Source organism: Pseudomonas sp. 05N431, from assembly GCF_056397005.1.
Window position 1 is genome coordinate 54,330 of record NZ_JBFTMN010000013.1, and the last position, 54,809, is coordinate 109,138.

Consider the following 54,809-nt stretch of genomic DNA (forward strand, 5'->3'; position numbering starts at 1 on the left):
CTCAACGGTTGTCAGATCGCTGAGTTGGGTCAGATCCGCCGGAATCACATCGACGGCGACGCCGTGTTCGCTGCGCAATCGGGCTGCAAGTGCGTCCAGGCGTGCCTGGTCGCGGGCGACTATTACCAGGTCGTGACCGCGTTGAGCGAAGCGTTCGGCGTAGACGGCGCCAATGCCGGTGGAAGCGCCAGTGATGAGAACAGTAGGGCGAGTGCTCATGGGGTCATCTCTCTTTCAGTGTGTGTGAAAACAGAAAACGCGGTCATTGATTGCTCAGCTTGCGGTGGCGCTCGATTCAGCCAACGTCGGGTAGTCGATGTAGCCTGCCGAGCCGCCGCCATAGAGGGTGGCGGGATTGAAAGCGGACAACGGCGCGCCGCGCTTGAGGCGTTCCACCAGATCCGGGTTGCCAATGAACGGGCGACCGAACGCGATCAGATCGGCCTGGTCTTCGGCGAGCCGCGAAGTCGCCAGGTCCAGGTCATAGCCGTTGTTGGCGATGTAGGTGTTTTTGAAGCGCTGGCGCAGGGCGCCGAAATCGAATGGCGCCACGTCACGCGGGCCACCGGTCGCGCCTTCGACCACGTGCAGATAAACGACGCCGAGGGCGTCGAGTTGATCAACGACGTAATCGAATTGCGCCTGCGGATCGCTGCTGGAAACGCCATTGGCCGGCGACACCGGCGACAAGCGCACACCGGTGCGATCCACGCCGATTTCATTGACGACGGCTGCCGTCACTTCGAGCAACAGACGCGCACGATTTTCAATCGAGCCGCCGTAAACATCGGTGCGCACGTTGGCGCTGTCCTTGAGGAATTGATCCAGCAAATAGCCGTTCGCGCCGTGAATCTCCACGCCATCGAACCCGGCGGCGACAGCGTTTGCCGCGGCCCGGCGGAAATCGGAGACGATCCCCGGTAGTTCGCTGATGTCCAGTGCGCGCGGCTCGGAGACGTCTTCAAAGCGGTTGTTGACGAATACTTTTGTGGCGGCTCGCAGCGCAGAAGGGGCCACGGGTTCGGCGCCGTTTTCTTGCAGATCAACGTGCGATACACGGCCGACATGCCACAGTTGCAGGAAGATTTTTCCGCCCTTGGCGTGGACGGCATCGGTCACTTTGCGCCAGCCATCTATCTGCGCCTGCGTGTAGATCCCGGGGGTGTCCTGATAGCCCTGACCCTGTTGGGAAATCTGCGTGGCTTCGCTGATCAGCAAGCCTGCGCTTGCGCGCTGGCTGTAATAGGTGGCCGCGAACTCGCTTGGCACAAAGCCTTCGCCTGCGCGGTTGCGTGTCAGTGGCGCGAGGACGACACGGTTCGACAGCGTGAGGGCGCCAAGCGTGTAAGGGGTAAACAGATTCTGGTCGGTCATTTGGTATTTCTTCCGTGCCCGTTGATGAAGATCGTTGTGCGTGCAATTAGGATGATGATCGAAATCTAAACTGTCAACGATTTTGATTATGACCAACATCTATGTATCATTGGGCGCATGATTTCCCAGTGGACATGAGGTATTGCACGTGAGAGTGACCAAGGCCCAGGCGCAGGCCAATCGGGAGCACATCGTTGAAACGGCCTCTGAGCTGTTCCGTGAGCGTGGCTTCGACGGCGTCGGTGTATCGGATCTCATGGCGGCTGCCGGTTTCACCCACGGAGGTTTCTACAAGCATTTCGGTTCGAAGGCCGACCTGATGGCCGAAGCCTCTGCCTGCAGTCTTTCCAAATCGCTGGTGGGCGCGGAAGCGCTCGATGTTCCGGGCTTCATCGACGTCTATGTGACGAGGGAGCATCGGGACGGACGTGGCAGCGGTTGCACCATGGCCGCGTTGTGTGGCGATGCGGCGCGTCAATCGGACGATGTGAAAGCGACGTTTGCCGAAGGGATCGAGCACATCCTGCAAACACTGGGGGACAAATATCCGACCAGGCCGGATGCCGCTCCGGGTGAGGACAGAAAGAAAATGATCGACCTGCTTTCTCGTGCTGTCGGTGCGATTATTTTGTCGCGTGCCTGCCCGGATGATTCCGCGCTGGCGGATGAGATCCTTGAGGTGTGCCGCGCTGAAATGTTTGCTTCGTTGCCGGTCAATGAAGCGGAAGCGGGGTAGAGGGGCGGCTCATTCAAAGCATGATTTTCGGTAGAACTTCGATTTTGATGCGCGGACCTGAAAGTCAACTTTTGGGTGTGGATTCAACCGTCTATGCTTTGGCGGGCCCCTTTGTGTGGGGCGGCACTGGACGAAGCAATCGGTTCATCGTGATCAGTTCAGCACTTGGAGTACCGATGACGGTGCGAGTGAGATAAGTCCGCCTGGGGGGAGGGGAGACTCACCCCGCATCAGCGTTCCACAACAAAGCCGTATATGTCTGGACATATTTTGCGGGTGCCAGACCGACCATCCGGGTGAAGTCCCTGATGAAGTGTGCCTGATCAAAATAACCCAGCTTGAGCGCGAGATCCGTCCCCGGCCTGGCTTCGCCGCTCTGCAGCAGGGTCAGTGCTTCATGTAGCCGGTATCGGGCAATCACCCACTTCGGACTTACGCCGACGTAATGGGCAAAGAGGCGTTGTAATTGCCGCTCGCTAACCCTGGACAACTCACTGAGTTGTGCAACTGTTGTCAGTTTGTTGTCTGACGCGATTTGGGCGATGAGGTCATTGAGCAGCTGTACACGCTCGTCGGGTTGCGGCAAGCAGGGACACAGCAACGCTTCTGATTGCTCGCACAGGCTCGTCATCCCCGGACATTCAGTATGCTCGGCCAACCTGTCGACTACCGTGCCAAAAACTTCAGCGGCCGGGATCGATCGGTTGGCCAGCCGGCTGACAGGTCCGCCCAGAAATGGCTGGAATGCAGCGGGACGAAACTTGATTCCAAACGCCCAGCTGTTGCCAGACAGCGTCTTGCTGAAGCGGGAGCGACGGGGTCCCCACACATGGACCTGACCCCTTTCCACAACGAGATGCACATTGGGGTGAGGCAGGGTTTCCTGTTGCTGTGCAGGCTGATCGCTGAGATTCCAGCTGACATGCCAATAATGTTCAACCCATGGCGCCAACTGGGTTGAGGGTGCCTCGCGAATGTGAGTGAACTGCGGGCTGGTCAAACGCTGATTAAGGACGCCTCGTGCGGGCTGCAGGATAACAGTAGAGGCTGGTCGTGTTTTTCCAATCATCTTCGGTCGCCATCTGCTCCAATACAAATCAGGGACAGGTCCGACTGTGTGGACCGGTCAAATAAGCCGCTGATCTCGGCATAGGCGGACTGTAAACAGTCGAGGGATTAGCGTCGACAACAACTGCGTCTGGTTTAGACCGTACGGCATTACCCGGACTTTTAATGGAGATAACAGCATGCAAGCCAAGGGAACATTCGACGTCCAACTCCCCGTCCATCCTGTTGCGACCGGTACCGAGGCCGCTCAACTGAGCAGAAAGGCCATACACAAGACGTTTCAGGGAGACTTGGTGGCGAATAGTCTGGGAGAGATGCTTGCCTCCCTCTCGACGGTCCCGGGATCTGCCGGCTATGTGGCGATGGAGCGGGTTGAGGGTAATCTGGCGGGAAGACCAGGCAGCTTTGTGTTGATGCATTTTGGAACGATGGACAGAGGCCAGCGAACACTGACCATTCAGGTCGTGCCCGACTCGGGTACCGGCGAGTTGGAGGGACTCAGCGGCACGATGGAAATAGATATCCGTGATGGGCAGCATTTCTATCTGTTCAACTATCAACTCATGCCAACGCGCTGAACAGTGATGAAGCTCAAACGCATCATCCTGATATCGGCCATCACCGTATTGACGTTACCAGCCGCCGTGCTGGCTTTTGTGAAGCCGCTCCGAGTCGTTGCCCCCTTAATGGCTGATCGAAGGTATGGCGTACTCACTGAGTGGTGACCCTCGTCATCCTCTGGGGGCCCCCTTTGAACAATGGCGGTCCCAATTCGAAGCATGGCATTCCGGCCTGGGTGCACGAGACATCTGGGATGCAGTGCGCAGTGTGAATTGAAAAACTGGGGGAGTCTGTGAGTGGACGTCTGCGTTTTCACACAGCCTGGACCCAAAGCAGTCATCGAGAAGAGACCGATAGGGATACGCTAAAGTTATGCGGGTCGTCGATCAATGGTGATCCACTGTTCGCGCTGTGTCCGTCTCTGGAGCGCCCAATGCCACCCATCACCACGCGCCTGGTGGCGCTGTTTGTTCTTTGCCTGACTCTTGAAGTGCCAGCCCAGGCCAACGGCTGCCCAGCTGGGGAGAAGCAAGTGTGTCTGGACGGCTGCATCTGCCTGCCGGATCTGGGACAGATGACTGATGGCATCTACCAGATCGCGGCACCTGCCCTGGCGCTTTGGCTGACCCAAGCCCGTGCTGAAGCAGCCAGCGCCGACATCCAGCCCATTCCGCCGCACATCCGGCAGCAGTTGCTACGCTGGTACGACCCCAGTGTCCTCGATGCCGCGCGCTACAAAATTAGCGACAACGGTCAACTCAGTGCCGCCACTGCCATGCTGCAAAACCCCGACGTCGGTGCCGTGACGCTGATCGACATCATCCTCTTCCGGGACGCTCAAACCGCAGAACAGGACGTCGCGCTCTGGGCTCACGAACTCAAGCATGTGCAGCAGTATCAGGAATGGGGGGTAGAAGGATTTGCCCAGCGCTATACACAAGACTTCAATGCTGTGGAGGCGCCGGCTTATGCCATACAGGCTGAGGTCAGACGGTCGGTGCGGGCAGGGACTCACTGACGATTGCCACGTTGAAGAGGGCCAAATCCCGTGTCTTATCCGCAAGCTGGAGCCTTACACGGATGGCCCGGATTTCTCTGGCCCGGAGCGGTGTTTTTTGCCCGACTGGCTTTCCCTTGTTCCAAAGCTGATGCAGCGGGAACTTCAGGGTACTCGCCAGGTCAGTTGGGAGCTGTTTTACGGCAGTGCCGTCCGAGATCAGTCGAGTCCGCCCCCTGATGCCAACCAAGAGTTTTCTGCCGGGTCTCATCCTGGTGTTCTGCGCCGTCGCGTCGCTTTGTTCGGTTGCTGCCGAGCGAAGAGCGCCCTCGCAAAGTAACAGCGCATCAACCACCCTGATCGAAACGGCCTCGCGGCAGTATGGAGATGGCCAGTTGGACCAAGCCGCTGCCACGCTGGAGCGTGCCCTGCATATCCAGCCGAACAACCCCGCGACCCTGCATTACCTCGGTGTATTGCGTCTTCAGCAGGGTCAGTACCAGCAGGCTGAAACGTTGGCGGTGCGCTCGAACATGCGGGTTGGTAGCAACGTCGCGTTACGCAACCGCAACTTCCAATTGATCCAGGCGGCGCAGCAGGCCCAGGCGTCGAATACCCCACCCAACGCCAAAGCGGACCAGGTCGCCGTACAGAAGGGGCTGGAGGAGGAGACCCAAAGGCGCCGCGAAGCAGAAATGGCCGTTGCTGAACAATCCACTCGGGATGCTGGGCGCGACGCTGGTAACTTCGCTTACGCAAAGGCAGATGGGGTAGCGGATTCACCGACGGCTGGCAGACCTCGGCCCGAAGGACAAATGCAAATGACTTCCGTCGAGCCAGAGCCCGAGTACGAGTACGACGAGGTCGAGATTCCCCGCGGCCATTTGCCGCCTCCGGGTAAATGCCGAATTTGGTTTCCTGATCGCCCGCCGGGGCATCAGCCCGCACCCGGCAGCTGCGAGAAGCTGCGATATCGGGTTCCGTTAGGCGCCTACTTGGTGCGCGGTTGAGTTTCTGCGTGTCCACCTCTGGCTGATTGCTGCCTGTCAGGAAGTGCGTCGCACCCCTCTTTTGTTTGAGGGGCCCGTCAGCTATTTATCCAGCGACTTGCTAGAACTTTTCCCTATTTACCGGTCTATGTGAATACGCACATAAAGCTCGGTAAGCGCGACCCGAAGGTTTCCCGCAGCCAAATGGCGCCACGTCCAATTGTCAATCAGAGGTTGTCTTCGCCCATGAAATTTTATGTCCCACGGATGGTGCTCCTCAGCCTGTTCGCGTTTGCGGCAGTGGGCTCGGCATCAGCAACACAGATGAAGACCTCAAACCCCGTTTTTGCAACTGAAGTCGCAGCCGTTCAGGCTCCGGTCCAGGCTGCCGGCAACCCTTGGCCGAGCTTGGCCAGCATGGCCGGCAAGCAGCCAGGGCCGTTGCTTGCCCATGACGACCGATACTGGCGTGACGGCCGTTGGCACGATCGTAGAGAAGACTGGCGCCGAGACGAATGGCGTAGAAACGAGTGGCGTAGAGAACAGGAGCGCCGGGAAGCCGAACGTCGTCGTGATTGGGAGCGCCATCATGAGCACCGCTACGATGACGATCACCGCTACTATCGTCGCTAATACGTAGCCACGGGATAAGTCCGCCGAAAGCACTGCCTGCTGATGTGTAAATCCAGGTGGTGCTTAAGCGACACAGATCAGCTCTCGGAAGAAGTGATTGAGTCGAGAGTGGATTCAGCCGCCAGCTTCAATCGGTCGGCTTTGCAAATGTATTTAGACTTGCTTTTCGGTGCCAATTTGGCGCTGGCCTTTTTGGCGTTAGCCTTTAATAACTGATTTATTTTTTTACGACGATTCATCTTTTCTACTCGGCTTGTACGTTTTCGAATGATATCAGCTTAAAAATCGGGTCAGAGCCTTGTGGTGCACACTTGAGCGCTTTTGTCCGTTATCTGCCCGATGCGCTCGGCTATCGGTCCAGCAGAGGTGCCAGCAGTGCACACATGCCGCGCCAGTGCGAACCCTCCCAGTAAATCCGTTGGCAGGCGTCGCAGCGCAGGAAGTGCGAATAGAGCGCGCCAACGCGTGGCGGCACCAGTGGCCGGGCCAGTTCCGGGCTGATCTCGTGCAGCGGCAGGTTGCAATGCAGGCACAGGCTGAAGGGGCGCGCGCTACGCGCCAGGTCGAGGCGCTCGTACACTTCGCGCAGTTGCAGCGACGGTTTCAGGGCATGCACGTAACAGCCGTGGCTGATGATTCGCCGCTTGAGCAGTTCGCGGTCGCGAGTTAGCACGATGCGCCCTTGCTGCGCCGCGATCTCGGCGATCTCGCTATCTTCGAAGCAATTGTCGTAGAGCGTGTCGAAGCCGCTCATGCGCAGCAGGTTGGCCAGCCCGCCAAGGTGCGCATCAGCGACGAAGCGCAGCACCCGTAAAGGTTGCGCACGTACCTTTAGCAGCGGGCTGATATCCAGCGCTTCGAACTTGGGATACACCGCCAGCCGGTCACCGTCGAAGATCACCCGCTCGAGGCCCACAGACTCGCCGTTGAGCAACACCAGCTCGACCTCGGTGTGCGGTATTCCGAGCGCCTCGATCATGTGTTTGACCGTCGCCCCGCGCGCGCACTCGCAGGTAAAGGACTGCCGCCGCCGTTCGGCCGGCAGGAAATCGTTGAGCTCCTCGTAGAAGCGGAAGGTTGCACGGGTCATGCTGAACAGTATGGCAGGGCTACGGGATGGACGAGTCCAGTCTGGAGATCTTCTCCGGCAGGTCCCACCCACCGTTCGTCCGCCAGGTCCGGTAACCCTTATTGACAGAAAAATGCATCAGGAGAATACTTGGCCAATATTCATATATATGACTAGATAACAAGGTGAATAAAGTCGATGAATTCCCTGTCCAGTGATGTCCGCCTACCGCTTTATCAACGCCTGCGTGATCAGTTGGCTGAACAGATTGCCAACAATCGCTGGCGTCCGGGGGAGGCTATTCCCACTGAAGCTGCACTTTCAGCGGAGTACAAACTGTCCACTGGCACCGTGCGCAAAGCGGTCGACGCGCTGGTCAGTGAGGGCGTTCTGGAGCGTCAGCAAGGTCGAGGCACCTTCGTGCGTCGACCTCAGTTTCAATCTTCGCTTTTCCGATTCTTCCGATTCCAGACCGCGGCGGGTGAACGTCAGGTCCCGGAGAGTCGCATCCTGTCTATTGAACCGGTGGCCGCACCCTCGGCGGTAGCCCAGGCGTTAGGGCTGCCAATCGACTCTCCGGTTATTCGCATTGTCCGCGTTCGTCTTCTGGATGTTCAGCCGGTACTGGCCGAAGAAATCTGGCTGCCGCGCAGCCGGTTTCAGCCGCTACTGGAGATCGACCTGAATCGAAAAGGGCCATTGCTTTACCCGATTTACGAAGAAGTCTGCGGTCAGGTCGTCGCCTCTGCCGAAGAAGCACTCACCGCCGAGTCTGTAAATGACGTGCATGCGCGGTTATTGAAAATACCGGTCAACAGTCCCGTGGTGGTGATCGAGCGTCTGGCGCGTGACTACGCCGGTACGCCTCTGGAGTGGCGGCGCTCCCGTGGGCATGCCGAGCATTTCCGTTACAGCGTGGACATTCGCTAGCGCATTGCCTGAATAGCGGATCGCTCACCGGCGAATCGATCGCTGGCGGATTCATCGTTTTGTTTGCCATGACTGGCCTCGTAGCGGCGCGGTTCGCTCTCGGCTGCCTCATGTTCCACCTATAAGGATAAGAAATCATGTTCAGCTGGTATCGCCAAGTCACTCCTCGAGAGCGCAAAACGTTTTGGGCCTGCTTCGGTGGATGGTCGCTGGACGCGCTGGAAGTACAAATGTTCGGCCTGGCCATTCCGGCGTTAATTGCCGCTTTCGCCCTGACCAAGGGCGATGCCGGGCTGATCAGCGGCGTCACGCTAGTCACTTCGGCCATCGGCGGTTGGGTAGGGGGGACGTTGTCCGACCGCTACGGCCGGGTGCGTACATTGCAGTGGATGATTTTGTGGTTTTCCTTCTTCACCTTTCTGTCCGCCTTCGTCACCGGGTTCCAGCAGTTGCTGGTCGTCAAGGCGATGCAAGGCTTCGGCATTGGCGGTGAGTGGGCTGCCGGCGCGGTACTGATGGCCGAAACCATCAATCCGAAATACCGCGGCAAAGTGATGGGCACCGTACAAAGTGCCTGGGCCGTAGGTTGGGGCGTGGCGGTCGGGGTTTTCGCGTTGATTTATTCGTTCGTACCGCAAGACATGGCCTGGCGCGTGATGTTCATCGTTGGCTTGTTGCCGGCGCTCCTGATCATCTGGGTACGGCGCAATGTTGAGGAGCCCGACAGCTTCCAGCGTCTGCAAAAAGAACACGCCATCGCGCAAAGTTTTTTCAAATCCCTGGCCGGTATTTTCCGTCCTGAACTGATCCGCGTGACACTGTTCGGCGGGCTGTTGGGCCTGGGCGCACACGGCGGGTATCACGCCGTGATGACGTGGCTGCCGACATTCCTCAAGACCGAACGCAACCTGTCGGTGCTGAACTCTGGCGGCTACCTTGCCGTGATCATCTTTGCCTTCTGGTGCGGCTGCGTCGTCAGCGGATTCTTGATCGACCGTATTGGCCGCCGCAAAAATATCGTGCTGTTCGCCCTGTGCTGCGTCGTAACCGTGCAGTGCTACGTGTTCCTGCCCCTGACCAATACCCAAATGCTGTTCCTCGGTTTTCCGCTCGGCTTCTTCGCCGCGGGCATTCCGGCCAGTCTCGGCGCACTGTTCAACGAGCTGTACCCGGCGGACGTGCGCGGCGCTGGCGTGGGGTTTTGCTACAACTTCGGCCGAGTGCTCTCGGCGGTATTCCCGTTTCTGGTCGGCCATATGAGTGACTCCATGTCACTGGGCTCGGCCATTGGCATCGACGCCGGAATCGCCTACGGCGTGGCCGTTATCGCGGCTCTTTGCCTGCCGGAAACCCGTGGTCGCAGTCTCGACGCTGCGATCCCATCCGTCTCGGTGAACGGCCGCGAGAGCGCCCGAGCGTGATGATCATTACTTGCGATAGATGAAACCCATGCCTGATACCTGTTCAACATCGATCACTGGCATCGACTCCCATGCTCATGTCTTTAGCCGGGGGCTGAAGCTGGCCGCTACACGGCGCTACGCCCCTGACTACGATGCCACGCTTGCGCAGTATCTGAATCACCTGGGTGCCCATGGCTTGAGTCACGGCGTATTGGTGCAGCCGAGCTTTCTGGGCGTCGACAATAGCTACCTGCTGGCGGCACTGAGGCAAGTGCCGGAGCGGTTGCGAGGAGTGGTCGTGCTGGAGCCAGGCGTTAGTCGCGCGATGTTGAATGACATGGCTCATATAGGCGTGGTCGGTGTTCGCTTGAACCTGATGGACAAGGCGTTACCTGATTTTCGCAGTCGCGCCTGGAAAGAATTTTTCAGCCACATCGCTGACCTTGACTGGCATGTCGAATTGCATCGGGAGGTAAAGGATCTGCCGGCACTGATCCATCAATTGACGCCGTTCGGTTTGAAGCTGGTTATCGACCACTTCGGACGGCCGGATGCCAGTTCGGGCGTCGATCAGCCAGGGTTTTCCGAGTTGCTGGAGTTGGGATCGAGAGGGTCGATCTGGATGAAGGTATCGGGAATTTACCGGTTGGGAGGTACGCCGCAACAAAACCTCAATTTCGCCCGATCGGCATTACCGCTGTTGGAGCAAAGTTTCGGCCTCCACCAACTGGTATGGGGCAGCGACTGGCCACACACGCAGCATGAGAAAAGCATCGGTTTCGACACAGTAATCGATCAGCGGCAAGCCCTGGAGTGTTCGATGCAACTGAGCCATTCGTTGCTCGTGCAAGCACCTCGACGGTTATTCGGTTTTGCAGAGCGAGAAGGCTGAAGCTCACCCAAGAGCAGCCTATTACAACTACAAGAGAGCGGTTTCCATGAACAAGCCATCCAATACTGAAATTGAAAAATCGACCATGCGCAAGTTGGGGATTCGCCTGATCCCCTTTCTCGTACTCTGCTATTTCATCGCCTACGTTGACCGAGTCAATATCGGCTTCGCAGCACTGACCATGAACCAGGACATCGGCCTGACGGCCAGTGCCTTCGGATTCGGCGCCACGCTGTTTTTCGTCGCTTATGTACTTTGCGAAATGCCCAGCAACATGGCCATGGAGCGTTTCGGTGCCCGCCGGTGGATCGCGCGCATCATGATCTCCTGGGGCATCGTCGGTTTCTGTTCGGCATTTGCGGTCGGGCCAATATCTTATTCAATTTCCCGATTCCTCTTGGGTGCAGCCGAAGCCGGCTTCTTTCCCGGCGTCATTCTTTACCTCACGCAATGCATCCCCAAAGCCTACATGGCTCGAATCGTTGCGCTATTCATGGTGGCGATACCACTCTCCAACTTTCTCGGCTCACCTGTGTCGGCTTTGCTGTTGCAATTAGACGGTCTGGCAGGTTTCAAGGGATGGCAGTGGTTGCTGATGCTTGAAGCCATTCCCGCCATCACCCTGGGATTGCTCGCGCTGAAAGTGTTGCCAAATCGGCCAAGCGAAGCGAAATGGTTGACTCAGCAGGAGCAGGATTGGCTAGGCGAGCAACTGACTAACGATAAGGCCGCGCGCGCGAGTGGCATTCCTCCGCACGCTCACAGCATAAGCGGCACCCTCAAGGCCGTATTTACCAACAAATATGTCTGGGTGCTTTCGATTATCTACATGGGCAGTTCGGCAACCAGCAACACGCTTTCGTTGTGGATGCCGCAGATCCTGAAATCTTTCCACCTGAGCAACATGCAAACGGGTCTGCTGAACATGATTCCATTCGGCATGGCCGCAGCGTTCATGATTTTCTGGGGACTGCGTGCAGACAAGAGCGGGGAGCGGATCAAGAGCACTGCTATTCCGCTGGCCATCACTGCGGTGAGCTTCGCTGCCACGCTGTTCACGGACTCCCTGACCATTACGCTGGTATTGCTGACGCTGGTATTGATGGGTAACTATGCGATCAAGGGGCCGTTCTGGGCACTTTGCTCCGAATCCCTGCCTCCAGCGACTTTGGCCACCGGGATTGCAGCGATCAATACCTTTGCCCACCTGGGTACGGGCGCCATGAGTTCGGTGATCGGTGTACTGCGTGATCAGACCGGGAGCTTTCCAATTGCACTGATGCCGCTCTGCATAGTGACCGCTATCGGTTCGCTATTGGTGTTTCTGATTGGCAAACAGAACGGTCGTGCGAAGCAAATCGCTACGGTCGGCAACTGACCCAATGCTTCTGAGGAGGCTCGAAATGGGTGAGCCTCCTCGTTGTGTATGATCCAGTTTAAGGCCAGTACCATAACGGCCACCCCTTTTCCGGTACCAACGCTCGAACCGGCAGAATACCGATGAATCGTTCTTCAAGGAGATATCCATGGCATCAGGGCAATGTCTATGCGGGGCTGTACGCTTTTCCCTAGGGGTAGAACCACGGTTTTTTTATCGATGCCATTGCACCCTGTGCCGCAAGCAAACCGGGGTCGGCCATAATCTCGCCACAGTGGTCAAAGCTCGCGACTTTCGATGGGAAGAAGGGCAAGGTGCGATCACCAGTTGGCGCAAATCCAGCGGGTACAGAAATGACTTTTGCTCACGATGTGGCTCGACCGTGCCTAATGCTCTTCGCGAGACGCCTTACTTCTGGATTCCGCTTGGACTTCTCGATGACGAACTGAGCATGGAGTGTGTTGGAGATTTCTGCACCGATGACGCTATGCCATGGGATGAACAACGCTCGGAAAAAAGTCATTGCTCAACCCCGGATTCACTTGGGTTTCTTCTGCAGGAACTCCAGGTCGACAATGATTGATTCAGGAGCTTGGTCGGCATAGGGATGAATTGGTAGCCTGGCCCAACCTTGGTTCACCACCGTCCGCTATTGGTTGTCAGCAATGGCGGCTTCCGACCGATTTCTGTCTGTTACGGCTGACCGAAATCGACACAATACACCCCTCTGAGCCTGGGTCATGGCGTCCCGTTTCTTCCGTACAGAAGGTAGCCTGGTCGACGACTCCGATCAGAGGTGACAATACCTGGTCTAGCGCTAGGCTTTCCTACTTTGTGCAGGGCCCGGAGGGAATGAGGGCGACCAGATCCGTATCACCTATGTCGACACCCGCTTGTGAAAGCAAGGTAGTCACTTGTCCGCGGTGATGCGTCTGATGGTTGAAGAAATGCATGACCAAACCATAAAAGTTCTTGTCAGCGGGTATTCCCTTCATGCTTGTGTAATTGAGGATGTGATCCAGATCCGACTCTGCAATGGAGCGAGACCACTCGACAATTTTCTGATCGAGCCACACTCGATGTGCCGAAAGTTCTCGGATATTTGAGAACAGCAACTGGTCGAGGCTTTTGAGGGCAGGTAGCTGCTGAATCGGTTCCAGAGCCAAGTAGTTCGCTGGGTGCTTGGCGAATCGCTTTAGCCAGACAGTGTCGCCGGCCACCAGGTGGTTCAACGTCCCGAGAATTGAACCAAAGAATGCTTTCCTGTCCACTGAGAGCTCTTCATCTGACAGGCTTCTGGCTGCCTCATAAATCTTTGCGTTCATCCACTCGTTATAGGTCGCCATCAGGCGGATATGACTGGTTCGGCTCATCGTGCTCATCCTTTCAATGAATACTTGCCAAGCGATCCCTTCAGCAACGCAAGCGACCGGACTCAGCTTTCGTATGCAATCCCCTTCAAATAATCCTCCAGCCTGAGATCGGTTGAAGATTCAAGATAACCGGCACTGACAAGCCAACCATCTTCTATTCTTTTGAATCTATTTCGCACAGTTACGAACGTATCAAGAATTTCCTCAGCCGAAACCACCCCCGGCTCTTCCCATTTCAAAATCACTGTAAAGTGCAACGGCCTACCTGACACTAAATCAACCGACGAAAAGCGAGGTTCCACTGTCCAGCACTTGGTGGACAACCACATCGTCACATGGAGATATTCATCCGAGACCGACCACTCAAAGCATAAATCTTTAAACTCTCTCTGGAACCAAATATGCGTATGAAATATAGAGAATACTACGTTCATCATTCTCTCCACATTCAGCCAGCTCGTTCAGCAGCGCAAAGACTGTTCATCAAGTCTGCCTGCCCGACTCTGCCGCCCGACACAGTCTGATGGCCGGTAGCCATCAGTTGAGAGAACTTTATTTCAGCGCTGAAGGCCTGTCCTCAAGTCAATTCTGAACAATTATTTTCACCCTGACGTCAGTTGCTATAGCGCCAGGTTTTGTACGTAACCCCTTGAAATCTCACTGTGGTTCTTGGGAGCGGAGCTTCGGTAGCGATCACAATCAGCGAAGGAAAGGGATCCATTGATGGCATAGCGGTATGAACTCTCCAATGCAGCCCGGGATTTGATCGCTGATCTCTTTATGGAAAGTCGTCGAAACGGCCGGCCTCGCGCAGACGATCGTCTGATGCTCAAGCGACTTCACATCAGGTTGAACGAGCAAGGGTTAATCGATCTGGATGCGTGGATGATTGACTCTACAGCGGTACGCGCACCCCGGGCCTCCCGAAATCGACACAATACCCCCCCGCTGAGCCTGGGTCATGGCGTCCCGTTTCTTCCATACAGACGGTAGCCAGGTCGACGACTCAAGCGTTCGTAATAGTCTTTCACGGCAGGAAAGTCCGGATGAGCAAGCGGTGTTTGAAACCACCGATTAACTGACAGGCCGATCGGTATATCTGCGAGAGAAAACTCATCGCCGCTGACATAGCCCCCCGTTGAGTCGAGCTGTCGATTGAGGATCTCCATGTGCCTCGACCAGTTGCTGCATGCGGCCGCCAACGCGTGGCTGTCCTGATGTTCAGGCGAATGCCGCACCAGCGACATGAAGGCATAACTCCACGACTTGTTGAGATCTGACGCTTGCCAATCGATCCATTGATCCACCCGCGCTTTGGCTCTCGCTTCACTCGGGTAAAGGTGATCGCCGTTGTAGCGAGACGCCAGGTAGCGAATGATCGAGTTTGACTCCCAAAGAATGAAGTCATCGTCCTGAATGACCGGCACCATTGCATTGGGATTCAGCGCCAGGAATTCAGATGTGTGTGTCGACCGGAAGCCAGAACCCCAATCTTCCCGCTCGAAGGGGATGCCAATCTCGGCGCAGGTCCAGAGAACCTTTCGTACGTTGATCGACGATGCCTTACCCAATATGCGCAACATTCCATGTCCTTGTCGTTCAGTGTGGTTGGTCTGATCTACTTACGCTATCGCCCTGTAGAGCGGGTTGTCCAGAGTCTGCAGTTGGCTGATGTCTGCCTGTCACGAATCGCTACTTGAGCCGCATCGCGCCGACTGGATCAAATTCATGATCGCAGCTGCACGTTTTCCGCTGCGCAGAGAACCGGCGAATAGCCAGTTCGAGCGTCCAAGCGTCCGGCGAAGTCACTTACCCGATTCCAGTACGCGCTGAGGACGGTCGCGTTCCTGCTTCGGTTTGCTCTTGCTGAGAACGAACCACACCGCTAAGCAAATAAGCCCGCCGCCGTACAAATGTGCGACCGAAAGATGTTCACCCAGGAATATCACACCCCACAGCACGCCGAAGGGAGGGATAAGGAAAGTCACGGTCAGCGAACGCACCGGCCCGATATCGGTGATCAAGCGGAAATACAGAATGTACGCACACGCGGTACAGATGAAACCCACCGCAACCAGTGCGATCCAAACCGTCGAGTTACCCCAAGTCGCCGGTGGATTCACTGCGGCTGAGATTCCGAAGAACGGCGCGAGAAACAGCGTCGCGCCAATCTGGCTGCCAAAAGCTACGAGTTTCGCGTCCAGCCCCCCCTTGTCAGCGACCCATCGCTTGGTCAGAAATCCTGCTGCGCCGTAGCAACTGGTGGCGACTAAACACGCCAACGCGCCCGTGACCACTGTGATTGAAAGTGTGACGGGGCCGGTGGTAGTCAGCAACGTAATGCCCATCAAGCCGGTCAACACGCCAGCGGCCTTTTTCGGTGTCAACGAATCGCTGAAACACATCCAACCGATCATCACCCCCATCAGCGGCGTGGTCGCATTAAAAATTGCCGAATAACCGGCAGGTAACAACACTGCAGCCACGCTATACATCAAAAATGGGATGCCGGAATTGATAACGCCCAACACCATGGTCTTCTTCAGCTTGCCTTTGAAGTCGACCCTGGTTTTTAAAATGGCGAGAATGACGGCCAAGCCAATTGCGCCCAACAATACGCGAAAAAATGCAGTCGGCAATGCGCCCAAAACAGGAGCCGCGATGCGCATGAAGAGAAAGCTGGCGCCCCAGATCGCCGCCAGAACAAGTAGTCGAACATAGTCGGATAATTTCATGGGTTACCTTCGCTGCTGTTTGTTAACTTGAAAAATGACTCACGAATTGCACAGCTAATGCCGGGTAATCTAATAAGTGATCGGAATGGTTATGGGGGAACGGCCAGATATACGGAAGTCATAGTGGCACCCTCTAAGCGTGGTGCCTCACGGTAAAGGTATTCGCACTGTGCTCGCACCCCGATTCTTGCTGCCGAATATTGGTGTGCGTTCGGGCGGCATCACGACTTGCGCGATTAGACCGGCTGCCACCTATGCGGCAGCAACTGATCGATTTCACTCGCCCGCTGCGTCCGCAGCCGCATCAGCATTGAGCACCAGGCACTGGGCAAACGCTAAATGCGCGGATCGACTGTCGGGATGGCGAAAGTCATCCTCTACTCAAGGCAGATCTCAGGCGTTACGGGAAAGTCATTGAGAAATGCGGCAATCTGTCGGTTACCGCGCAAGTGCACCGTAGGAATGTCCGGTCCTATGGACAGGCGTACCTTCTCGATACCTGCGCGGTAACCGCGATCGAAATTCCACACGAAATTCAGGAAGGTCAGAAACGCTCGGTCGAGCTTCTCTTTACAGCCCGCTGGGAGGTCAGGGCGAGGGCGGTTCATGAGGCTGCGCAAGATCACTCGGGTGAAACAGGTGAGCCGTGAAGTATCGAGCCAGATGATCAGGTCGGTACGGGGCAGGCGAAGGTCGAAGGTTCGCCGCGCGTAGTTGCCTTCACAAACCCAAGTATTTGGTGCGATCGCTTCGCGAACCCGTGCGCGGAACTGTTCGGCGTCGGGTTCGACCCAGCCAGGTTCCCAGAACAGCGTGTCCAGGTGGACCACGGGCAGGTTCAGGCGCTTGCCGAGGGCGCGGGCGAGGGTAGATTTGCCGCTACCGGCATTGCCCAGAATTACAATCCGTTGCATGGGGACTTCCTGTCGCGAAAAAGCCGGCGATTGTGCAGGTTTTGAACGTCCAGTTAAAGGCTGAGGGGAGGGGGCGACCGCACCGCGGGAACGAGTGTTGTGTTGCTAATGCGCTTCCTCGAGATGAGAGCGAGATGCCGTCCAATCCTTGTCCGAATTGAATTTTCGCTATTGGCCCAGAGTGTGTAAAACCCTCCCGAGAGTTATTTTTAAAGACCAATGCTGTCCGCGCAGATGAGTCAGGCGGGGTGTCAAAGCAAACACGGAGCGATCTAATGGTTACGTCAACGGGCGAACTGGCTATACATCAGCTCTCAGCGCTTCCTCCGGAAATTCTGGTACTGGAAGCGGAGGCAGTTACAGAAGGTTTTAGATTTCTCACGCGCTTGGTTGCAGATTGGAAAAACGGGTCAAACCGATTCGATCAGCCAGGGGAATGCCTTTTTGGAGCATTCCGCAACGGGCAACTGATTGCCATCGGTGGTATTTCAAATGATCCTTATGTTGGGCCGGACATTGGGAGGCTACGAAGGGTATACGTCGCGCGTGCATCAAGGGGGCAGAATGTGGGCCAAGCCTTGGTGCAGCAGCTTTTGGAATATGCAGCTCGGCGATTCCAGGTCGTACGACTATCCACGGATACACCAGAGGGAGCCGCATTTTACCTTCGCTGCGGGTTTCAACAGATACAAGAAGATTTTGCTACTCATGTGAAGTCATTAGTAGATGCCACGCAACCAGGGCGAAATCATTTATGAAGCGCTTCATTGGCGATCCTTGCGATGAAATCTTCAGAAATCATGGCAAGGGTATTCGGGCCGGATAGATACTCAATCGTGGACTTATTGAACCAGCTGCCGGATCCCTAGAGACAAAATCAAACCGCCGCATAATCGATCAATAGCTTTTTTCCTCCTTCGATACGCTGAAGCGACCCTGGGTTGCGAAAGAGCGATTGCGACCACTCCATACCAAGTCGTCGAAACTACCACTACGACTGCCAGCATCGACAAAAACGTGCCTGGTGAAACGTGGGCGGGGGCTGCCGCTGAAAAAATAGCGGCATAGAAGGCCATGGATTTAGGGTTGCCAATGTTCGTAACGACCCCCTGAATGAATGACTGCCGAAAGCTTCCGACGACAAGATTGTTACAAGGGATAAGCGCGCTCTTCCCGGCCTTGATCAGCAGTCGGAATCCAAACCACATCAGATAGGCCGCCCCCAGAACTTTTACGATCAGCGCCGCCCAAGGGAACGCAGCAAATACAACGCCGATACCTGCGATTGCACAGGTGGCCCAGAATAAATTGACCAAGACGATGCCTGCTACCAAGGCCAAAGCTTCCGACCGCGTAGCAGCCACCGCTTTGTGGACTACTGCAACGAAATTTGGCCCTGGAATAAGGACGCCGGCCAGGTAAATCAAAAAGACTGTTAAAACGGCGGGACCATCGATCATGTGCATTCCTTGCGAGTGTTGTGGTCAGGGACGGTCATCATGCAGTTCAAGGCCGCCCCGGCAGGGTAGGCCCGCTGCCATAAGTCGCACGTTGCCGCACAGGCAACCGCCGGTCAATCGGTCCACGGCGTCGCGTCTGAAATCAAGTGGCTGGAATGTCGACCGACTAACCCGCAAGTGCCGCTTCAATTGCCGCGATGTCTATCTTGGTCATTGTCATCATGGCGTCGAAAGCGCGCTTGGCTGCCGCTGGATCGGGGTTGGTTATCGCGGCGCTCAGGACACGGGGCGTGATCTGCCACGACAGGCCCCACTTGTCCTTGCACCAGCCACATACGCTTTCCTGGCCGCCGTTTGTGACAATCGCGTTCCACAAGCGGTCAGTTTCGGCCTGGTCGTCGGTCGCTACCTGAAATGAAAAAGCCTCGTTGTGCTTGATCCCCGGCCCCCCGTTCAGCCCGAGGCAAGGGATGCCCATCACCGTGAACTCGACCGTTATTACATCGCCTTGCTTGCCCGCCGGATAGTCGCCAGGCGCGTGATGGACGGCGACGACCGCGCTGTCCGGGAATGTTCGGGCGTAGAACTCTGCAGCATCCTGCGCAGTGCCGTCGTACCAGAGGCAAATCGTGTTTTTGCTGACCATTTTGCTTCTCCAGAATCAGGTCTGATACGTTCATACCAGCCGCGTAGTCAGCCGGGCTGAACGTTGGCAAATCAACAGGCAAACCTCAAGTATTGTTTAAATTGCTGATTTTTCAAAAGTCGGCCAAAGGAGATCTTGATGGCCACTGCACATGTTTTCATCGCCACCAGTCTGGATGGTTTTATCGCCCGACCTGATGGTGACATCGACTGGCTGTTGCAGCGCGATGATCCGACTGAGGATCATGGCTACTCAGCCTTCATCGCCGATAAGGATGTGATCGTGATGGGACGGGGAAGCTATGTGAAGGCGTTGACCTTCGACACATGGTTCTACGACCGGCCCGTCGTGGTGTTGTCTGAACAGCTGGCCGATTCGGCGGTGCCCGAGGCACTGGCGGGCAAGTTGCGTTTCTCCAACCTCAAACCCAGGGACTTGATGGAAGAAATGGCGAGGCAAGGCGTGCGTCGGGTCTATGTCGATGGCGGGCAGTTGGTGCAATCATTCCTGCGCGAAGGGTTAATCGCCGATATGGTGATCACCACTGTTCCTGTGCTGATCGGGGCGGGAAGGCCTTTATTCGGGGTTCTTGAGCAGGACATTGATTTGAAACTGGTATCAAGCCGCTGCTTTACTTCGGGGTTGGTGCAGTCCACGTATCGGTTGAACCTATGATCGATCCAAAGCTAGGACAGAGAAACAAGTCTGTCCTCGTTTCATTGTCCTGCCCGTCACGACGGACTGGAATCGACCCTAAGTCGCCATCTGATATGTGGATTTATCAGAGACCTGGCATCGGTATACTTCAGCTAGTTTCCGCCATACACCTCACCCCTGTGCTGAAGGGCGACGAAAGCAGCTGCTGTCATCTGCTGTTCTGTCCAATTTCTAGTTAACCATATGGTCAGAGCCGCGCCGGAGAGGTGCCACCACAGCATGCGCTGTCCTGAGTCTTGATTGATCAAGTAATCAGACGCTACCCACCAAGCGACCCGCGTATTCCTATCGGTTTGGCCTTTGGAGATGAAAACATCGTACAGGTAGGAGTACGGACTCAATGGCACTGTCACGGATTCGCCTGAGCCTTTGGCAAGACTCCATACCCACTCTCGCTGCGCGGCTGATACAGTTTCAGCCGGAGGCACAGGGTACTTCGACAGTCTGTGCAGGCCGACCCAATAGGCGCACCAAGGTAGAATTAATACCAGTCCCAGGGTGCCGATTAGCAAGAAGCCGAAACGACGCACCATGTGGCAAACTCCCTTTCAGAAAGTAACAATCGTAGGCTGTATTTCAATTATATCCAGCGCTTACACCTCGCGTTTGTATATTTGTTCCAGGTCGATAAAGTAGGGCTGACTTTAAGAATCTGATGGAGCTGCCCTCGCTACTCGTTTATTTGAGAGATAACAGTCGCCATTCAATCAGGCTGATCATCAGTATAGGGATGATGAGGATTAGCCTGTGTCGGGTAAGGCCATAATATATGCCAGCGCCCAATGCGGTATAAAGTGCCACGTTTGTCAATGCGGACAGGGGGTACAATGCGTCACCCGTTGTCGCTAACATGAAAAAAGAACTGGGCCACAGTATTAAGGTTGTTTTTTGTAATGTGATACTTGCGCTTATATCAAAAAAATTAATGCTGTTCTCCATCTGCCAAATAGAATGGAGCACAACTGGAATCACTGCTCCGGTAATTGCAGACCAAATAAGAGCGCGTGAGAGATTCATTTCTCCTCCGTAGGTGGTTTTTTGGGGGGGGAAGGGACGGATTTATTTTTTGTAGACTAGAACTGTGCAGGCAGATTGTATCCATGGTGAATCATGCTCCACGGATGTTTAGAATTATAAATAATGAGGCTAACAATACAAGAAAGATTGTTGTTGTGGCATAGCAAAAGCTGAAGCCGATCTTTATGGGTAATATATCATCCGCTGCGACGTGGTAGCCGATATACCCATTTATCAATCCTGAGGTAAGGACTCCCATTACCAAAATGGAAGGCGTCTTGTAGTCTGGAGCAAACATTGGGATGAGGATTACATACGCTCCACTTGTTAAGGTGGTGAATGTGATAGCAACTTTTATGGCGGAACGGATATTGTCTTTCGTTGCGCTCATGTTTATTTCCCTCGAATAATGCTCCCTAAGCAAGGTTGTTAAGTGCGCTCTCGCATTTCGCATGTTGGTTTTTTTGAGTCTAGCACTGTGGTTGGTATAAGCAGCCTCGACATCAATGTTATTTTTCTTTTCATCGATGGCTGCTATCAACCCTTGATTCATTACAGGTAATTCACGATGAACGTCACTTCGGTATTCGCGGTGCCTGCTTCCAGTTTGCTGTCGGCCAGACGGGAGTAAGCGGCGGACAGCGGGATGCTGAACTCAGTGCCTGTGGTGTTGAAAGCGCTGAAGGGATACGTGGTATCCAGGGCGATGGGCTTTCCGGCCTCATTCATCAGTTGCAGGCCTATGCCTTTGGCCGTCGAGCCGGCGTTCAGTGCGACGATGCCCTTTTGCGCATCGATGACTGGGGTGGTGGACTTGAGTGAATAAGTCACTTTCTGGATGCCGTGCTGGCATTGGTTGAGGGCGATGTTGAATTTGATCGTCCGAGGGGTATCGCCGCTTTTGCTGAACTCCTCCAGGCGATAGTCGTCGCCCATTTGAACCGACACTGCCGGGGTCTGGCAGGAGGCCGTATTCAGGGTGATGGGGTTGAGCAAGTTGAACTTGGCAAGCACCACTTCACTTGTACCCAATTGGCCTAGGTAGCCCGAATTAATCATGCTTTGCGATGACAACTCACTCGACTTGAAGATTTCAAGTCGGTAGTTTCCCGGTGATGTCTTATAAATAACCGGTTCTAGACTCTCTTTCAACGCAGTTACAGGAACGTTGTCGGGTGGCTCAATTATACGGAATGAGAGCCCTGTTTTCCCCAAGGGGAAGGTCTCGCCGCTGGCGACGCTACCAAGAGCCGGGTTCAGGGTAAATCCATAAAGTTCCGCCGTCTTGCATTGAAAATATTGCTCTGAAGCACTTATGCTGTCCTGGTAAACAACAGTTCCGATCGGTGCATCTTGAGGAACTGTCAAGCCTTCAGTCAGGTTGGCTCCAAAGTCTATGGTGTGAGTTTTATAATGACCATTGAAGATACATTGCCACGCAACTGCTTTCGACGAAAATACAAATGCCATTGCAGCAGCGACGCTCAGCAGCGGGCGCAGTCTGCTCTGCCTTCTTGAAAGTTTCATATTGATGTCGATACAGGATGGCGGAGGGGCGGCCATCCTGGGGGTTGCTAAAGGCCGCGAACATAAGGCACTTCTTAAAACGTTGGTGACCTCTTGATAAACAATGCGCCGACTCGAGCTGTTTGGAGGGAGAGGCCGTCGGTTCAGTCCTAGGAAACGCCTACAAACATCAGGCGCTCAAGAGAATTTTCCGACAACTTTCCAAGGTTGCCGGGTGGGAAGGTGTATGGATAACCTCCGGGTGTCGCTACCAATTCAGCGACCGGGCGTCGCGGCCTGGACCAATCAAGGCTCCCACTTACTTCAAGGAGCTTCACCATGCACAAGATCACTCCTGATCTCGCAGAAACCCCAAGCACTTCCCCTTACGCTTCCACCGACTCCAAAAAACTCCACGACGCTGCCGAGCGGGCGCTGGATCATTACCTCAAGCCGCCGTTCGACAAGGGCAACCTGCCCGATAAACGTCCCTCCAACATCTTCGCAGTCATCCCTGATCTGGATAACGAAACCCTGCTGGCCCACGCCTCGGAAACCCTGGCGTCGCTGAATGTGCTGGCCAGCGATCTGGCGTTCGAGCTGGAAGGCACGCGCCGGCATGTGGCGTTGGCGATTCAGCAGATGATTTCATTGGGGGAGTTGTTGGTGAATCGGGCGCTCGATAACTACGATCAACCGGAGGTGCCGTAGTACCGCGTTGTAGCGAGGCGGCTTTCTCCTTCGACCGGTCTGCGTTGAGTCGCGACCGGTCGGTGGGTTCAGTGCCGGCGTTGCACTGCGGTGCTTATTTCACGGCGTAAAACTTGCGGACATACCGGGTGCTTTGCCAGGCGCAGGGTGCGCCTTGCGGTACGAACACGGTGTCGCCGGTGTTGACCGTCAGGCTCGTACCATCGGCTGCTTGCAGGGTGACGCTGCCTTCGATCAGGTGCATCAGCTCATTGAGTTTATGCGGCCGGCCATGGCGTTCGTAGGGGGTCGAATCCCAGACGCCGACGCGCAGGTCGGTGGCGCTGTCTTCGAAGGCATTGCGTGAGCGGCACTGCGGTGTGGGCCCGATCAGTATTTGCGGTTCCGGCGCGGCCGAGGGGGAGAGCATCGCCAACCGGTCCAGCGCTGTCAGCCCGGGTGTCGGTTCAGTGTTGGGGCTGATGACGGCACAGAATGCCCAGCACGTATCGGCTTGCGCCTCGATTCGCAGCGAGGTCCCACGACCGATCACCGCGCTTGCGCCGATCCCCAGTTCCAGCGTCTGGCCTTTGGATTTCAACACGACGTGGCCGGCGTGGACCACGATCACTTCGGTGTGCGGGAAGTCATCGATATCGAGTGATTCGCTTGCGTTCACGGTCCCGGCGCAGATGCCATCGGGCCCAGTGTAGGCGATCTGACGATGTTCCCTGAAGGGGTCGGCAGCGCTCAAGGACGTTGCCTTGAACGACGTGGCGACACGGCTGCCGTCGGCGCGAGCCAACAGCAGAACAGTAGGTTGAGACATGCGGGTGACGCTCCAAGCAAATGGGGGGGTGGAGGGTGTTGGAGAACGGCGGCTGCTTTGCGCGCGGCTGTCAGCCAATGGCTTGGGTGACGAGCGCGAACTGTCGGACGCCATTGACCGCTTGCGGTGGTGTGCCCCGTGCCATTTGCGCCACGGTATCGACCTGCTTGAGGCCGACCGAGTCCAGCCATTCGCTCAAGCCACTGTCCGCCGGAATGTCGATGCGCACGAAGGCATCCGGTATGTGGGCCAGCAACACGGCGATCAGGTGTTTGGCTTGCTCGATGTTCTCGGCGACCACCGGGCCAAGGCCGCGACCACGGCCATAGGGACGCAGCAGGGCGAAGGCGCGCACCAGGCCATCACGCTCGATGACCACCGAATGCTCGACCACATCGAACAGATCGTTGAGTACCGTTTGCCGGTCCAGCCCGGTGCCCGCGTTGGCCAGTTCCAGAACGCGGGCCTTATCGGCCTCACGCAGCGGACGACAGTGTTCACCGTTGGCCAGCGGCACAGGTGCAACGGTTTGCGCCGGGCCCTGGTGTTGCTGAATTCGTCCGAACTCGACAAAGCCCTGACTCGCGTAAAGCGGCGCACCGGCAAGGGTCGCGTTGAGTACCGGGGTGCGTGACTGGCAAGCATCAAGTGCCTGTTCCATTAGCTTGCGGCCGATGCCCTTGCCTTGATAGTCGTCGCTGACGATCACCAGGCCGATGGTGGCGAAGTCGCCTTGGGGGCAGGTGAACGCCGTGCCGATCAGACGCTCGCCATCGAGTGCCACAAAGCCGTCGCTGATGCGCAACACCATGGCCCAATCGTCCAGGCGATGGGGCCACTTCAATTGCACGGACAAGGCATGGGCCGAGGGCAGGTCGGCGGTCGTCATCGGGCGATAGACATAAGCAGAAGGGAGCGGGGCGGACATGGCGAGTCTCCGTTGGACAATGTGCGCAATCAACCGGCTGTGCGGCGCGATGGTGCCTGTATCCCATCTGCGTGAAGGCCTGACAAGAGGGGCTGGAACATTCGGCAGATTCCGCACGCCATGGGCCACAAGACCACACTTACTACTTAATTGCACGGCAAGGTCGGCAGCAAATGCTTGGGCTTTTTTTCTACGATGGAGGCCTGAGTTCACGACTCGCCGTTCTCTTTTTGGAGTGCTCCATGGATAGCTTCGATCCTCGCCTTATCGCTGTGCGCAGTGCTCATTTCATTGCCGGAAAATACCGCGATGCCCAACCGGGGCTCGAGGTGGTGCGACCGTCGGATGGCCAGGTCTATGCCCAGTTGCCGGTTGCCGATGCCGACCTGGTGGATGAGGCGGTCAACGATGCCTGGCAGGCTTTTAATCGCAGCGACTGGGCGACTCGTCCACCCCGGGAGCGGGCGCGGGTCATGCGTCGTTGGGCCGATCTGATCGAAGCTGACGCCGCCGTCCTGGCGCCGTTGGAAGCGGTGGGCTCGACCCGTCCCCATAAAGATGTGATCGCCTGGGATATTCCCTATGTCGCCGAGGGTATTCGTTTCTTTGCCGAGCTGGCGGACAAGCACGGCGGTCATGTGGCCGCGACCCAGACCGATCGACTGGGTATGCAGATCGCCGAACCTTACGGTGTGATTGCCGCCATCGCGCCGTGGAATTTCCCTTTGAGCATGGCTTCGTGGAAAGTCGCGCCGGCGCTGGCCGCAGGTAATGCCGTGGTGCTCAAGCCTTCAGAACTGACACCGTTTTCCAGCCTGCGCTTTGCCGAGCTGGCGTTGCAGGCAGGCATGCCGGCGGGGATTTTCAACGTGATTCAGGGCGATGGCCGCGTCACGGGCGATGCCTTGTGCCGTCATCCGCGGGTGGGCAAGGTGACCTTTACCGGTTCCACCGCGACCGGCTCGAGCATCATGTCCACCTGCGCGCTGATCGGTCCGAAACCGGTCACCCTGGAACTCGGCGGCAAGAGCCCGCAGCTGGTCTTCGCCGATGTGCCGGATATCGCAAAAACCGCTCGCACGGTGGCCATGGCCATTACCGGTAATGCCGGGCAGGTGTGTGTGTCCGGGTCTCGGCTGTTGATCCAGCGTTCGATCATGGAACCGTTTATCGCGCACTTGCAGGCGTATTTCGAGGAGCTGCGCCCCGGCCCGACCTGGTCGTCCAAGAGCACGCTGTCGCCGATCATTTCCCGGCTGCAGGCCAGCCGCATCGATGGCATCGTCCAGCGCTCGCGTCAGGCCGGCGCCGAAGTGCTGACCGGTGGCGGGCTGTTCGAGGGGCTCGGTGGCGCCTATTACCAGCCGACCTTGCTGACCGGTCTGGACCACCAGAACCCGGCGATCTGCGAAGAAATCTTCGGCCCGGTGCTGACGGTGCAGGCGTTCGATGATGAAGAACAGGCGCTGAGCCTGGCGGCGCATGCGACTTACGGTCTGGCGGCGGGTGTGCATACGGCAGACATCAACCGCGCCTTGCGTCTGGTTCGGCGCCTGGAGGCAGGGACCGTGTGGGTCAATCGTTACGGACGCAGTAACGACTACATCCTGCCGACCGGTGGCTACAAGCGCTCCGGTATTGGCAAGGACCTGGGGCGCGAAGCGTTCGAAGCCAATTTGCGCTTCAAGAGTGTGCTGATCGATATCGTGCAGTAAAGCGCGACCCCCTGTGGGAGCGAGCTTGCTCGCGATGAGGCCAGTCCGCTCAATATCAACGTCGCCTGTCAGACCGCTATCGCGAGCAAGCTCGCTCCCACAGGTTCTCGGCAACCTTCGGATCTTCAACAAGCTTTAATCAGCACCCAAACGGGCGCTTCCTCAGGGAAGCGCCCGTTTTCGTTCTGCCCGGCGCAGGTTCTGCGGTGAATGGGTGTGCGCTTGCGCCTTGCGGCGTTATAAAGGTCCATAAGAGCGCATGAATACGGGGTTTGCCCAAGGCTGGAGCGACCCGCAAAGTCTGCTGAGGGGGGGCGCTAAAACGGTGGTTTGTATCGAGCAGAGGTCGCTTTTAACGCCATCTGCTGATTTCACGGTGGTGTAATGACGGTGTGCTGCAGCGTTGCATCACGGCTCCCGGAACGGAGCGAATGCTTGTCACGCCATGACCTCAACGAACTTCAGGACCGCACTCAATGAGCTTTCTTCGCCCCAAATTCATTACGTTCGACTGCTACGGTACGCTGACCAATTTCCACATGGGTACGATGACTCGCGAACTATTCGCCGATCGCGTGGTGCCCGAGCAGATGGAGCAGTTCGTCAGGGACTTCTCGGCCTATCGCCTGGACCAGGTCATGGGTGACTGGAGGCCGTATGACGAAATCCTCAAGACCGCGCTGGCGCGGACCTGCAAGCGTTGGGGTATTGAATACCGTGACGAAGGTCAGCTGTATTACGACGCCGTGCCGACCTGGGGCCCGCACCCGGACGTACCGGCCGGTCTGTCGAAAATCGCCGACAAAATCCCGCTGGTGATTTTCTCCAACGCCAGCAACAGCCAGATCATGTCCAACGTCGATAAGCTCGGCGCACCGTTTCACAAGGTTTTTACCGCGGAACAGGCACAAGCCTACAAACCGCGCCTGGCCGCGTTCGAGTTCATGCTCGACAACCTCAATTGCGGCCCGGAAGACATCTTGCATGTGTCGTCGAGCTTCCGTTACGACCTGATGCCGGCCCACGACATGAAGATCAAGAACAAGGCCTTCGTCGCCCGTGGTCACGAAGTCCCGGCCAACGCTTTCTACGAGTACCGGCAGATCACCGACATCGGCGGGCTGGCCGCGCTGGTCGGTCTCTGAGTCGTCACGGCAACGGCATTCTCACGGCAGTCTTTTTGGTAGAGGCGGGTTAGACATGGGCAGTGAATCCTACTGGCTCGACACTGCACCGGCGTTCACCGGTGCTCAGACCGGCGCGTTGCCCGGGCAGGTCGACGTGGCCATCGTCGGGGGTGGTTTCACCGGCCTGGCGGCGGCTCGGGCGCTCGCCTTGAAGGGCGCCAGCGTGGCAGTGCTGGAAGCCGGCAGGGTGATCGGCGAAGCCTCGGGTCGCAACGGCGGTCAGTGCAATACCGGCGTGGCCCAGGATTACGCCGGTCTGAGCGCCAGCCTCGGTGCGGACAAGGCGCGGGCTTATTACAAAGCCTACGAGAGTGCCGTGCACAGCGTGGTTTCGCTGGTGGAACAGGAGCAGATCGCCTGCGACCTCAAGCGTAACGGCAAGCTCAAGCTGGCCGCCAAGCCGATGCACTACGAGGGCCTGGCGCGGACTTGCGAGTTGATTCGCCGGGAGGTCGATGCCGATGTCGAGTTGCTGACCGCCGAACAGATCCGCGCTGAAGTCGACTCGGCCCAGTTCCACGGAGGATTGCTGCAACGCAACGGCGTGCAGATGCATGTCGGGCGCTTCGGCGTCGGTCTGGCCGAAGCGGCGGCACGGCACGGTGCGTTGATCTATCAAGACACGCCGGTGACGGACTGGAAAGCCCAGGCCGGCGGCTATCAGGTCAACACCGCCAAGGGTCCGCTGCACGCGGGGCAAGTACTGCTGGCAACCGGAGCCTGTCAGCACGGCGGGTTGGGCTGGTATCGGCGGCGGATCGTGCCGGTGGGCAGTTTCGTGATCGCCACCGAGGTCCTTCCCCAGAGCCTGATCGACCAGTTGTTGCCCGGTCGGCGAGCCTATGTCACCAGCCGGATGATCGGTAACTACTTCCGCCTGACCCCGGACAACCGCCTGCTGTTTGGCGGCCGTGCGCGGTTTGCCATGTCTGACAGCGTCTCCGACGCCAAGAGCGGCAAGGTGTTGCGGGCGGCGATGGTGCAGATGTTTCCGGCGTTGGCCAAGGTGAAGATCGATTACTGCTGGGGCGGGCTGGTGGACATGACCTCCGATCGGTTGCCCCGTGCCGGCCAGCACGGCGGGGTTTATCACTCCATGGGCTACAGCGGCCATGGGGTGCAGATGTCGGTGCACATGGGCCAGGTGATGGCCGAAGTGATGGCCGGCAAAGTCGAGGCCAATCCCTGGCGCGAACTCGACTGGCCAGCGATTCCCGGGCATTTCGGCAAGCCGTGGTTCTTGCCGCTGGTGGGCGCTTATTACCGGTTCCAGGACTATTTGCATTGAGTTGATGTTGTGGCTTTACCGTCGTTTGCGTTTCCAGGACGTTCCGGTCAACCGGAACACTCGAGCCTTCTCTTTATCGACAGGTACAACTGATATGACTGATAACAAGATCGACTCCAAACTGATCTCCGGCCAGGAAAGCCTGAGAGTCTTTGAAGGCCTCAATCGCGGCATGTCGCGCCGCAACGCGTTGCAATTGCTCGGGGTCGCCGGGGTGGCGGCAGCGGGCGCCGGCAGCCTGTTCGGTGCCGCCGGAAAACTGTTTGCCGACGAAGCCGCAAGCCCCGGCAAAGGCAAGCCGGGCGGGCGGATTCGCGTCGCCGGCATGTCCAGCTCCACCGCCGATACCCTGGACCCGGCCAAGGGTGCGCTGTCCACCGACTACGTGCGTCACTATATGTTCTACAACGGCCTGACCCGTTTCGACAGCCATCTGGTGCCTCAACTGGAGCTGGCCGAGCGCATCGACAACACCGATGCCACGTTGTGGACCATCACCCTGCGCAAGGACGTGACCTTCCACAACGGCAAAACCCTGAGCGCCGCCGACGTGGTGTTCTCGCTGTCGCGACACAAGGACCCGCTGACCGGTTCCAAGGTCATGCCGCTGATGGAGCAGTTCGCCGAAATCAAGGCCACTGGCCCCAACGAAGTGCAGATCCGCCTGAGCGCGCCGAACGCCGAACTGCCGTCGATCCTGGCCGTGTCGCACCTGCTGATCGTTCCCGAAGGCACCACCGACTTCAATCAGGGCATCGGTACCGGGCCGTTCAAGGTCAAGGAGTTCAAACCGGGCGTGCGTTCGATTGCTGCGCGCAATACCGGTTACTGGAAACCGGGCCTGCCTTATCTGGACGAGATCGAGTTCATCGCCATTGCCGACGAGCCATCGCGGGTCAACGCGCTGTTGTCGGGCGACGTGCACATGATCAACGAGGTCAACCCGCGTTCCACCACGCGAATCAAGGCCAGCGCCGGTCACCGCGTCGTGGATGCGCCGTCGGGCAACTATACTGACTTGATCATCCGTCAGGATCAGATGCCCGGCAAAAGCCCGGAATTCACCCAGGCCATGAAGTACCTGATGGACCGCGAGCAGATCAAATCCGCGGTGTTCCGTGGCTTCGCGGTGGTCGGTAACGACCATCCGATTGCCCCCGGTTCGCGCTACTACAACGCTGACCTGCCGCAGACCGTCTATGACCCGGAAAAAGCCAAATTCCTGTTGAAGAAGGCCGGCATGGACAGCATCAGCATGCCGCTGGTGGCATCACCTGCCGCGACCGGTTCGGTGGACATCGCCGTGCTGTTGCAGCAATCGGCGAAACAGGCCGGGCTCAAGCTCGACGTCAACCGCCTGCCCAGCGACGGCTACTGGTCCAACCACTGGATGAAGCATCCGTTGAGCTTCGGCAACATCAACCCGCGGCCGAACGCCGACGTGATGTTTTCGCAGTTCTTCCAGTCGAGCGCACCATGGAACGAGTCCGGCTGGAAGAACGATCAGTTCGACCAGTTGCTGATGCTCGCTCGCGCTGAAACCGACGACGCCAAGCGCAGCAAGATGTACGCGGACATGCAGACCCTGGCGCATGACCACTGCGGTATCGGCATCCCGGTGTTCATCAGCAACATCGACGGCGTCGACCAGCGCGTCAAAGGCTATGGCAGCAACCCGTTGGGCGGCTTCATGGGCTACATGTTCGCCGAGCAGGTCTGGCTGGATGCTTGATGAGCCGATGATGTTTGTGCCGTAGCAACATTGCAGGAGAGCAGGGCGATGAATAGCAACACACTGTGGTTGATCGGCCGGCGTATGGGCGCCGCGATCGTGACCTTGTTGATCGTGTCCATGGTGGTTTTCGCCATCACGGCAGTATTGCCGGGGGACGCGGCACAACAGGCCCTCGGGCAGTTCGCCACGCCGGAACAGGTGGCGGCACTGCGGCTGAAACTGGGACTCGACCAGCCCGGTGTGTTGCGTTACCTGCATTGGTTGATGAGCCTGCTCAGCGGCGACATGGGCCTGTCGGTCTCCAACGCCATGCCGGTCAGCGACTTGATGGCCGGTCGGGTGCCCAACACGCTGATGCTGGCGGCCGCCACGGCGCTGGTGTCAGTGCCGGTGGCGCTGATTCTCGGCATCGGTTCGGCGATGGGCCGGGGCGGGCGCATCGACAGCTTCCTCAGTTTTGTCACCCTGGCGATGGTTGCCGTACCGGAGTTTCTGGTGGCGACGCTGGCGGTACTGATTTTCGCGGTGAACCTGGGCTGGTTGTCGGCGCTGTCCTATGCCAGCGACATCACCTCTCCGCTGCAATTTCTGCGCACCTACGCCTTGCCGGTGATGACGCTCTGCTGCGTGATCGTTGCGCAAATGGCGCGCATGACCCGGGCGGCGGTGATCGATCAACTCGATAGCCCGTATGTGGAAATGGCCCGGCTCAAAGGCGTGAGCCCGATGCGGATCGTTCTGCGCCATGCCTTGCCCAATGCCATCGGGCCGATTGCCAATGCCATCGCCTTGAGCCTGTCCTACCTGCTGGGCGGGGTGGTGATCGTCGAGACGATCTTCAACTATCCCGGCATCGCCAGCCTGATGGTCGATGCGGTGACCAACCGTGACATGGCGCTGGTCCAGGCCTGCACCATGCTGTTTTGTACGGCGTACCTGGGGTTGGTGCTGATTGCCGACCTGTGCGCGATTCTTTCCAATCCAAGGCTGAGAAACCAATGAACAAGCTCATTGTGAAATCGATGCCTGTGACCCCCGACCTGTCGGTTGGCAAGGTGTCAAACGGGCCATCCTGGCTGGGTCTGGTCGGGGCTGCGATGTGTTTTATCTGGTTGCTGGTGGCGGTCTTCGGCCCGTGGCTGGCGCCGCACCCGGTCGGTGAAGTGGTCTCCGACAATGTCTTCGACAGCCTGAGTGCTGCGTACCCCTTCGGCACGGATTACCTGGGCCGCGACATGCTCAGCCGAATCCTCGTCGGTGCCCGTTTCACGGTCGGCCTGGCGCTGGTTGCCGCCGTGCTGGCCAGCGGTCTGGGCACCAGTTGTGCACTGTTGTCGGTGGTTTCGCCGAAATGGCTGGATGAAATCATCAGCCGCTTGATGGACGCGTTCATTTCGATTCCGAGCAAGATGCTGGCGCTGATCATGGTCTCGGCCTTCGGTTCTTCGGTGACGTTGCTGATCTGCACCGCAGTGCTGAGTTTCACCCCCGGCGCGTTCCGCATTGCCCGCAGCATGGCGGTCAACATCGAAGCACTGGAGTACGTGCAAGTGGCCCGAACCCGTGGCGAACGCCGGCTTTATATCGCCTGTGTGGAAATCCTGCCAAACATGCTCAACCCGGTGCTGACCGACCTGGGGCTGCGTTTCGGTTTCATTGTGTTGTTGCTCAGCGGCATGAGCTTTCTCGGCCTGGGCGTGCAACCGCCGGATGCCGACCTCGGGTCGCTGGTGCGGGAAAACATTGGCGGCCTCAATCAGGGCGCGCCGGCCATCGTGATTCCGGCACTGGCCATCGGCACCCTGACCATTGGCGTGAATCTGTTCATCGACAGGCTGTCGTCCCGACGTAGTCGACGTACGGGGGGGCATTGAGATGAGTGAATTGATTCGGGTCCAGGACCTGCGCGTGGTCGCCTGTGGCGAACGCGGCGAAGTAGAAATCGTCAAGGGCGTGAGCTTCTCCCTGGAAAAAGGCGAAGTGCTGGCGCTGATCGGTGAGTCGGGATCCGGCAAGACCACCATCGCCCTGGCGTTGCTCGGTTACGCCCGGCGCGGTTGCCGGTTGGCCGGCGGCGTGGTGCAGGTCGGCGAACACGACATGCTGGCGTTGAGCGAACGCGAACTGCAAGGCCTGCGCGGGAACCGTGTGTCGTATATCGCGCAAAGCGCTGCGGCGGCATTCAACCCGGCGAAAAAACTGATCGACCAAGTGGTGGAGGGCGCGTTGATTCATGGCCTGGGCAACCGGACCGTGCTCGAAGCCAAAGCCATCGAGCTGTTCCGCGACCTGGCCCTGCCGGACCCTGAACACATCGGCCAGCGCTACCCGCACCAAGTGTCCGGCGGGCAATTGCAACGGGTGATGGCGGCGATGGCGCTGATCAGCGATCCGCTGCTGGTAGTGCTCGATGAGCCGACCACCGCCCTCGACGTGACCACTCAGATCGACGTGCTGCGCGCTTTCAAACGGGTGGTGCGTGAGCGTGGGGCGACAGCAGTCTACGTGTCCCACGACCTGGCGGTGGTGGCGCAGATGGCCGATCAGATTGTGGTGCTCAACGGTGGCCAGATCTTCGAACAGAGCGCCACCGCGCCTTTGCTCAAAGGTCCGGCCCATGAGTACACGCGCAGCCTGCTGGCGGCGGCGCGCCCGGATACGACGATCCGTCCGCCCTGCGGTGTGGCCGAAGATCAGCCACTGCTGACCATCAAAGGTTTGACCGCTGGCTACGGCAACAAAAACACCCAAGGCATGCCGTCGATCCGCGTGCTGGAAGACATCGACCTCACGGTGCGCAGGGGCCAGGCCATCGGCGTGATCGGTGAATCGGGTTCCGGCAAGTCGACCCTGGCGCGGGTGGTGGCCGGGTTGCTGACGCCGGCGTTGGGTGGCCTGACCTTTGATGGTCAGCCACTGGGCGGCAGCCTGTCCGAGCGTACCGATGAACAGTTCCGGCGCATTCAAATGGTCTTCCAGAACGCCGACACCGCGCTTAATCCGATGCACAGCATCAGCACCATTCTGAGCCGGCCGCTGAAGATGTATTTCGGCCTCAAGGGTGCCGCCTTGCGCGAGCGTATCGGCGAGCTCCTGGACCTGGTGCGCTTGCCGCGGAGCCTGGCCGAGCGTCGGCCGAATGAACTCTCCGGCGGGCAAAAGCAACGGGTCAACCTGGCTCGCGCACTGGCGGCCAAGCCGGACCTGATTCTCTGCGATGAAGTGACCTCGGCGCTGGATACGGTAGTCGGTGCGGCGATTCTTGAACTGCTGCGCGACCTGCGTCAGGAGCTGGGGGTGTCGTATCTGTTCATCAGCCACGACATCTCCACCGTGCGCGCGCTGTGCGACGACATCGTGGTGATGTACAGCGGCCACAAGGTGCAGGAGGGTAGTCGACAGTCGTTTGCCCAGGCGCCTTTCCATCCTTACACCGACCTGTTGATTCATTCGGTGCCGGAATTGCGTCAGGGCTGGCTGGAAAACTGCGGCACCACCTGCGGCACGCTGCCGCCGATTGGTGCAAAGGCCAACGTGCCGGAGTTGTGCACGTTCCTCAATCGTTGCCCGGTGCGGGTCGACGGTTTGTGCAATCGCACCGCGCCAAACCGCCGGACGCTTGTCGGCGGCAGTGAAATCCTTTGTCACCACGACAGTGCCGAGCTGCTGAAAACCCAGCAGGATTTGAACAGCATGATTCAGGGAGCCTATGCATGAAGGGGCGTTTTGTGAGGCTGGCCGAGCAGGGCCGGCCGACCGTCAAATTGACGGTGGACGGCACACCCATCGAGGCGTTGCAGGGCGACACACTGATGGTCGCGTTGCTGACCCAGGGTTCGGCGCTGCGTCAGTCGGAGTTCGACTCGGGCCGGCGGGCCGGTTTTTGCCTGATGGGCGCCTGTCAGGATTGCTGGGTCTGGACCCGCAGCGGCGAACGGCTGCGTGCCTGTTCCAACGAAGTCCGTGAAGGGCTGGATATCGTCACTACACAACCGGAGGCGATATGGCCACTGCACGGCTGAGCACTCATCGAGTGGTGATCGTCGGCGCCGGGCCGGCCGGCATTCGCTGCGCCGAAACCTTGCTGGCTGCGGGCTGCAAGCCGATTCTGATCGATGAAAATCGTCGGGATGGCGGGCAGATCTACCGTCGCCAACCGCAAGGCTTTACCCGCGATTACACCACGCTCTACGGCACCGAAGCGGCCAAGGCCAAAGACTTGCACCAAAGCTTCGACCGCTTGCGCGGGTTGATCGACTACCGCCCGGACACGCTGGTGTGGAACCTCACACCGGGGCAACTGTGCTGCGTCAGCCAGGGCAAACACTCGACGGTTGATTACGACGCGCTGATCCTCTGCACCGGCGCCACCGACCGCTTGATGCCGATCGAAGGCTGGCAGCTGGCGGGCACCTACAGCCTCGGCGGCGCGCAGATCGCGCTCAAATCCCAAGCGGTGTCGATTGGTCATCGCGTGGTGTTCATGGGCAGCGGGCCGTTGCTGTACCTGGTCGCCAGTCAATACCTCAAGGCCGGTGCCAACGTGGCGGCGGTGCTCGACACTTCGCCGCTGAGCAAGCGCATCGGCGCCTTGCCGAAACTGCTGGCGCGCCCCGGAGTGCTGTTCACCGGGATGAAACTGTTGGCGCAGTTGTACCGGGCAAAGATCCCGGTGCACCTGGGGATTTCTCCGCTGCAAGTGCTGGGCGATGCCCAGCGCGGTGTCAGTGGTGTGCGGGTGCGGACCGCCGAAGGCAAGACGTTGACGGTGGAGTGCGATGCCGTGGCGCTGGGTTATCACCTGCGCCCGGAAACCCAACTGGCGGATCTGGCCGGTTGCCGTTTGCGCTTCGATGAGGCATCCAGCCAATGGTGGCTGGCCGTCGATGAAGAAGGCCGGACCTCGGTGAATGGCGTGTATGCCGCCGGCGATGGCTCGAAAATTCGTGGCGCGGATGCCGCCGAGCACGCCGGGCGCCTGGTGGCCATGGCGCTGCTGGAGGATCTGCACCAGCCGGTGGACGCTGGGTTGCGCGACGAACAACGCCGTGCCCTGGCGGTGATGGACCAGTTTCGTCTCGGCCTGGCCCAGGCGTTTCCCTGGCCTGCCGAACAAGCCAAGGCCTTGCCCGACTCGGCCATTGTCTGCCGCTGCGAGATGATCAGCGCCGGCGAATTGCGGCGCACCGTCAGCGAAAAGGGCGCCTGTGAAGTCAATCGGGCCAAGGCGTTCAGCCGGGTCGGCATGGGCCGCTGCCAGGGCCGTTATTGCTCCCAGGCGGGGGCCGAGGTGATTGCCGCTGCGGCCGGCGTCAATGTTCAACTGGTCGGTCGCCAGCGTGGTCAGGCGCCGGTCAAACCGCTTTCGATGCTCACCGAGGAGGTGTCGCCATGACGCTACAGAAAGCCGATGTGGTGATTGTCGGGGGCGGCCTGATGGGCTCGGCGACGGCGTTTTTCCTGCGCCAGCGCGGGCAGTCAGTGATCTTGCTGGAGCGCGACCAGATCGGTCAGTACGCCAGCGGCGTGAACTTCGGCAACGTCCGACGCCAGGGGCGATTCCTCGGGCAGCTGGAATTGGCCAACCGCTCCTGGGCGTTGTGGAAACGCCTGCCGGAGCTGATCGACGACGACCTCGAATTCATCGCCAGCGGGCACATGCGGGTGTGCTACCGCGAAGATGAAATCGCCGAACTGGAGGCCTACGCCGCCGCCCCCGAGGCTGAGCAACTGGACCTGAAAATCTATCGCGGCGCCGAACTGCACCAGCGTTTTCCGTTTCTTGGACCGGATGTGAAGGGCGGTTCCTACGCGCCCCACGACGGCCATGCCAACCCGCGTCTGGCGGCCCCGGCGTTTGCCCGCGCCGCACGGCGTCTCGGTGCGCGGATCGAAGAGCAGACCGAAGTCGCCGAAGTGCAAAAGGTTGGCGGTGAGTTCACCGTCACCACCACCGATGGTCGCCAGTTCAGCGCCGAACAGTTGCTGATTACCGCCGGTGCCTGGGGCCAGAAGCTGTCGGCGCAGTTCGGCGAACCGGTGCCGCTGGACACTCACGGCCCGCAAATGGCCGTGACCGAGCCGGTGCCGTATGCCTTGCCGACAGTGATCGGCGTGTACACGAAAATTCCCGAGGAAGTGATTTACTTCCGGCAGATCCCGCGCGGCAACATCGTCATCGGCGGTGGCTACCGCAGCAAGCCGGACATGCTGAACCGTCGGGCCCAGGTCGAGCCGCGCAGCATCCTCAACCAGATCCAGCAGATGCGTCGCCTGCTGCCGGGTGTCGGCAACCTGAACATCATCCGCGTCTGGAGCGGCATCGAAGGTTATATGCCCGATTCCCTGCCGGTGATGGGCCGCAGCGGCACGGTCGACGGGTTGTTCTACGCGTTCGGCTTCTGCGGTCACGGCTTTCAGCTTGGCCCGGGCGTCGGTGACGTGATGGCTGAACTGATCAGCACCGGCAGCACCCGCACTTCGATTGAGCCGTTCTCCATTCGCCGGTTCGCCCTTTCAGCCGAGCAACGGAGCAAGGCCTCATGAAACCCCGTGTACTGGATATTCTCAAACGCCTGATGGCCTTCGATACCGTGTCTTCGGAGTCGAATATGGCCTTGATCGAGTACGTGCGCGACTTGTTGCTGAGCAAGGGCTTCGAGTCGCTGATCGTCAAGGACTCCACCGGCAAAAAGGCCAACCTGTTCGCCAGCACCGGCCCCAAGGAATTACCGGGGATTCTGCTGTCCGGGCACACCGACGTGGTCCCGGCAGCGGGCCAGGCCTGGACCGTTCCGGCGTTTCAGGCGACGGTGCAGGAGGGGAGGATTTACGGTCGCGGCAGCTGCGACATGAAGGGGTTTATCGCCCTGGCCATCGACGCCATGCTCGACGCCGCCGACCATTCGTTGAGCCGTCCACTGCAACTGGCGCTGTCCCATGACGAAGAGACCGGCTGCGTTGGCGTGCGGCGTTTGCTCGATGTGTTGCACCTGGCGCCGGTGCGGCCATTCCTGTGCCTGATTGGCGAGCCGACCAACATGCAGTTTGTGCTCGGGCACAAGGGCAAGGGTTCTTACCGCACGTACTGTCGGGGCCTGGAGGCGCACTCATCGCTGGCACCGCGCTCGGTCAATGCGATCCACGTGGCCTGCGATTTCATCGCGGCGCTGCGTCAAAGCCAACAGCAATTGCAAGAGCAGGGCGCTCAGGATACGGACTACGACGTGCCTTACAGCACGGTGCATGTCGGGCAGATTGTCGGCGGCAAGGCGCTGAACATCGTGCCGAACCTCTGCACCCTCGACTTCGAAGTGCGCAACCTGCCGGCGGACGATCTGGATCAGTTCCTCGCGCAGATGCAAGAGCGTGCCGAGGTGATCGTGCGTGAGGCCAAAAAGCTCTCCAGCGTGGCGGACATCGAGATTGAAACCCTCAATGTCTATCCAGGTCTCGATACCCATCCGAGTGTCGAAGCGGTGCGCTTTCTGAAGAACTTCGCCGCGCCGGACACCGGCACCGCCAAAGTCTCGTTCGGCACCGAAGGCGGGTTGTTCAAGCAGCGCCTGGATGTGCCGGTGGTGGTCTGCGGACCGGGCTCGATCGAACAGGCGCACAAGCCGGACGAGTTTATCGAGATCAGCCAGATGGAGGCCGGGGAGCGGTTTCTTGAGGGGTTGCTAGGTTCCCTGAAGTTGTAAAAGGTTCCGTGTCAAAAGAGACCAAATGTGGGAGCGAGCTTGCTCGCGATGGCGTCCGTCCAGTCGGTATTGATGTCAGCTGACACACCGCTATCGCGAGCAAGCTCGCTCCCACAGGGTTATTCATTTGTCTGTCAGACCCTGAACCCCTTCGGTAGAGCCTGCCGTCCCGCCGCGATTTTCAGCATCCCTCAACGTTTATCCGGGGCTCGATACTCATCCAAGCGTCGAGGCGGTGCGCTTTCTGAAGAACTTCGCCGCACCGGATACCGGCACCGCCAAAGTGTCGTTCGGTACCGAAGGCGGGTTGTTCAAGCAGCGTCTGGATGTGCCGGTGGTGGTCTGCGGACCGGGCTCGATCGAACAGGCGCACAAGCCGGACGAGTTTATCGAGATCAGCCAGATGGAGGCCGGGGAGCGGTTTCTTGAGGGGCTGCTAGGTTCCCTGAAGTTGTAAAAGGTTCCGTGTCAAAAGAGATCAAATGTGGGAGCGAGCTTGCTCGCGATGGCGTCCGTCCAGTCGGTATTGATGTCAGCTGACACACCGCTATCGCGAGCAAGCTCGCTCCCACAGGGTTAATCATTTGCCTGTCAGCTCCTCGAACCCCTTCGGTAGAGCCTGCCGTCCCGCCGCGATTTTCAGCATCCGACGCTGCCCTCAAGGCGCTTTCAGCATCCTCTTCCGAGGCACCTCCCTAGACTGGCAAGTGTCTCGGATCAGGACCTCGACCATGCTCAAGAATCGTTTGAAAGACCCAAGCCTTTTGGCAGAACTCGCCTACATCGACGGGCAGTGGATCGGCGCCGACAACGCCGCGACGCTGGACGTCATCGACCCGGCCAACGGCCAGTTCCTCGCCCGCGTACCGGCGATGCAAGGCACGGAAACCCGCCGCGCCATCGACGCCGCCGAAAAAGCCTGGCCAGCCTGGCGCGCACGCCCAGCGGCCGAGCGTGCGGCGCTGCTGGAGCGCTGGTATCAGGCGATGATCGACAACCTCGACGACCTCGCGTTGATCATGACCTGCGAGCAGGGCAAACCACTCAACGAAGCCAAAGGCGAAATTCGCTACGGCGCCGGTTTCGTCAAATGGTTCGCTGAAGAGGCCCGCCGCGTCTACGGCGAAACCATGCCGGCTCCCAGCGGCGACCGCCGACTGCTGACCCTCAAGCAACCGGTGGGGGTTTGTGCGGCCATCACCCCGTGGAATTTCCCCAACGCGATGATCACCCGCAAGTGCGCTCCGGCGCTGGCGGCCGGGTGCCCGATCATTGTCAAACCCTCGGACCTGACGCCGTTGTCGGCGCTGGCCCTGGCGGTACTGGCCGAGCGCGTTGGCATCCCGGCCGGGGTGTTCAACGTACTGACCGGAATGCCCGCCGGCATCGGCGAAGAACTGACCGGCAATCCGACCGTACGCAAGATCTCCTTCACCGGCTCCACGGCAGTCGGCCGCTTGCTGATGCGCCAGAGTGCCGAACACATCAAGCGTCTGAGCCTGGAACTGGGCGGCAATGCGCCATTTATTGTGTTCGACGATGCTGACCTGGAGCAGGCGGTGGCGGGCATCATGCTCAGCAAGTTTCGCAATGCCGGGCAGACCTGCGTCTGTGCCAACCGCATCCTGGTGCAGGACGGCATTTACGAGCGCTTCGCCCAGCGGCTGGTGGAGGAGGTGGGCAAGCTCAAGGTCGGCAACGGTCTGGACGCCGACGTCACTATTGGCCCGCTGATCAATCCGGCGGCGGTGAGCAAAGTCGCCCGGCATATCGACGATGCCCTGAGCCAGGGTGCGCGGTTGCTCTGTGGCGGTGTTCCCGAGGGCGACAGTCAATTTGTCCAGCCAACGGTACTCGGCGATGCCCACGCCGGCATGCTGCTGGCCAATGAAGAAACCTTCGGCCCGGTGGCGCCGTTGATGCGCTTTACCGAGGAGGCCGAAGCACTCGCGCTGGCCAATGCCACGCCTTATGGCCTGGGCGCCTACTATTTCACTCAGGACCTGCGCCGCTCATGGCGTTTCGGTGAAGCGCTGGAGTTCGGCATGGTCGGCCTCAACACCGGGATCATTTCCATGGAAGTCGCGCCGTTCGGCGGCATCAAGCAGTCGGGCCTGGGCCGTGAAGGCAGCAAGTACGGCCTGGATGAATACCTTGAAGTCAAAGCCTTCCACATTGGCGGGCTGTAACTCACAGACACGGGGAGCCACGATTGATGAGCAAGACATTCAGAATCGCCGCGATTGCCGGCGATGGCATCGGCAAGGAAGTCCTGCCCGAAGGGCTGCGGGTACTGGAGCAGGCCGCGAAGAAATGGCAGCTGGAGTTGAGCATCGAGGTGCTCGATTGGGCGCACTGCGATTACTACCTGGAGCATGGGCAGATGATGCCCGCCGACTGGTTCGAACAGCTCAAGGGGTTTGACGCGATCTACTTCGGCGCCGTCGGCTGGCCGGACAAGGTGCCGGATCACATTTCCCTGTGGGGTTCGCTGCTGAAGTTCCGCCGGGATTTCGACCAGTACGTGAATATCCGCCCGGTGCGGTTATTCCCCGGCGTGCCGTGCCCATTGGCCGGCCGCAAGCCGGGGGACATCGATTTCGTGGTGATTCGTGAGAACACCGAGGGTGAATATTCCTCGGTCGGCGGCAAGATGTTCGAAGGCACCGAGCATGAGTTCGTGCTGCAAGAGTCGGTGTTCACCCGACGCGGTGTCGACCGGATTCTCAAGTTCGCCTTCGACCTGGCCCAGACCCGGCCGCGCAAACGCCTGACGGCGGCGACCAAGTCCAACGGCATTTCCATCAGCATGCCGTACTGGGACGAGCGCACCGCATTGATGGCCGCGCAGTACCCGGAGATCACCTGGGACAAACAGCACATCGACATTCTGTGTGCGCGTTTCGTGCTGCAACCGGACCGCTTTGATGTGGTGGTGGCGTCGAACCTGTTCGGCGACATTCTCTCCGACCTCGGGCCTGCGTGTGCTGGCACCATCGGCATTGCGCCGTCGGCGAATCTCGACCCGGAACGGCGTTTTCCGTCGCTGTTCGAACCGGTACATGGCTCGGCGCCGGATATCTATGGGCAAAACATCGCCAACCCGATTGCGATGATCTGGTCCGGGGCGTTGATGCTCGATTTCCTCGGTAACGGTGATGAGCGCTATCGCGCGGCGCATGACGGGATTTTGCAGGCGATCGAGCGGGTGATTGCCGAGGGGCCAATCACCCCGGATCTGGGCGGGAAGGGCTCGACTCAGGATGTCGGAAAGGCGATTGCCGACAGACTCTGAACCCACCACCGACCAAACTGTGGGAGCGAGCTTGCTCGCGATGAGGGGCTGACATTCAACATTGATGTTGACTGACGGATCGCCATCGCGAGCAAGCTCGCTCCCACATTGGGCCTGTGTGTATTCAGTAACCTTGGGCTCGATCAACTTCACCCACCATTTTCTCCCCCCGCTCAAACCGCCGAATATTCTCCAGCAACACCCCAAACGCACTTTCCGGTTGAGTCATCGCCGCAATGTGCGGGGTCAGCAGAATCTGTGGATGGTCCCAAAACGGATGATCCACCGGTGCCGGTTCCTCCTGTAGCACATCGAGTACCGCGCCGCTCAGCTGCCCGCTGTCCAGCGCCTCGAGCAAATCACTTTCCACCAGATGCCCGCCACGGCCCATGTTGATCAGCGCCGCGCCACGGGGCAGTTGCTGGAACAGCGTGCGGTCGAGGATGCCTTGGGTCTGTTCGGTCAGCGGCAGTACGCAGAGCAGAATGTCGCACTGGCTCAGGAACGCAGGTAACAGCTCGGTACCGGCATAACAAGCGACGCCCTGTATTTGATGGGCACTGCGCGCCCAGCCGGACAACGCAAAACCCATGGGCTGCAAGGTCGCCAGAATCTGCCGGGCCTGGGTGCCGAGGCCCATGACGCCAACCCGTCGCTTGGCCGCCGGTTGCAGCAAGTGAGCCTGCCAGCACCGGGCCATTTGTTGCTGGCGATAGCGCAGCATGTCGCGGTGCAGGCTGAGCACCGCAAAACAGGCGTATTCGCACATGCCGCGAGTGATGCCGGGATCCAGCAGGCGCACCACCGGCAAGCTTGTCGGCAGGCGACTCAAGTCCAGTTGATCGACCCCGGCGGACAACGCAAACAACACGCGCAGGTTGGGCAGCAGCGCCTCGAGATCATCCGGTGCCTGCCAGGCGGCCAGGTACTGAATGTCCTTGGGGTCGCCGATGTCCGGCCAGGCGCGCCATTCGATATCCGGGGCATGCTCGGCGAACAGCGCTTTCCACTGTTCGCCGCGTACCGGGTCAGCTTTATAAAGCAGGGCCATGGGCATTTCCTGAAGGGTGAAGAGGCTGTCCATCATCGCGCAACGCCAGCGCAGGATCTGTCGAAAGGGCCGGGTTAAACGCGTTGCACCTGTTTCTATCAGGCATGCCCCGGCAGATTCGGCGGGCTGAAGGAATCTGCCGTTTGGCGGGGTGAAAACAGTCGATCCGAATTTCTCAGGGCGCAAGTTCGGCGTAGTTCGTTTCGCACAAGCCTTAACCTGAACACCATCGCAACCACCTCCCGGTTGCCGGACTCACGATGGGAAATGCCATGAACAGCAAAGTCGACGAAACCCCTCATTTGCTCCGTCAGCGCGATCAATTCGTGCCACGTGGCCTGGTTACCGCTCACCCGTTGGTGATCGATCGCGCCCAAGGTTCCGAATTGTGGGACGTGGACGGCAAGCGCTACCTGGATTTTGTCGGCGGCATTGGTGTGCTGAACATCGGCCATAACCACCCCAAGGTGGTCGCCGCGGTGCAGGCCCAGTTGCAAAAGGTCTCCCACGCGTGTTTTCAGGTGGTGGCCTATAAGCCTTATCTTGATCTGGCCCAGCGCCTGTGCGAAATGATCGGCGGCAACGAAGCGTATAAAGCGGCGTTCTTTACCTCTGGCGCCGAGGCCGTGGAAAACGCGGTGAAGATCGCCCGCGCTCACACCAATCGTTCGGCGGTGATCGCGTTTCGTGGCGGGTTTCACGGTCGCACCTTGCTTGGCACCACGCTGACCGGCATGAGCCAGCCGTACAAGCAGAACTTCGGGCCGTTCGCGCCGGAGGTATTTCACACGCCGTATCCGAATGCCTATCGCGGCGTCAGCAGTGAGATGGCCCTCAAGGCCCTGGACGAGTTGCTGGCCACCCAGGTTGCCCCTGAGCGGGTTGCGGCAATCATCATTGAACCGGTTCAGGGCGACGGTGGTTTCCTCTCGGCACCCGTGGAGTTCCTTCAAGCGTTGCGCGCCCTCACTGAAAAACACGGCATCGTGCTGATTCTCGATGAAATCCAGACCGGTTTTGGCCGTACCGGCAAGTGGTTCGGCTTCCAGCACGCCGGCATCCAGCCGGACCTGGTGACCGTCGCCAAGAGTCTTGCCGGTGGTCTACCGTTGTCCGGTGTAGTCGGCAAGGCCGGGATCATGGACGCGCCATTGCCCGGTGGACTGGGCGGTACTTACGGCGGTAACGCGTTGTCATGCGCCGCAGCGCTGGCGGTGATCGAAGCCTATGAGCAAGAACAGCTGCTGGCGCGTGGCGACGCCTTGGGCGAGCGTTTGCGTCAGGGGTTGCTGCGCTTGCAGGCCCGTCACCCACAAATCGGCGACGTGCGCGGTAGCGGGTTCATGCTGGCGATCGAACTGATCAAGGATGACGACGCGCGTACCCCGGATGCGGACCTGAATCAGCGGCTGATCGACGAAGCCCGGGCGGGCGGTCTGCTGGTGATCAAATGTGGCGTGTACCGCAACGTGCTGCGTTTCCTTGCGCCGCTGGTGACAACAGAGGATCAGATCGACGAAGCGCTGCAGATTCTTGAAGCAGCATTGGCACGCGTCTTGAACTGAGTTCATGCCTGCTTCGGGCGGTACCGCGAGGTATCGCCCGTGAGCATTTATGGAGCATGGGGTGACGGAGTGCATTATTGGAGGCTTGGCGTACCATGGGGCTGACTGATTATCGAGCGTTGCTCATCGATTGCGATGAAGTCCTGGTCGATCGCGATTCGGGAGTCTGGACGGCACTGCAACCGCTGCTCGACAGCCTTGGCGGTCGCCCGGACAAGGAGCAGGTATTGGCCGAATACAGCGAGGTGGTGCGTGCGCTCTACCCGCGTTTCGGTGAACTGGGCTTCAGTGGCTTGCTGTGTTTCGCCCATCGCCAGTTGGCCGAGCGCTGGGGGCTGCGAGCCAGTTGGGAGGAGGGCATGAGTTTTGCCCGTTCGGTGGCCAGTTGGTCGCTGTTCGAGGACGCACCCGGCGCGATGTTGTACCTGCGCAAGTTCTATCGCTTGTTGGTGCAGGGCGATCGGGATGCCGAAGATCGAGGGCTGCTTTGTGAGCGTTTGGGAGTCATGCCCGACGACTTCATTTCACTGGCCAGCGATCCCGTGCTGGATCGGGACTGGTTACAGGCCAACGGGCTTGAGGCCCGGGAGATCCTGCAAGTGACCCGACCTTCTGCCGGTCGACAGGCGGCCACCGATGTATGCCTGATTTGTCGCGGGCGGGCAAAATCCGCAACGTCGTGTGCGGCGGATTACTGCATTAACAGCATGGCTGACCTGGTGGCTCAGCATCAGCTGTCTTTACGGCGCTGATTTTGCTAGAAGATTGTCTTACAAACGGCAATCAAGAGGTACGCAATGGAAGGTTTAGTGAAACTGGACCGGATCGACATCAGTATCTTGGTTGAGTTGCAAAAAGACGGGCGCATGACCAATGTCAGCCTGGCTGATGCCGTTGGGCTGTCAGCCAGTCCGTGCCTGCAACGGGTCAAGCGACTGGAGTCGGCGGGGTACATCTCGAGTTACAAGGCGCATTTGAACCTGGCCAAGATCACTGACTCGGTCACGGTGTTCACCGAGATCACCTTGAGCGATCACAAGCGCGAAGACTTCGCCAAGTTCGAGTCCAATATCCGCCTGGTGGATGAGGTGCTCGAATGCCATCTGATCAGCGGTGGCTACGATTATCTGGTGCGCTTCATGACCCGCAGCATCCAGCACTATCAGGAAGTGATCGAAAGCCTGCTGGACAAGAACATCGGCATCTCCAAGTACTTCAGTTACATCGTCATCAAGTCGCCCGTGCTCAAGGACGGCGTGCCACTGCGCAAATTGCTGCGCCATTGAGACGTTCTCGATAACCGCTTGTCGCCCGCCGCGTCTTTGCAAGAGGCGCACGCCGGGCGGCACCTCAGGCATCGCGCAAAAGGTCGTGAGCGTTAAGCAGTTCGTAGGCAATCTCGGGTTTTTTTTCCAGACCGCGACGAATGGCGGCCGGAATCGACTGGCGGGTTTTGCGGCACAGCCCTGGCAGCTCCAGAAGCTGAATACCGATGCCGCGCATGCTTCGCACTTCGTGCACGCTTGGAGTGATGTGCACGCGAATGCCTAATTGCTCATACATCCGCCGCTGCATGTGTTCGAGGTCGGCCAGGCTCTGCAGATTCTCCAGCCGGTCGAGCAGGCGATTTTCCTCCTGGCGGGTCAGGTGCAGGATGCGCAAGTCCGCGCTGGGAATGTCCAGCAACTGTTCGCGCCTGCAATCGCAGGCACCGGGCGGGCAGGGTTGTCGAATCTGGAGAGAGGCTGTCATGGTCTCCAATCATAGCTATCGGCAACCGCTATTGCCCAGTAGGTTCGTCGCGACCCGATGAGGGTGTGGGGCGGACAAAACCACCCCGCACTGATCGCCCTCAGCCCCACGTGTTTCCGAGCGCTTCCAGGCCGGCCCTTTGCAGGTCCTGTGGGCTCATGACCAGACGGAACTTGCAGGTGGCATCGAAGTTGAGAAAGAACGGTTCCGCAAAGCTGGGGATCTGGGAGGAGTCTTGTACGTCGATCAGGAAAATCCCGCCGCGCATTCCATCCTGCTCGGTAAAGTAGGCAGCCTCCGGTTTGATGCTTTCCAGGATTCGCCCGATGACTTCGCCGACCTTCCCGGCCCTGACGAGCGCGTTGAAGGGTTCATTCGGGCACTCGACCATCATTAGCATTTTCATTATTCGTTTCTCTTTTCAGATAGCTGTCTCATCTCCCTGCCTTTGCTCCTGGCGCTGATGCCACGAAGCTTGTATTCGATCGCTCCAGCGATGTGGGATTAAGCATAGATGAGGCTGAGAATGGACATGACTCAGCGCGTGTGAAGCGGCTGAACCATTTTCAGTTTCAGTAGCGCCTCAACCTTGCCTCGACGGCATGTCGCAAACACTTCCTGGCGTGTCGTACCGGGCCAACCGTCTCGATATATAAGTGCGCTTGGGAATAAGCTTTATCAGGGAATGATCTAGGAAAAAGCATTCTAAAAACGACGGCAAACTTTCCTATTAGCGACTACATCGTTTTTTAAATAAATAACTAACTGGATGAATTTAAAGAAAAAAACTCAAACACAGCCTGTGTTTTTCATGTGTTTTTTATGTATACACAAGAAATACAATCTATTGACCATCCCCAAAACCCGTGCGAGTCTCGACTCATCAGTCAGCCGCACCTGACAGTGAAACTACCTTTGGAGGTCGTTTGTGAAAAACGGCAAAACTTGTCTCTACGAAGACCTGAAACGTCAAATTTTGACGATGGAACTGGACCCTGACGAAGCGCTGGATGAAGTCATTCTCAGCGAACGTTATGGCTTGTCCCGAACGCCCGTCCGAGAAGTTTTTCGCCGCTTGGCCGGTGAAGGTTATGTCGATATTCGAGAAAACCGCGGCGCTCGGGTTATTCCGATGAATCACTCGACACTGCGAAATTTCTTTCTGGTTGCACCGATGATGTACGCAGCCATTGGCCGTCTGGCGGTTCAGAACTTCAAGCCACGCCAACTGATCGATTTGAAAGACACGCAGCACCGGTTCCGCATTGCCACCACCTCAAGGGATGCGCTGGCAATGGTCGTCGAGAACAATCGCTTTCACGCGATCATGGGCGAAATGGCCGATAACCAGTATCTCCAGCCGAGTCTGGAAAGGTTGCTGATTGATCACTCCCGCATCGGTAATACATTTTTCCGACCTCGAAATGAGGACATGGAAGAACGTCTCGAACTGTCTGCAGGGCACCATGATTCTTTTATCGAGGCTATTGAACGTCGCGATGAAGAAGCCGTTGTTGATCTTGTGTTTGAACACTGGGAGCTGTCCCGGGAAAACATGGAGATTTTTATCGCGCCCCAAGGCATCAAGGCGGATGCACTCATTGACCTTCCACGTCACTCATCTTCGGAGAAATCATCTTGAAATTTGAAGGCATCTATACCCCCGCGGTGACTCCTTATAATTCTGAAGGGGAGATCGACTGGAACGTGTACTCCGAAGTATTGGAGTCGCTGATCGAAGCGAAAGTACACGGCATTATTATCGGTGGATCGACTGGCGAATATTATGCGCAGACTTCGGAAGAGCGCACTGAACTTGCCGCTTATGCAAAAGATGTGATCGGCACTCGGGTGCAACTGATTGTTAGCACCGGGGCCATTCGCACTGAAGATGCAGTGCAGTATGCGAAGGATGCCAAAGCGATCAAGGCGGACGCCATTCTTGTCACCAGTCCGCCATACGCGCTCCCGACCTCCGAGGAAAACGCGATACACGCATTGACCATTGATCGCGCTGCCGACCTGCCGATCATGCTTTACAACTACCCGGGTCGCATGTGCGTTTCGATGGATGAAGATTACTTCACCCGTGTGAGCCAATCGAAAAACGTCATTGCCATCAAGGAAAGCTCCGGCGACATGGGGCAGGTGCATCTCCTCGCACGTAAGTTTCCCAACATCGCACTGTCATGCGGCTGGGATGATCAAGCACTGGAGTTTTTTGCCTGGGGTGCCAGAAGTTGGGTGTGTGCCGGTTCCAACTTCTTGCCGAAAGAGCACGTGGCGCTTTACGAAGCCTGCGTCATTGAAAAGAACTTCGACAAAGGCCGTCAGATCATGTCGGCGATGATGCCTCTGATGAATGCTTTGGACGGCGGCAAGTTCGTGCAGTCGATCAAGTTTGGTTGCGAGCTGGCTGGACTGAAAGTAGGGGACGTGCGCCTGCCGCTTCAGCCGCTTGATTCAGAAGAGAAGAAAAGCCTTGAAGCGATCATCAACGATGTGAAACGCAACGTTGCCAACGTCACTTCGGGAGCCAGCCATGGGTGATCTTCTGAGCAAGGCCGAATACGTCGCCATCGCTAAAAGTATTTCGTTTCCTTCCAATGCGTTCATCGATGGCGCGTTTAAACCCGCTCTCTCTGGCAAAACGTTCGCTACCAGCAATCCGGCGACGGGGGAGTTTTTGACCGACGTCGCTGCGTGTTCATCCGAGGATGTCGACGCTGCGGTCAGTAGTGCAAAAGCGGCATTTGAGGATGGACGCTGGAGATCGATTTCGCCCAGGGAGCGCAAAGCGGTTCTCCTGAAGTTCGCGAATCTGCTTGAAAGCCATCAACACGAACTGGCAGTCCTGGAGAGCCTCGATAGCGGCAAGCCTGTCAGTGAATGCCAGTTGGTCGATGTGCCAGACACCATTCACACGCTGCGTTGGCACGCGGAGTTGATCGACAAGATTTATGACAACACCGCCCCGGTGGGCAGTGACGCACTGACCATGGTGGTCCGCGAGCCGATTGGTGTGGTGGGCTGCGTATTGCCGTGGAACTTCCCCCTGTTGATGCTGGCCTGGAAAATCGGCCCGGCGCTCGCCGCGGGATGCTCGGTGATCGTCAAACCCGCCGAACAGACCTCGCTGACGACGTTACGTGTTGCGCAGCTCGCGTTCGAAGCCGGTGTGCCCGCAGGCGTGCTCAACATTGTTACCGGTACAGGCAAGGAGGTCGGGGAGCCGATAGGCTTGCATAACGATGTCGACATGGTGAGCTTCACTGGCTCCACTGTCACCGGTCGTCGTTTCCTGCATTACGCAGCCGATTCGAATCTGAAACGCATCGTCCTTGAATGTGGCGGGAAAAATCCGGCCGTGGTGATGGACGATGCGGAAGATCTGGATCGTGTTGCCGAGCATGTGGTTAACGGTGCGTTCTGGAACATGGGCGAAAACTGCTCCGCCACTTCACGCCTGATCGTCCACGAGTCGGTGAAAGATGAGCTGCTGCAACGCATGGGCGCCTACATCCGCGAATGGAAAATGGGCGATCCGCTGGATCCGCAAAACCGCGTAGGTTCGCTGGTCAGCCCTGAGCATTTCGCGAAAGTGAAGTCGTACCTTGAGCACGCCGCCGCTGGAAAACTCGACGTTGTGTACGGCGGCGCGACCAAAGATGGTGCCTTCGTAGAGCCAACGGTGATTGACGGCGTAGGTCGGGACAACCGGCTGTTCCAGGAAGAGATTTTCGGCCCGGTACTTTCGGTCACCACCTTCAGCTCGATCTCTGAAGCGATTGCCCTGGCCAATGACACCGTATACGGCTTGGCCGCCTCTGTTTATACCGGCAGTTTGCGACGGGCCATCAGGTTGTCGCGGGAAATTCGCGCCGGCATCGTCACTGTGAACTGCTTTGGTGAGGGTGATGCTTCCACGCCTTTCGGCGGCTACAAGGAATCAGGGTTCGGCGGTCGGGACAAATCGATTTTTGCTCACGATCAGTACACCGAAATCAAAACCATCTGGATCGATGTTTCTGGTCGGTCGGATGAAGAGACCGAAAAATGAGCACCCATACCATCAAGCGCCTACCGGTAGACACCGGGGTTTCAGGTTGGGAGGCGATTTCCACACGCACTGCTCCTGTCCGCATGCTTGATGGGAGTGTGTCGGCAGACTGGCTGATTATCGGTGCGGGCTTCGCTGGCCTGTCTGCCGCTCGCAGGCTGGCCCAGCTGCATCCAGGCGATAGCATCGCAGTCGTTGATGCCCATGAAGTCGCGAAGGGCCCGGCAGGAAGAAACTCCGGCTTCATGATCGACGTGCCCCACAGTCTTTCATCCGGGGAATATTCGGTGGCCGGTGAGTCTGCAACGGCGCTGGAAATCACCCAGAACCGCTTTGCGATCGCTTTTGCGGCTGAAGCTGCACGCGAGTACGGCATGTCTGCCGAGACGTTTGATCCGTCCGGAAAGATCAACGCGGCGGCAACAGAACGCGGGATGAGGCTCAATGAGAACTATGCGAAATCGCTAAAAGGCATCGGCGAGCAGTTTGAGATGCTGGACGCTGCGCAGATGCAGGATATTACCGGCTCCCGTTATTACCACGGTGGGCTTTATACGCCCGGTGCGGTGATGATCCAGCCTGCTCAATATATTAGGGATTTTGCATTCGGGCTGGATAAGAACATCAGCTTATATGAACGCTCTCCGATTATTGAACTGTCCCGGTCGGGAAATAGCTGGAAGGCAAGGTCTCATCGCGGCGTGGTTAATGCGCCCAAGGTGATTCTCGCGGTCAATGGCCATGTTGAAGACTTCGGTCATTTTCAGGGCCGACTGTTGCACGTGTTTACGTACGCCTCGATGACCGCTGCTTATAGTCATGAAGAGTTTGAACGGGCGGTAACCGGTCAGGCTCGATGGGCTTTATTACCCGCGGATCCGATGGGCGCGACAGTTCGCAAGATTACTTCAAATGGGCTTTCGCGCATCGTTATCCGTACAAAGTTCACCTATGACCCCAGTATTCAAGTGACCCTCAAACGGGTTGCCGAGATTGCCGAAGAACAACGGCACTCACTGGACGCGCGCTTTCCCGAGTTGAAATCGACTCCGTTGGAATTTAGCTGGGCTGGACGTCTTTGCTTGAGCCGTAACAGCGCCGCAGCGTTCGGGGAGATCGAAGAAAATCTGTATTCGGCGTGCTGCGAAAATGGCTTGGGAACGGTCAAGAGCACCCTGGCGGGCGTGATGGCGGCTGAGTTGGCCACAGGCACGCGTTCAAAGACTCTGGAAAGTTTCAGTCAAGCGCCTGGGCCAAGCAGGCTTCCACCCAGGATATTAACGAAGCTGGGTGTCAACTCAGTCATTCGTTGGCAGGCGCTGAGAGCAGGGCGAGAGGGCTGAAGTGTTTCACACAACCGGCTTTTATTTCATAAAAGCCTAATCTCTGGTTTTAACCGTCGTTCGGAGTACGCCATGAAAAAGATTTTAAAGGCAATCTGCGCTGTCGCTGTGGCTGGTGTAATGAGTTTGCCCGTTCACGCAGAAGAAAAAACCATCACCATGGGTACCATGACGTGGGAGGACTTAACGCCTATCACCGGTATTACCAAGAAGGTACTTGAAGACGCTGGCTACACAGTGAAAGTTGTAGATTTTTCCGAGTGGGGCATTGCGTACGCTGCGTTAACCAAGGGTGATGTTCAAGTATTGGCGTCCCAAACGGACTATGCAGCGAACGATTACTGGAACAAAAACAAGAACAAGATCGAGAAACTGTCTCCCGTCTCTTTTGGTCTTTACCAGGGACTTGCAGTACCCAGCTACGTCAACATTGATTCCATTGATCAGCTGAATGCCAATTCGGAAAAACTCGGCGGAAAAATTATCGGTATCGAGCCAGGGTCTGGCTTGATGAGCGACGCTAACAATGCCGTTAAAGCCTATGACCTCAAACTCAAGTTGGTCGAGGGCAGTACCACTGCGATGACGGCAGCGTTGAAATCAGCTGTCGACCGTAAAGAGCCGGTAGTCGTAACCGTCTGGGAACCGTCCTGGATGACCAAAAAGTACGATCTTAAATTCTTGAAAGATCCAAAAGCCATATTCCCACCACAGCAGGGCTACTACTGGATCGGCCACAAAGGCTTTGCTGAAGGCAATCCACGTGCTCGCGAGTTGATGGCGAGTGTGTACGTGCCGATCACAGACATCACTGCGATGAATGCTGAAGTCAAGGATGGCAAAACAATGGAGCAGGCAATCAAGGACTGGACGGATAGCCACGCCGAGTTGCTGAAGCGTTGGGAAAATATCAAGAACTGATTCAAGTTTGCTTTAAGCCACTGCCGCCCTTTGATTCATTAGAGAAACCAGAAAACTGGTTCACGGGTTACGAAAATGACAACGGCCAAAATAGACAACAACGAAGTGCTAGTGGATTGCCAGTCCGTCTGGAAAATCTTCGGAAAGAACGCACCTGCGGCGATGAATGCTGTCGTTCAGCAGGGACTAACCAAGACCCAGATACTGCAAAACTACGGCTGCGTGGTCGGTGTCTCTGACGTTAGTCTCCAGGTTCGCCGAGGAGAAATATTTTGCATCATGGGATTGTCCGGCAGTGGCAAATCCACCCTTATCAGGTTACTCAACAAGCTGATCACGCCGAGCTCAGGGAAGGTTTTGGTAAAGGGCAAGGATCTTTCGTCCCTCACCTCTGCGCAGCTGCGAGAGGTCAGGGCACACCATATCGGCATGGTCTTTCAGAGCGTCGCCTTGTTGCCAAATCGCACGGTTCTGGAGAACACGGCGTTTGGCCTGGAAGTGCAGGGCGTGGGCAAGGCTGAACGTTACAAAGTGGCCGAGCAGGCGCTGGCCAAGGTGGGTTTGAGCGATTGGTCTTCACATTATCCCAGCGCGTTGTCTGGCGGTATGCAGCAACGTGTGGGACTGGCCCGTGCGATCACCGCCGATCCTGAAGTGATTTTGATGGACGAACCTTTCAGTGCGCTTGACCCGTTGATTCGCCGGCAGTTGCAGGATGAGTTTCGCCAGCTGACCAAGGAGCTCGGCAAGTCCGCCGTATTTATCACGCACGACCTCGACGAGGCGATCCGCATCGGTGACCGCATCGCGATCATGAAGGATGGCGTGATCATCCAGGTGGGGACTGCCGAGGAGATCGTTCTCAATCCGGCTGACGACTACGTCGCGGAATTTGTGGCGGGCATTTCCAGATTGCATCTGGTTAAAGCCCAGTCGGTCATGACACCCGTCGAGCCTTACCAGGTGGCGAACCCTGGCTGCGACATCACCAGGCTTGCCAAGACCTCGCTCGACGCTGATATCAACGCGCTTATCGAATTGACGATGAAGTCCGACCGCGACGCGCTTGCTGTCGTCGATAACGGAACAGTGGTCGGCGTCATTACGCTGCGTGATCTGCTTCGTGGCGTCCAAGGTATTCCGAATGAATTCGCGGCTTCATCAGCTGCCAGTGTTCTGGAGGAGTCGACATGAGCATCCCGGACTTTTCCAATCAGTTCGACTCGGTCGTCGACTCGAGTCTGGAATGGCTCTCGGATCACGGCGAGTTCTTGTTCAACGGCCTCAATGTACTGCTGACGGGCACTTACAAAAGTGTTCTCTGGTGCATTGCCTATCCCCCGTATTACGTCATCGCGATTGCCATTGCGCTGATTGGCTGGCGGGTCGTCGGCGTTCGATTCGCCATTCTTTCAGGCCTGGCGTTGCTGTTTTGCAACGTTATCGGCTTGTGGCCAGAGACAGTTAGTACCCTTGCCCTGGTGCTGACGGCCACCGTGCTCGCGCTGGTTGTCGCGATTCCATTGGGTGTGCTGGCGGGCCTTGCGCCGTCGGTTGATCGGGTCGTCGATCCGGTGCTGGATCTGATCCAGACACTGCCGCCCTACATCTATCTGTTGCCGGCCATCGCGCTGCTGGGCTACGGCCCGGCCACCGCACTGTTGGCGACTTTTATCGTTGCCGTACCGCCGGCCATACGCCTGACCTCTTTGGGGATTCGCATGACTCCACGGGAGTTCATCGAGCTGGGGGATGCCAGCGGTGTCACCGGCTGGCAGATGTTTTTCAAGATTCGCCTGCCATTCGCCAAGCCAAGCATCATGGCCGGGGTGAATCAGAGCTTGATGATGGCCTTCGGTATGGTCGTCATTGCCGGCATCGTCGGTTCCGGCGGGCTGGGTGAGTCGATTTATGGAGCCGTTCGTACACTGGATATCGCCAAGTCAATCAATGCGGCTATCGCCATCGTCATTCTGACCATGATTCTGGATCGGTTGGCGCAGCACGCTGCACGCTCGCGGATGGGAGAAAGCCAATGACTACCACAGACATCCAATTTTCCCCGGGCGAGTTCCTCGCACCGGGCGTTGACTGGCTGAACGCCAACCTGCACGGATTGTTCAAGGGCATCACCGAGGTGATCGAGGCGGTACTTGGCGCTGTGGAAGGTGTGCTGCTGGCTCCCCATCCTTATCTGTTCATCGGCATCGTCGTGGTAGCTGCGTTCTTTTTCGCCAACAAGCGAGTCGCCGTGTTTGCAGGGCTGATGTTGGCTTTTTGCTTGTTCTCCGGCCTCTGGGTCGCCTCGATGCAGACGATTGCGCTGGTCTCCGTCGCGGTGTTGATATCGGT

General features: G+C 58.1%; 58 protein-coding genes and 3 pseudogenes (2 of these 61 cut by a window edge). 39 read left to right on the forward strand and 22 right to left on the reverse strand.

All coding sequences use genetic code 11. The annotated features are described in order from the left end of the window. Both AC1DIG_RS21255 and AC1DIG_RS21260 read right to left on the reverse strand, forming a co-directional pair. Nucleotides 1-219, reverse strand: partial view of an SDR family NAD(P)-dependent oxidoreductase gene (locus tag AC1DIG_RS21255; protein WP_054597971.1) — the 5' portion only. Its footprint begins 570 nt before the window's first position; the window shows 219 of its 789 coding nt (coding positions 1-219); its start codon is at nucleotides 217-219; its stop codon lies off the left edge, out of view. 54 nt (nucleotides 220-273) lie between these two features. Beyond that, the gene (locus AC1DIG_RS21260; protein ID WP_103317420.1) at nucleotides 274-1,374 is read right to left on the reverse strand and encodes an alkene reductase; all 1,101 of its coding nucleotides are present in this window, start codon (nucleotides 1,372-1,374) and stop codon (nucleotides 274-276) included. 148 nt (nucleotides 1,375-1,522) lie between these two features. Between AC1DIG_RS21260 and AC1DIG_RS21265 the strand changes: the two genes are divergently transcribed. Beyond that, a complete protein-coding gene (locus AC1DIG_RS21265; protein ID WP_173859952.1) occupies nucleotides 1,523-2,110 on the forward strand; it encodes a TetR/AcrR family transcriptional regulator in 588 nt (195 codons plus the stop codon). Nucleotides 2,111-2,330: 220 nt separating this feature from the next. Here the strand turns inward: AC1DIG_RS21265 and AC1DIG_RS21270 are convergent, their stop codons facing one another. Beyond that, a complete protein-coding gene (locus AC1DIG_RS21270) occupies nucleotides 2,331-3,179 on the reverse strand; it encodes an AraC family transcriptional regulator (RefSeq protein ID WP_477768877.1) in 849 nt (282 codons plus the stop codon). Between the two features lie 178 nt (nucleotides 3,180-3,357). Between AC1DIG_RS21270 and AC1DIG_RS21275 the strand changes: the two genes are divergently transcribed. Both AC1DIG_RS21275 and AC1DIG_RS21280 read left to right on the forward strand, forming a co-directional pair. Further along, entirely contained in the window at nucleotides 3,358-3,756 is a 399-nt protein-coding gene (locus tag AC1DIG_RS21275; RefSeq protein ID WP_477768878.1) for a DUF3224 domain-containing protein, read from the forward strand. A gap of 416 nt (nucleotides 3,757-4,172) precedes the next feature. After that, nucleotides 4,173-4,757 (forward strand): eCIS core domain-containing protein, encoded by a 585-nt coding sequence (locus AC1DIG_RS21280; protein ID WP_477768879.1) that lies wholly within the window; start codon nucleotides 4,173-4,175, stop codon nucleotides 4,755-4,757. Here the strand turns inward: AC1DIG_RS21280 and AC1DIG_RS21285 are convergent. Next, nucleotides 4,750-4,905, reverse strand: a pseudogene (locus AC1DIG_RS21285) (integrase); the annotation flags it as partial. The gene AC1DIG_RS21280 and the pseudogene AC1DIG_RS21285 sit on opposite strands and share 8 nt — an antisense overlap. Nucleotides 4,906-4,975: 70 nt before the next feature. On the opposite strand from AC1DIG_RS21285, the gene AC1DIG_RS21290 reads away from it, so the two are divergent. Together AC1DIG_RS21290 and AC1DIG_RS21295 are read left to right on the forward strand one after the other, a co-directional pair. Beyond that, nucleotides 4,976-5,746 carry a tetratricopeptide repeat protein gene (locus AC1DIG_RS21290; RefSeq protein ID WP_477768880.1) on the forward strand — a complete coding sequence of 257 codons (771 nt, stop codon included), beginning with the start codon at nucleotides 4,976-4,978 and terminating at the stop codon, nucleotides 5,744-5,746. A gap of 303 nt (nucleotides 5,747-6,049) precedes the next feature. Next, nucleotides 6,050-6,358 (forward strand): hypothetical protein, encoded by a 309-nt coding sequence (locus tag AC1DIG_RS21295; protein WP_477768881.1) that lies wholly within the window; start codon nucleotides 6,050-6,052, stop codon nucleotides 6,356-6,358. A 77-nt stretch (nucleotides 6,359-6,435) separates the two neighbouring features. On the opposite strand, the gene AC1DIG_RS21300 is transcribed toward AC1DIG_RS21295, so the two are convergent. Next, the gene (locus tag AC1DIG_RS21300; RefSeq protein WP_081013843.1) at nucleotides 6,436-6,597 is read right to left on the reverse strand and encodes a DUF2986 domain-containing protein; all 162 of its coding nucleotides are present in this window, start codon (nucleotides 6,595-6,597) and stop codon (nucleotides 6,436-6,438) included. Between the two features lie 110 nt (nucleotides 6,598-6,707). Next, complete coding sequence (locus AC1DIG_RS21305; RefSeq protein ID WP_477768882.1) at nucleotides 6,708-7,448, reverse strand: Mut7-C RNAse domain-containing protein; 741 nt, start codon at nucleotides 7,446-7,448, stop codon at nucleotides 6,708-6,710. 177 nt (nucleotides 7,449-7,625) lie between these two features. On the opposite strand from AC1DIG_RS21305, the gene AC1DIG_RS21310 reads away from it, so the two are divergent. The 5 genes from AC1DIG_RS21310 (at nucleotide 7,626) to AC1DIG_RS21330 (ending at nucleotide 12,613) form a co-directional block, all read left to right on the forward strand. Further along, a complete protein-coding gene (locus AC1DIG_RS21310) occupies nucleotides 7,626-8,357 on the forward strand; it encodes a GntR family transcriptional regulator (protein WP_477768883.1) in 732 nt (243 codons plus the stop codon). A gap of 137 nt (nucleotides 8,358-8,494) precedes the next feature. Beyond that, the gene (locus tag AC1DIG_RS21315; protein WP_477768884.1) at nucleotides 8,495-9,778 is read left to right on the forward strand and encodes an MFS transporter; all 1,284 of its coding nucleotides are present in this window, start codon (nucleotides 8,495-8,497) and stop codon (nucleotides 9,776-9,778) included. 28 nt (nucleotides 9,779-9,806) lie between these two features. Further along, entirely contained in the window at nucleotides 9,807-10,652 is an 846-nt protein-coding gene (locus AC1DIG_RS21320) for an amidohydrolase family protein (protein ID WP_477768885.1), read from the forward strand. A gap of 46 nt (nucleotides 10,653-10,698) precedes the next feature. Continuing rightward, nucleotides 10,699-12,030, forward strand: coding sequence for an MFS transporter (locus AC1DIG_RS21325; protein WP_477768886.1), 1,332 nt, complete (start codon nucleotides 10,699-10,701; stop codon nucleotides 12,028-12,030). A gap of 148 nt (nucleotides 12,031-12,178) precedes the next feature. Next, the gene (locus tag AC1DIG_RS21330; protein WP_477768887.1) at nucleotides 12,179-12,613 is read left to right on the forward strand and encodes a GFA family protein; all 435 of its coding nucleotides are present in this window, start codon (nucleotides 12,179-12,181) and stop codon (nucleotides 12,611-12,613) included. A gap of 244 nt (nucleotides 12,614-12,857) precedes the next feature. On the opposite strand, the gene AC1DIG_RS21335 is transcribed toward AC1DIG_RS21330, so the two are convergent. Beyond that, nucleotides 12,858-13,403, reverse strand: coding sequence for a DinB family protein (locus tag AC1DIG_RS21335; protein WP_477768888.1), 546 nt, complete (start codon nucleotides 13,401-13,403; stop codon nucleotides 12,858-12,860). 62 nt (nucleotides 13,404-13,465) lie between these two features. Continuing rightward, a complete protein-coding gene (locus AC1DIG_RS21340) occupies nucleotides 13,466-13,837 on the reverse strand; it encodes a hypothetical protein (protein WP_477768889.1) in 372 nt (123 codons plus the stop codon). Between the two features lie 346 nt (nucleotides 13,838-14,183). On the opposite strand from AC1DIG_RS21340, the pseudogene AC1DIG_RS21345 reads away from it, so the two are divergent. Then, nucleotides 14,184-14,327, forward strand: a pseudogene (locus AC1DIG_RS21345) (IS5/IS1182 family transposase); the annotation flags it as partial. A gap of 35 nt (nucleotides 14,328-14,362) precedes the next feature. Here AC1DIG_RS21345 and AC1DIG_RS21350 read toward each other — a convergent pair. The 3 genes from AC1DIG_RS21350 to AC1DIG_RS21360 all read right to left on the reverse strand — a co-directional run bounded on the left by AC1DIG_RS21350 (nucleotide 14,363) and on the right by AC1DIG_RS21360 (nucleotide 17,052). Next, nucleotides 14,363-14,986, reverse strand: coding sequence for a glutathione S-transferase family protein (locus AC1DIG_RS21350; RefSeq protein ID WP_477768890.1), 624 nt, complete (start codon nucleotides 14,984-14,986; stop codon nucleotides 14,363-14,365). 222 nt (nucleotides 14,987-15,208) lie between these two features. Continuing rightward, nucleotides 15,209-16,138, reverse strand: a complete 930-nt coding sequence (locus AC1DIG_RS21355; protein ID WP_477768891.1) for a DMT family transporter — start codon at nucleotides 16,136-16,138, stop codon at nucleotides 15,209-15,211. Between the two features lie 377 nt (nucleotides 16,139-16,515). Continuing rightward, nucleotides 16,516-17,052 (reverse strand): P-loop NTPase family protein, encoded by a 537-nt coding sequence (locus AC1DIG_RS21360; RefSeq protein ID WP_477768892.1) that lies wholly within the window; start codon nucleotides 17,050-17,052, stop codon nucleotides 16,516-16,518. Nucleotides 17,053-17,327: 275 nt separating this feature from the next. Here AC1DIG_RS21360 and AC1DIG_RS21365 point away from each other — a divergent pair, with 275 nt between their 5' ends. Continuing rightward, entirely contained in the window at nucleotides 17,328-17,810 is a 483-nt protein-coding gene (locus AC1DIG_RS21365; protein ID WP_477768893.1) for a GNAT family N-acetyltransferase, read from the forward strand. An 84-nt stretch (nucleotides 17,811-17,894) separates the two neighbouring features. On the opposite strand, the gene AC1DIG_RS21370 is transcribed toward AC1DIG_RS21365, so the two are convergent. Together AC1DIG_RS21370 and AC1DIG_RS21375 are read right to left on the reverse strand one after the other, a co-directional pair. Then, nucleotides 17,895-18,512 (reverse strand): LysE family translocator, encoded by a 618-nt coding sequence (locus AC1DIG_RS21370; RefSeq protein ID WP_477768894.1) that lies wholly within the window; start codon nucleotides 18,510-18,512, stop codon nucleotides 17,895-17,897. Between the two features lie 166 nt (nucleotides 18,513-18,678). Beyond that, nucleotides 18,679-19,158, reverse strand: coding sequence for a VOC family protein (locus AC1DIG_RS21375; protein ID WP_477768895.1), 480 nt, complete (start codon nucleotides 19,156-19,158; stop codon nucleotides 18,679-18,681). Nucleotides 19,159-19,296: 138 nt separating this feature from the next. Between AC1DIG_RS21375 and AC1DIG_RS21380 the strand changes: the two genes are divergently transcribed. Next, entirely contained in the window at nucleotides 19,297-19,833 is a 537-nt protein-coding gene (locus AC1DIG_RS21380; RefSeq protein ID WP_477768896.1) for a dihydrofolate reductase family protein, read from the forward strand. 134 nt (nucleotides 19,834-19,967) lie between these two features. Here AC1DIG_RS21380 and AC1DIG_RS21385 read toward each other — a convergent pair whose 3' ends face one another. From AC1DIG_RS21385 to AC1DIG_RS21400, 4 genes are all read right to left on the reverse strand, one after another. Further along, a complete protein-coding gene (locus tag AC1DIG_RS21385) occupies nucleotides 19,968-20,408 on the reverse strand; it encodes a hypothetical protein (protein ID WP_477768897.1) in 441 nt (146 codons plus the stop codon). A gap of 145 nt (nucleotides 20,409-20,553) precedes the next feature. Continuing rightward, complete coding sequence (locus AC1DIG_RS21390; protein WP_477768898.1) at nucleotides 20,554-20,892, reverse strand: hypothetical protein; 339 nt, start codon at nucleotides 20,890-20,892, stop codon at nucleotides 20,554-20,556. Nucleotides 20,893-20,983: 91 nt separating this feature from the next. Beyond that, a complete protein-coding gene (locus tag AC1DIG_RS21395; protein ID WP_477768899.1) occupies nucleotides 20,984-21,445 on the reverse strand; it encodes a hypothetical protein in 462 nt (153 codons plus the stop codon). After that, nucleotides 21,445-22,419 (reverse strand): fimbrial protein, encoded by a 975-nt coding sequence (locus AC1DIG_RS21400; protein ID WP_477768900.1) that lies wholly within the window; start codon nucleotides 22,417-22,419, stop codon nucleotides 21,445-21,447. Before AC1DIG_RS21400 ends, AC1DIG_RS21395 begins: the two co-directional genes overlap by 1 nt. A 318-nt stretch (nucleotides 22,420-22,737) precedes the next feature. On the opposite strand from AC1DIG_RS21400, the gene AC1DIG_RS21405 reads away from it, so the two are divergent. Beyond that, nucleotides 22,738-23,109 (forward strand): DUF6124 family protein, encoded by a 372-nt coding sequence (locus AC1DIG_RS21405; RefSeq protein ID WP_477768901.1) that lies wholly within the window; start codon nucleotides 22,738-22,740, stop codon nucleotides 23,107-23,109. Nucleotides 23,110-23,203: 94 nt separating this feature from the next. Here the strand turns inward: AC1DIG_RS21405 and AC1DIG_RS21410 are convergent, their stop codons facing one another. Both AC1DIG_RS21410 and AC1DIG_RS21415 read right to left on the reverse strand, forming a co-directional pair. Then, nucleotides 23,204-23,917 carry a cupin domain-containing protein gene (locus AC1DIG_RS21410; RefSeq protein ID WP_477768902.1) on the reverse strand — a complete coding sequence of 238 codons (714 nt, stop codon included), beginning with the start codon at nucleotides 23,915-23,917 and terminating at the stop codon, nucleotides 23,204-23,206. 70 nt (nucleotides 23,918-23,987) lie between these two features. Further along, nucleotides 23,988-24,845: a GNAT family N-acetyltransferase gene (locus AC1DIG_RS21415; protein ID WP_477768903.1), complete on the reverse strand. Its 858-nt coding sequence runs from the start codon at nucleotides 24,843-24,845 to the stop codon at nucleotides 23,988-23,990. Between the two features lie 242 nt (nucleotides 24,846-25,087). On the opposite strand from AC1DIG_RS21415, the gene AC1DIG_RS21420 reads away from it, so the two are divergent. From AC1DIG_RS21420 to AC1DIG_RS21485, 14 genes and pseudogenes are all read left to right on the forward strand, one after another. Further along, nucleotides 25,088-26,560, forward strand: coding sequence for an aldehyde dehydrogenase family protein (locus AC1DIG_RS21420; RefSeq protein ID WP_477768904.1), 1,473 nt, complete (start codon nucleotides 25,088-25,090; stop codon nucleotides 26,558-26,560). A 476-nt stretch (nucleotides 26,561-27,036) separates the two neighbouring features. Further along, entirely contained in the window at nucleotides 27,037-27,705 is a 669-nt protein-coding gene (locus AC1DIG_RS21425; RefSeq protein ID WP_427545843.1) for a haloacid dehalogenase type II, read from the forward strand. Nucleotides 27,706-27,760: 55 nt separating this feature from the next. Beyond that, a complete protein-coding gene (locus AC1DIG_RS21430; RefSeq protein WP_477768905.1) occupies nucleotides 27,761-29,035 on the forward strand; it encodes an NAD(P)/FAD-dependent oxidoreductase in 1,275 nt (424 codons plus the stop codon). Between the two features lie 94 nt (nucleotides 29,036-29,129). Continuing rightward, nucleotides 29,130-30,767, forward strand: coding sequence for an ABC transporter substrate-binding protein (locus AC1DIG_RS21435; RefSeq protein ID WP_477768906.1), 1,638 nt, complete (start codon nucleotides 29,130-29,132; stop codon nucleotides 30,765-30,767). Between the two features lie 48 nt (nucleotides 30,768-30,815). After that, entirely contained in the window at nucleotides 30,816-31,772 is a 957-nt protein-coding gene (locus tag AC1DIG_RS21440) for an ABC transporter permease (protein WP_477768907.1), read from the forward strand. Next, nucleotides 31,769-32,644 carry an ABC transporter permease gene (locus AC1DIG_RS21445; RefSeq protein WP_054597942.1) on the forward strand — a complete coding sequence of 292 codons (876 nt, stop codon included), beginning with the start codon at nucleotides 31,769-31,771 and terminating at the stop codon, nucleotides 32,642-32,644. Before AC1DIG_RS21440 ends, AC1DIG_RS21445 begins: the two co-directional genes overlap by 4 nt. A 1-nt stretch (nucleotide 32,645) precedes the next feature. Continuing rightward, nucleotides 32,646-34,487, forward strand: coding sequence for an ABC transporter ATP-binding protein (locus AC1DIG_RS21450; RefSeq protein WP_477768908.1), 1,842 nt, complete (start codon nucleotides 32,646-32,648; stop codon nucleotides 34,485-34,487). Then, nucleotides 34,484-34,792 carry a (2Fe-2S)-binding protein gene (locus AC1DIG_RS21455; RefSeq protein WP_347927131.1) on the forward strand — a complete coding sequence of 103 codons (309 nt, stop codon included), beginning with the start codon at nucleotides 34,484-34,486 and terminating at the stop codon, nucleotides 34,790-34,792. The genes AC1DIG_RS21450 and AC1DIG_RS21455 overlap by 4 nt, the downstream gene beginning before the upstream one ends. Beyond that, nucleotides 34,774-36,165, forward strand: a complete 1,392-nt coding sequence (locus AC1DIG_RS21460; RefSeq protein WP_477768909.1) for an FAD/NAD(P)-dependent oxidoreductase — start codon at nucleotides 34,774-34,776, stop codon at nucleotides 36,163-36,165. The genes AC1DIG_RS21455 and AC1DIG_RS21460 overlap by 19 nt, the downstream gene beginning before the upstream one ends. Next, nucleotides 36,162-37,316, forward strand: a complete 1,155-nt coding sequence (locus tag AC1DIG_RS21465) for an NAD(P)/FAD-dependent oxidoreductase (RefSeq protein WP_477768910.1) — start codon at nucleotides 36,162-36,164, stop codon at nucleotides 37,314-37,316. Before AC1DIG_RS21460 ends, AC1DIG_RS21465 begins: the two co-directional genes overlap by 4 nt. After that, on the forward strand, nucleotides 37,313-38,470 hold the full coding sequence (gene argE, locus AC1DIG_RS21470) for an acetylornithine deacetylase (protein ID WP_477768911.1): 1,158 nt from the start codon (nucleotides 37,313-37,315) through the stop codon (nucleotides 38,468-38,470). Before AC1DIG_RS21465 ends, argE begins: the two co-directional genes overlap by 4 nt. A 187-nt stretch (nucleotides 38,471-38,657) precedes the next feature. Next, nucleotides 38,658-38,927, forward strand: a pseudogene (locus AC1DIG_RS21475) (M20/M25/M40 family metallo-hydrolase); the annotation flags it as partial. A 274-nt stretch (nucleotides 38,928-39,201) separates the two neighbouring features. After that, a complete protein-coding gene (locus tag AC1DIG_RS21480; protein WP_477768912.1) occupies nucleotides 39,202-40,659 on the forward strand; it encodes an NAD-dependent succinate-semialdehyde dehydrogenase in 1,458 nt (485 codons plus the stop codon). A 26-nt stretch (nucleotides 40,660-40,685) separates the two neighbouring features. Then, on the forward strand, nucleotides 40,686-41,765 hold the full coding sequence (locus AC1DIG_RS21485) for a tartrate dehydrogenase (RefSeq protein WP_477768913.1): 1,080 nt from the start codon (nucleotides 40,686-40,688) through the stop codon (nucleotides 41,763-41,765). A gap of 124 nt (nucleotides 41,766-41,889) precedes the next feature. Here the strand turns inward: AC1DIG_RS21485 and AC1DIG_RS21490 are convergent, their stop codons facing one another. Beyond that, a complete protein-coding gene (locus tag AC1DIG_RS21490) occupies nucleotides 41,890-42,816 on the reverse strand; it encodes a 2-hydroxyacid dehydrogenase (protein ID WP_477768914.1) in 927 nt (308 codons plus the stop codon). Between the two features lie 272 nt (nucleotides 42,817-43,088). On the opposite strand from AC1DIG_RS21490, the gene gabT reads away from it, so the two are divergent. The 3 genes from gabT to AC1DIG_RS21505 all read left to right on the forward strand — a co-directional run bounded on the left by gabT (nucleotide 43,089) and on the right by AC1DIG_RS21505 (nucleotide 45,667). Next, the gene (gene gabT / locus AC1DIG_RS21495) at nucleotides 43,089-44,381 is read left to right on the forward strand and encodes a 4-aminobutyrate--2-oxoglutarate transaminase (protein ID WP_477768915.1); all 1,293 of its coding nucleotides are present in this window, start codon (nucleotides 43,089-43,091) and stop codon (nucleotides 44,379-44,381) included. 95 nt (nucleotides 44,382-44,476) lie between these two features. Further along, entirely contained in the window at nucleotides 44,477-45,133 is a 657-nt protein-coding gene (locus AC1DIG_RS21500) for an HAD family hydrolase (RefSeq protein WP_477768916.1), read from the forward strand. Between the two features lie 45 nt (nucleotides 45,134-45,178). After that, entirely contained in the window at nucleotides 45,179-45,667 is a 489-nt protein-coding gene (locus AC1DIG_RS21505) for an Lrp/AsnC family transcriptional regulator (protein WP_008055821.1), read from the forward strand. Between the two features lie 64 nt (nucleotides 45,668-45,731). Here the strand turns inward: AC1DIG_RS21505 and AC1DIG_RS21510 are convergent, their stop codons facing one another. Together AC1DIG_RS21510 and AC1DIG_RS21515 are read right to left on the reverse strand one after the other, a co-directional pair. Then, nucleotides 45,732-46,133, reverse strand: coding sequence for a hypothetical protein (locus AC1DIG_RS21510; RefSeq protein ID WP_477768917.1), 402 nt, complete (start codon nucleotides 46,131-46,133; stop codon nucleotides 45,732-45,734). Nucleotides 46,134-46,233: 100 nt separating this feature from the next. Next, on the reverse strand, nucleotides 46,234-46,539 hold the full coding sequence (locus AC1DIG_RS21515) for a panthothenate synthetase (RefSeq protein ID WP_145021384.1): 306 nt from the start codon (nucleotides 46,537-46,539) through the stop codon (nucleotides 46,234-46,236). 522 nt (nucleotides 46,540-47,061) lie between these two features. On the opposite strand from AC1DIG_RS21515, the gene AC1DIG_RS21520 reads away from it, so the two are divergent. From AC1DIG_RS21520 to AC1DIG_RS21555, 8 genes are all read left to right on the forward strand, one after another. Continuing rightward, a complete protein-coding gene (locus AC1DIG_RS21520; protein ID WP_477768918.1) occupies nucleotides 47,062-47,775 on the forward strand; it encodes a GntR family transcriptional regulator in 714 nt (237 codons plus the stop codon). Continuing rightward, entirely contained in the window at nucleotides 47,772-48,683 is a 912-nt protein-coding gene (locus AC1DIG_RS21525) for a dihydrodipicolinate synthase family protein (protein WP_477768919.1), read from the forward strand. Before AC1DIG_RS21520 ends, AC1DIG_RS21525 begins: the two co-directional genes overlap by 4 nt. Continuing rightward, nucleotides 48,676-50,193, forward strand: a complete 1,518-nt coding sequence (locus AC1DIG_RS21530) for an aldehyde dehydrogenase (protein WP_477768920.1) — start codon at nucleotides 48,676-48,678, stop codon at nucleotides 50,191-50,193. The genes AC1DIG_RS21525 and AC1DIG_RS21530 overlap by 8 nt, the downstream gene beginning before the upstream one ends. Further along, nucleotides 50,190-51,536: an NAD(P)/FAD-dependent oxidoreductase gene (locus AC1DIG_RS21535; RefSeq protein ID WP_477768921.1), complete on the forward strand. Its 1,347-nt coding sequence runs from the start codon at nucleotides 50,190-50,192 to the stop codon at nucleotides 51,534-51,536. The genes AC1DIG_RS21530 and AC1DIG_RS21535 overlap by 4 nt, the downstream gene beginning before the upstream one ends. Before the next feature lie 72 nt (nucleotides 51,537-51,608). Then, nucleotides 51,609-52,457, forward strand: coding sequence for a glycine betaine ABC transporter substrate-binding protein (locus AC1DIG_RS21540; RefSeq protein ID WP_477768922.1), 849 nt, complete (start codon nucleotides 51,609-51,611; stop codon nucleotides 52,455-52,457). A 75-nt stretch (nucleotides 52,458-52,532) separates the two neighbouring features. Further along, nucleotides 52,533-53,651 (forward strand): quaternary amine ABC transporter ATP-binding protein, encoded by a 1,119-nt coding sequence (locus AC1DIG_RS21545; protein WP_477768923.1) that lies wholly within the window; start codon nucleotides 52,533-52,535, stop codon nucleotides 53,649-53,651. Further along, nucleotides 53,648-54,496, forward strand: a complete 849-nt coding sequence (locus AC1DIG_RS21550; protein ID WP_427527449.1) for an ABC transporter permease — start codon at nucleotides 53,648-53,650, stop codon at nucleotides 54,494-54,496. The genes AC1DIG_RS21545 and AC1DIG_RS21550 overlap by 4 nt, the downstream gene beginning before the upstream one ends. Continuing rightward, on the forward strand, nucleotides 54,493-54,809 hold the 5' end (the start) of the coding sequence (locus AC1DIG_RS21555) for an ABC transporter permease (RefSeq protein ID WP_477768924.1). The gene runs 535 nt beyond the window's last position; 317 of the gene's 852 nt are visible here — the first part of the coding sequence; the start codon lies at nucleotides 54,493-54,495; its stop codon lies off the right edge, out of view. The genes AC1DIG_RS21550 and AC1DIG_RS21555 overlap by 4 nt, the downstream gene beginning before the upstream one ends.

Coding starts and splice junctions, on each gene's coding strand:
- AC1DIG_RS21260 (WP_103317420.1), bottom strand. CDS start 1,374: ATGACCGACCAGAATCTGTTTACCCCTTACACGCTTGGCGCCCTCACG.
- AC1DIG_RS21270 (WP_477768877.1), bottom strand. CDS start 3,179: ATGATTGGAAAAACACGACCAGCCTCTACTGTTATCCTGCAGCCCGCA.
- AC1DIG_RS21275 (WP_477768878.1), top strand. CDS start 3,358: ATGCAAGCCAAGGGAACATTCGACGTCCAACTCCCCGTCCATCCTGTT.
- AC1DIG_RS21280 (WP_477768879.1), top strand. CDS start 4,173: ATGCCACCCATCACCACGCGCCTGGTGGCGCTGTTTGTTCTTTGCCTG.
- AC1DIG_RS21290 (WP_477768880.1), top strand. CDS start 4,976: ATGCCAACCAAGAGTTTTCTGCCGGGTCTCATCCTGGTGTTCTGCGCC.
- AC1DIG_RS21295 (WP_477768881.1), top strand. CDS start 6,050: ATGAAGACCTCAAACCCCGTTTTTGCAACTGAAGTCGCAGCCGTTCAG.
- AC1DIG_RS21300 (WP_081013843.1), bottom strand. CDS start 6,597: ATGAATCGTCGTAAAAAAATAAATCAGTTATTAAAGGCTAACGCCAAA.
- AC1DIG_RS21305 (WP_477768882.1), bottom strand. CDS start 7,448: ATGACCCGTGCAACCTTCCGCTTCTACGAGGAGCTCAACGATTTCCTG.
- AC1DIG_RS21310 (WP_477768883.1), top strand. CDS start 7,626: ATGAATTCCCTGTCCAGTGATGTCCGCCTACCGCTTTATCAACGCCTG.
- AC1DIG_RS21315 (WP_477768884.1), top strand. CDS start 8,495: ATGTTCAGCTGGTATCGCCAAGTCACTCCTCGAGAGCGCAAAACGTTT.
- AC1DIG_RS21320 (WP_477768885.1), top strand. CDS start 9,807: ATGCCTGATACCTGTTCAACATCGATCACTGGCATCGACTCCCATGCT.
- AC1DIG_RS21325 (WP_477768886.1), top strand. CDS start 10,699: ATGAACAAGCCATCCAATACTGAAATTGAAAAATCGACCATGCGCAAG.
- AC1DIG_RS21330 (WP_477768887.1), top strand. CDS start 12,179: ATGGCATCAGGGCAATGTCTATGCGGGGCTGTACGCTTTTCCCTAGGG.
- AC1DIG_RS21335 (WP_477768888.1), bottom strand. CDS start 13,403: ATGAGCCGAACCAGTCATATCCGCCTGATGGCGACCTATAACGAGTGG.
- AC1DIG_RS21340 (WP_477768889.1), bottom strand. CDS start 13,837: ATGAACGTAGTATTCTCTATATTTCATACGCATATTTGGTTCCAGAGA.
- AC1DIG_RS21350 (WP_477768890.1), bottom strand. CDS start 14,986: ATGTTGCGCATATTGGGTAAGGCATCGTCGATCAACGTACGAAAGGTT.
- AC1DIG_RS21355 (WP_477768891.1), bottom strand. CDS start 16,138: ATGAAATTATCCGACTATGTTCGACTACTTGTTCTGGCGGCGATCTGG.
- AC1DIG_RS21360 (WP_477768892.1), bottom strand. CDS start 17,052: ATGCAACGGATTGTAATTCTGGGCAATGCCGGTAGCGGCAAATCTACC.
- AC1DIG_RS21365 (WP_477768893.1), top strand. CDS start 17,328: ATGGTTACGTCAACGGGCGAACTGGCTATACATCAGCTCTCAGCGCTT.
- AC1DIG_RS21370 (WP_477768894.1), bottom strand. CDS start 18,512: ATGATCGATGGTCCCGCCGTTTTAACAGTCTTTTTGATTTACCTGGCC.
- AC1DIG_RS21375 (WP_477768895.1), bottom strand. CDS start 19,158: ATGGTCAGCAAAAACACGATTTGCCTCTGGTACGACGGCACTGCGCAG.
- AC1DIG_RS21380 (WP_477768896.1), top strand. CDS start 19,297: ATGGCCACTGCACATGTTTTCATCGCCACCAGTCTGGATGGTTTTATC.
- AC1DIG_RS21385 (WP_477768897.1), bottom strand. CDS start 20,408: ATGGTGCGTCGTTTCGGCTTCTTGCTAATCGGCACCCTGGGACTGGTA.
- AC1DIG_RS21390 (WP_477768898.1), bottom strand. CDS start 20,892: ATGAATCTCTCACGCGCTCTTATTTGGTCTGCAATTACCGGAGCAGTG.
- AC1DIG_RS21395 (WP_477768899.1), bottom strand. CDS start 21,445: ATGAATCAAGGGTTGATAGCAGCCATCGATGAAAAGAAAAATAACATT.
- AC1DIG_RS21400 (WP_477768900.1), bottom strand. CDS start 22,419: ATGAAACTTTCAAGAAGGCAGAGCAGACTGCGCCCGCTGCTGAGCGTC.
- AC1DIG_RS21405 (WP_477768901.1), top strand. CDS start 22,738: ATGCACAAGATCACTCCTGATCTCGCAGAAACCCCAAGCACTTCCCCT.
- AC1DIG_RS21410 (WP_477768902.1), bottom strand. CDS start 23,917: ATGTCTCAACCTACTGTTCTGCTGTTGGCTCGCGCCGACGGCAGCCGT.
- AC1DIG_RS21415 (WP_477768903.1), bottom strand. CDS start 24,845: ATGTCCGCCCCGCTCCCTTCTGCTTATGTCTATCGCCCGATGACGACC.
- AC1DIG_RS21420 (WP_477768904.1), top strand. CDS start 25,088: ATGGATAGCTTCGATCCTCGCCTTATCGCTGTGCGCAGTGCTCATTTC.
- AC1DIG_RS21425 (WP_427545843.1), top strand. CDS start 27,037: ATGAGCTTTCTTCGCCCCAAATTCATTACGTTCGACTGCTACGGTACG.
- AC1DIG_RS21430 (WP_477768905.1), top strand. CDS start 27,761: ATGGGCAGTGAATCCTACTGGCTCGACACTGCACCGGCGTTCACCGGT.
- AC1DIG_RS21435 (WP_477768906.1), top strand. CDS start 29,130: ATGACTGATAACAAGATCGACTCCAAACTGATCTCCGGCCAGGAAAGC.
- AC1DIG_RS21440 (WP_477768907.1), top strand. CDS start 30,816: ATGAATAGCAACACACTGTGGTTGATCGGCCGGCGTATGGGCGCCGCG.
- AC1DIG_RS21445 (WP_054597942.1), top strand. CDS start 31,769: ATGAACAAGCTCATTGTGAAATCGATGCCTGTGACCCCCGACCTGTCG.
- AC1DIG_RS21450 (WP_477768908.1), top strand. CDS start 32,646: ATGAGTGAATTGATTCGGGTCCAGGACCTGCGCGTGGTCGCCTGTGGC.
- AC1DIG_RS21455 (WP_347927131.1), top strand. CDS start 34,484: ATGAAGGGGCGTTTTGTGAGGCTGGCCGAGCAGGGCCGGCCGACCGTC.
- AC1DIG_RS21460 (WP_477768909.1), top strand. CDS start 34,774: ATGGCCACTGCACGGCTGAGCACTCATCGAGTGGTGATCGTCGGCGCC.
- AC1DIG_RS21465 (WP_477768910.1), top strand. CDS start 36,162: ATGACGCTACAGAAAGCCGATGTGGTGATTGTCGGGGGCGGCCTGATG.
- argE (WP_477768911.1), top strand. CDS start 37,313: ATGAAACCCCGTGTACTGGATATTCTCAAACGCCTGATGGCCTTCGAT.
- AC1DIG_RS21480 (WP_477768912.1), top strand. CDS start 39,202: ATGCTCAAGAATCGTTTGAAAGACCCAAGCCTTTTGGCAGAACTCGCC.
- AC1DIG_RS21485 (WP_477768913.1), top strand. CDS start 40,686: ATGAGCAAGACATTCAGAATCGCCGCGATTGCCGGCGATGGCATCGGC.
- AC1DIG_RS21490 (WP_477768914.1), bottom strand. CDS start 42,816: ATGGCCCTGCTTTATAAAGCTGACCCGGTACGCGGCGAACAGTGGAAA.
- gabT (WP_477768915.1), top strand. CDS start 43,089: ATGAACAGCAAAGTCGACGAAACCCCTCATTTGCTCCGTCAGCGCGAT.
- AC1DIG_RS21500 (WP_477768916.1), top strand. CDS start 44,477: ATGGGGCTGACTGATTATCGAGCGTTGCTCATCGATTGCGATGAAGTC.
- AC1DIG_RS21505 (WP_008055821.1), top strand. CDS start 45,179: ATGGAAGGTTTAGTGAAACTGGACCGGATCGACATCAGTATCTTGGTT.
- AC1DIG_RS21510 (WP_477768917.1), bottom strand. CDS start 46,133: ATGACAGCCTCTCTCCAGATTCGACAACCCTGCCCGCCCGGTGCCTGC.
- AC1DIG_RS21515 (WP_145021384.1), bottom strand. CDS start 46,539: ATGAAAATGCTAATGATGGTCGAGTGCCCGAATGAACCCTTCAACGCG.
- AC1DIG_RS21530 (WP_477768920.1), top strand. CDS start 48,676: ATGGGTGATCTTCTGAGCAAGGCCGAATACGTCGCCATCGCTAAAAGT.
- AC1DIG_RS21535 (WP_477768921.1), top strand. CDS start 50,190: ATGAGCACCCATACCATCAAGCGCCTACCGGTAGACACCGGGGTTTCA.
- AC1DIG_RS21540 (WP_477768922.1), top strand. CDS start 51,609: ATGAAAAAGATTTTAAAGGCAATCTGCGCTGTCGCTGTGGCTGGTGTA.
- AC1DIG_RS21545 (WP_477768923.1), top strand. CDS start 52,533: ATGACAACGGCCAAAATAGACAACAACGAAGTGCTAGTGGATTGCCAG.
- AC1DIG_RS21550 (WP_427527449.1), top strand. CDS start 53,648: ATGAGCATCCCGGACTTTTCCAATCAGTTCGACTCGGTCGTCGACTCG.